Origin of the sequence: Microbacterium sp., assembly GCF_052102115.1 — a bacterium.
Lineage (GTDB): Bacteria > Actinomycetota > Actinomycetes > Actinomycetales > Microbacteriaceae > Microbacterium.
In genome coordinates this window covers 1-57,468 of sequence record NZ_JBQDVP010000004.1, presented here as the reverse complement: position 1 = coordinate 57,468, position 57,468 = coordinate 1, and the positions used below count along the sequence as shown (strand labels likewise).

Below are 57,468 nucleotides of genomic sequence, written 5' to 3'. Positions count from 1 at the left end.
CACACGCTCGAGCAGCGCCACCAAGCCGGTGGCGCCTCGGCAAGCGACCTGACGAATCAGGCGGAGAAGCTCGTCGTCGAGGTCACCGATGCCGCAGCGGTCGGCGATCTCGCTTCGCTCCGCACACGGCTGTCGACGCTCACCGAGGCACTCGCCGAGGCACGTGAAGCCGAGACGAAGGCCGCCAAGGAGCAGGTGGATCAGGCCATCGCCGATCGCACCGTCGTCGTCGAGAGCATCGAGGCCATCGCCGCACGCGACCTCAGCAAGGTGCAGTGGAAGCAGGTCACCGAAGAGGTGAGCACGCTGTTCGACACCTGGCAGGCGCAGCAGCAGACGGGTCCCCGTCTGCCCAAGGGCATCTCCCAGCAGCTCTGGAAGCGTTTCCGCGACGCTCGCGCCGTGGTCGACAAGGGGCGACGCGCGTTCTACGCCGAGCTCGATGAAACCCATAAGGCGTCGCGCGATCGTAAGAATGCGCTGATCGAGCGCGCCGAGGCCCTCGCGCCGAAGGGGTCCGACGGCATCCCCGCCTATCGCGGTCTGCTGGACGATTGGAAGGCCGCCGGACGCGCAGGTCGGAAGGCCGATGACGCGCTCTGGGCGCGTTTCAAGGCCGCCGGCGACGCGCTGTACGCCGCACGTGCTGAGCAGTCCGCTGCCGAGGAGGCGGAGTCGGCGCCGAAGATCGAAGCGCGCAAGGCGCTGCTCGAAGAGGCGAAGGCCGTCGCCGACGAGTCGAACCTCAAGCAGGCCCGCGCGATGCTGACGAAGATCCAGCGCCAGTGGGACGAGGTCGGCCGCATCTTCCCGCGGGACCAGGAGCGCACACTCGACGACAAACTGCGCGTGATCGAGCAGGGGCTGAAGTCGCGCGAAGAGGTCGACTGGAAGCGCAACAATCCGGAGACCAAGGCCCGAGCGAACGACATGAGCCAGCAGCTCCAGGACGCGATCGACAAGCTCGAGACCGAGCTCGCCGCCGCGGAGAAGGCCGGCGACAAGAAGGCCATCAAGGAGGCCGCCGACGCGCTCGAGGCGCGTCGCGCCTGGCTCGGCGCCCTCGGCGGCTGAGGTTATCCACAGTCCGGCTCGGGCGGTGCGGCGAACGGTCACACTGAACGTGTGCATCCGTCGCTCATCTTCCACCCCGGAGTGCTGCTTTCGCAGTCGGAATTGAGTTCTGCCCGCCTCGACGGCGTACTCATCGAGGTCGGCGACGGGTATATGCCACCCGATCTGCCCGAGAGCGCAGAGGCGCGAGCGGCCTCACTGACGTTGATCCATCCGCCGGGGTACGCGCTGTGCGGGCCGACGGCGGCCTGGGTGCACGGTGTCGGGTACGCGCCGCCGTCCTGTCATCATCTGCAGCGCGTGTCAGAGAGACGACCTCGCGTTCGCACCATGCCGGGCGTCGTCTTCCACGACCGACTGATCGGGCGAGCGGAATTGGCGTTCGTCGGGAGGGCAGCGATCACCACCCGCCTGCGCACGCTCACCGATCTCGTGCTCGGCGGCGGCGTCGACGCAGAGGCAGAGCAGTGGATGCGACGATTCGCGACCGCGGCATCCGACCTCCTCCCCCGCGTCCAGGCGATCATCGCCGCCCGCGAGCGGATGCCGGGAAAACGTGCGGCTCTGGCGAGGATCGCCGAGCTACAGGCTATGAGGATGTGACCCGGTACACGTCGTACACGGCTTCGATGCGCCGCACGGCATTGAGTACGCGATCGAGGTGGACCGAATCACCCATTTCGAACACGAATTTGCTGATCGCCAGTCGCTCGTCATTGGTGTGGACGGTCGCCGAAAGGATATTGACGTGATGCTCGCTGAGCACGCGGGTCACGTCGGAGAGCAGTCCACCACGATCGAGCGCCTCGACCTGGATCTGCACGCGGAACACGCTCTTGGTGGTCGGGGCCCACTCCACCTCGACGAAACGCTGCTCCTGGTCGCTGAGCGCCTTCACATTGACGCAGTCGCTGCGGTGCACCGATACTCCGCTGCCGCGCGTGACGAAACCGACGATCGGATCGCCCGGGACCGGCGTGCAGCACTTGGCGAGTTTGACGAGGATGTCAGCGGCGCCGCGGACGAGGACACCGGAGTCTCCGCTCCGGGGCTCCGGGGCGCGCGTGGGCGAGGGAAGATCGATGGCTCCCGTGCTGGTGTCGTTCGCGGCGACGAGAGCTGTGACCTTCTCGAGCACGGACTGCGTCGACACATGCCCTTCTCCGACAGCCGCATACAGCGCGGAGACGTCCTCGTAGTGCAGCTGCTGGGCGACGTCGGCGAACGAATCCTGATTCATCACCCGCTGCAGCGGCAGGTTCTGACGCCGCATCGCACGGGCGATGGATTCCTTGCCCTGCTCGATCGCCTCTTCGCGGCGCTCCTTGGTGAACCAGCCGCGGATCTTGTTGCGTGCGCGCGTGCTCTTGACGAACGAGAGCCAGTCCTGGCTGGGGCCGGCATCCGGGTTCTTGGACGTGAAGACCTCGACGACGTCTCCGGTGCGCACCACCGTCTCCAGCGGCACGAGGCGCCCGTTGACCTTGGCGCCCATGGTGCGGTGCCCGATCTCGGTGTGTACGGCGTATGCGAAGTCGACGGTGGTCGCACCGGCGGGGAGCCCGATCACCCGGCCTTTCGGGGTGAAGACGTACACCTCTTTCGCGCCGATCTCGAAGCGCAGCGAATCGAGGAACTCGCTGGGATCGGCGGTCTCGGCCTGCCAGTCCGAGATGTGCGCGAGCCAGGTCATGTCGGTGTCGGTCGGTCCGTCGACGGCCTTCCCGCCGTTCATCCGCTCCTTGTACATCCAGTGCGCGGCGACGCCGAACTCGGCCTGTTTGTGCATCTCGTGCGTGCGAATCTGGATCTCGACCGTGCGTCCGTTCGGCCCGATCACCGTGGTGTGCAGCGACTGGTACAGGTTGAACTTCGGCGTCGCGATGTAATCCTTGAACCGGCCGGGCAGCGGCGTCCACCGTGCGTGGATGGCACCGAGCACGGCGTAGCAGTCACGCACCGAGTTTACGAGGACACGGATGCCGATGAGGTCATAGATGTCGTCGAACTCGCGACCCCGAATGACCATCTTCTGATACACGGAGTAGAGCTGCTTTGGTCGGCCGCCGACCTTGCCGCGGATGCGCAGATCGTGGAGGTCTTCGTTGATGGACTCGATGACCTGCCCGAGGTACTTCTCGCGCTGCGGTGTGCGCTGCGCGATCAAGCTATTGATCTCGGCGTAGATCTTCGGGTGCAGCACAGCGAACGAGAGGTCCTCGAGTTCGGACTTGATCGCCTGAATGCCGAGCCGGTTGGCCAGCGGCGCATAGATCTCGAGCGTCTCGCGCGCCTTCGGCTCCGCCTTCTCGGGCGGCACGAACCCCCAGGTGCGGGCGTTGTGCAGCCGGTCGGCGAGTTTTATGAGCAGAACACGGATGTCCTTCGACATCGCGACGATCATCTTGCGGACGGTTTCGGCCTGTGCGCTCTCGCCGTACTTGACCTTGTCGAGCTTGGTGACGCCGTCGACGAGCATCGCGACCTCGTCGCCGAACGCCTCGGTCAATTCCGACAGCGCGTAGCCGGTGTCCTCGACCGTGTCATGCAGGAGCGCCGCGGCGATCGCGCGCGGGCCCAGCCCCAGTTCTGCGAGGATCTGCGCGACGGCCAGCGGATGAGTGATGTACGGCTCACCGCTGCGCCGCTTCTGCCCTTCGTGCTTGTCCTTGGCAACCTTGTACGCACGCTCGATGATGGCTAGATCGCCCCGTGGATGGTTCACCCGCACCGAGCGGATCAGATTGTCGAGATCGTTGATCCGAGGCGCGCGCGAGAAGATGCGGGGCACGAGTCTTCTCAGGCTCGATCCCTGCGTCTGCGCGGGCGCCTCCGCCATCGATTCACCTCCGGGTCAGATCATCCTACGCGTCCGGGCCTGCCCCGGCTTCACCGTGCGGGACGGCTCAGGCGTCGACGCTCGAGCGCTCCCGGAGCTCGAGCACGCGGCGGTCGCGCTCGACGATCTGCGGCTCCTTCTCGCGGAACAGCGAGTACAGCGGAGCGGCGACGAAGAGCGTGGAATACGTGGCGACGAGGATGCCGACGAAGATCGACAGCGAGATGTCCGTGAGGGTCTCGGCGCCGAGCCAGAACGAGCCGATGAACAGGATCGCTCCCACCGGCAAGGCCGCGACGATCGAGGTGTTTATCGACCGGATCAGCGTCTGGTTGACGGCCAGGTTGACGGACTCCCCGAACGTTCGGGCAGAGTTCTCCCCGTCCTCGGTCGTATTCTCTCTGATCTTGTCGAACACCACAGTCGTGTCATAGAGGGAGTACGAGAGGATCGTCAGGAATCCGATCACCGCCGCGGGCGAGATCTCGAATCCTGCCAGCGCGTACACGCCGACCGTGATGACGAGCACGTCGAGCAGACCGATGATCGCCGCCACCGACATCTTCCAGGTGCGGAAGTAGATCGCCAGGATCAGGAAGGTGAGCGCGAGGAAGATCGAGAGCCCCCAGAGCGACTGCCGGGTGACGCTCTCGCCCCAGACCGGTCCGATGAACGACGAGGTGACTTCCTCGGCCGGGACGTCGTACGCCTCTGCCAGCGCGCCGGCGACGGACTGCGTCTCGTCGGGCGTCATCTGCGAGGTCTGCACGCGCACATCGGAGTTGTTGACGATCGCGACCTTGGCGGCGGCCTCGGGAACGATCGATTGCACAGCTTCGGTCGCCGTCCCCTGATCCGTGGAATCCGGCGCGAGCACGGTGAACTGCGAACCGCCGGTGAACTCGATGGAGAACTGGACCGGGCGCAGCAGCGGCACGAGAGCGGATGCGACCACGAGGGCGATCGCGATGATGAACCACACCCGGCGCTTCGCGACGAACGGGAACGAGGTCTTCCCGGTGTAGAGGTTGTTGCCGAACTCATTCATGGAGGCCATCAGCGCTCTCCCTCGCTTCCGGCATCCGTGGATCTCTCCCCTGTCAGGGCTTCAGCGCGTTTGCGCTCGGCAATGGTCTGGCGACGCTCGGCCTCGCCGCGGGAGCGGCTGCTCTTCGCCGCGCGACCGCCGGTGGCCGGCGTGACCTGACGGAACTGCGACCGCGTGTGGTAAACGGCACCCAGGGCCGACGGATCGAGCCCCGACAGCTTGTGTCCCCCGCCGAAGAACTTCGTGCGGGCGAGGATCTGCATCACCGGGTGCGTGAAGATGACGAAGATGAAGACGTCGATCAACGTCGTGAGCCCCAGCGTGAAGGCGAATCCCTTCACCGTCGAATCGGCGAGGATGTACAGCACGACCGCCGCGAGAATGTTGATCGACTTCGAGATGTAGATCGTCCGCTTGGCTCGTCCCCACCCGTCCTCGACGGCTCCGGTGATCGACTTCCCGTCTCGCAGCTCATCTCGTATTCGTTCGAAGTAGACGATGAACGAGTCGGCGGTGAACCCGATCGAGACGATCAGACCGGCGACCCCCGCGAGCGACAGTCGGAAGCCCAATCGCCATGCCAGGATGCAGATCACGATGTAGGTGAGCACCCCCATCACCGCGATCGACGCGATGATCACCGTCCCGAGTGCCCGGTAACTGATCAGCGAATAGAGGGCGACCAGAGCAAGGCCGATCAGGCCGGCGATGAGGCCGATCTGAAGCTGCTGGCTGCCGAGGGTTGCCGAGACCGTGTCGGAGCTCTCGGTGGTGAAGCTGAGCGGCAGGGCGCCGTACTTGAGCTGGTCCGCAAGAGCCTCGGCGGTCTCCTGGGTGAAGTCGCCCGAAATACTCGGGCGTCCGTCAAGGATCTGGGCGTTCATCCGCGGGGCGGAGATCACCGAACCGTCGAGCACGAACGCGAACTGGTCGCGCGGGCTGAGGCCCTCGAGCTGGTTCTGGTACAGGCGCTGACTGATCTCGCCGAACACCTCGGTGCCGTGGCCGTCGAGGGTGAGGTTGACCGTCCAGGCGCCGGACTGCTGGTCGCGACCGCTGCTCGCGTCATCGATCGAGTCGCCCGAGAGCTCCATCGGTCCGAGGATGTACTTGACCGAGCGCGTGTCGTCGCAGGTGATCAGAGGCTGGTCCTCCGGTGCATTCGCCGCGGCGCTCTCGCTCTCGGGATCCGCGCAGTCATACGCAAGGAACTCCGACTGCAGTTTCTCGGTGATCCACGACATGTCACTGCCGTCGGTGGGCTTCGCCGTCGGCTCTGCGTTCGCAGACGGATCGGGAGTCGGGTACGGCGTGGCGTTGCCGTCCTCGCCGACGAACTCCGTTGCCGGGTCACCGGCGAACAGCACGGCACGGAACTCGAGCTGGGCGCTCGCCTCGATCCGGTCCCTGGTCTCCTGGTCGGCGACCCCGGGGATCTGGACGACGATGTTCCGACCACCCTCGGTGGTGATGTCGGCCTCCGCGACGCCCGAGGCGTCAACGCGCTGGCGGATGATGGCGGCTGCCTGGTCGAGCTGCTCCTGAGTCGGATCCGCGCCGTCCTCGGTGACGGCGCTCAGAACGATCTGCGTACCTCCCTGCAGGTCGAGGGCGAGTTCAGGCGCCCAGGAGCTCTGCTGGAATCCGTAGACGCCGAGAGAGTTCACGCCGAACAGCGCAGCGGTCACCAGAAGGAGACCGAGCAGCACTTTCCAGGCATGGCGGACGGGAGAGGATGAGGCCACGGATGTTCAGCTTTCTGCGATACCGGTCGGACCAGTCAGGACCAGCGAAGAGCTTACTTGCTGTCGGAGTCGCGATCGAGACGAGCGCGTGTCTCCTCCGGAGTCTCCAACGGCGTTTCCGGGGCGACCTCTTCGATCACGCGGTCGTGAGCGTCGACATCGAGGTCGGCGTCGACCTCGGTGATGTCATCCTTCGGCTCGACGACGCGGAGAATGGCCTGGCTGTGCACCTCGATGACCGTTCCGGGCGCGATCTCGACAAGCGCAGGAGTGTCGAGATCAGCGGGGTCGTAGGCGACGATCGTGCCGTAGAGACCACCCTGAAGAAGGACCTTGGCGCCGGGAACGGTCTTCGTGGCCTTCTCCTCCTGCTCGGCCTTCATCTGCCTCTGACGCTTGCGCGTGTTGAAGAACATGAAGATGAGGAGGACGGCAAGGAGGCCGAAGAGGACAATTTCCATCAGGCGGAGCCTTTCACAATGTGCACGCCGGAACTCGGCGGTCTGCAGGGGGATTCGGGTGAAGTCTCCAGCGATTATAGGTCATCGAACAATGCGGCGCCCTCGGGGTGCTGCACGCCCAGGTGCCGGAAGGCTTCCGGCATGGCGACGCGCCCGCGCGGCGTGCGGCCCAGGAAGCCGATCCGCACCAGATACGGCTCGACGACGCTCTCGACTGTCTCGGCCTCCTCGCCGACGGCGACGGCGAGGGTGCTGAGCCCTACCGGGCCCCCGCGGAACCGGCGCACGAGCATGTCGAGCACCGCACGATCCAGTCGGTCCAAGCCGATCGGGTCGACGTCGTAGAGGTCGAGCGCGGCCCCGACATCGTCGATGGTCGCAACGCGCCCGCTGCCGTGCACCAGTGCGTAGTCGCGCACACGCCGCAGCAGGCGGTTCGCGATGCGCGGCGTGCCTCGCGACCGCCGTGCGATCTCGTGGCGCGCGTCGTCGGGCATCTCGACTTCGAGCACGTTCGACGAGCGCCGGATCACTTTCTCGAGGTCGGCCTCGTCGTAGAATTCCAGATGCCCCGTGAATCCGAAGCGATCGCGCAGCGGGTTGGGCAGCAGGCCGGATCGGGTCGTCGCTCCCACCAGGGTGAACGGTGCGAGATCCAGCGGGATGCTGGTGGCACCAGCGCCCTTCCCCACCATGATGTCGATGCGGAAATCCTCCATGGCGAGGTAGAGCATCTCCTCGGCCGATCGCGCCATCCGGTGGATCTCGTCGATGAAGAGAACTTCACCGGGAACGAGACTCGACAGCAGCGCGGCGAGATCGCCGGCGTGCTGAATGGCCGGGCCGCTGGAGAGCCGCAACGGTCGCTCACTCTCGTGGGCGACGATCATCGCGAGCGTGGTCTTGCCGAGCCCGGGCGGGCCGGCAAGCAGGATGTGGTCGGGAGGACGGTTCTGGATGCGTGCGGCGTCGAGCAGCAGCTGCAACTGTCCTCGCACCTTGGGTTGGCCGACGAACTCGCCCAGACTCGCGGGACGCAGCGCCCCCTCGATCGCGAGTTCCGTCTCATCCAGAGGTTCGGCTGGGTTGCGACCCTCGACGAAGTCGTCCTCAGCCACGTCCGCCTCCGGCCTTGGCCGGCCCCAGTGCCGCCAGGGCTTGGCGCAGGAGCGCGGGCACGGATGCCCGGTCGGCCTCGCTCGCAGACTCCGCCGTCTCTGCGGCCGCGTCGCCGGCGACCTTCTCCGACCAACCGAGTCCCACGAGCGCGGCGGTCACCTGCGAGACGACGGCGTCGGCGGCAGAGACCGATCGACCGCTGGGCGCGGACGTCGGGGGCTGCAGCTTGCCCGCCAGCTGCACCACGATGAGCTTGGCCGTTTTCGGCCCGATACCCGAGACGCGTCGGAACGGCGCATCATCGTCGTCCGCAACCGCGGACGCGATCTGATCGACGGTGAGGTGCCCCAGCACTCCGAGCGCCGATTTCGGTCCGACGCCGGTGACGCTCAGCAACTGGGTGAACACCTCGAGCTCGACCGCGTCGGCGAATCCGAAGAGCGTCAGCGCGTCTTCGCGGACGATGAGGCTGGTGTGCAGGCGCAGGTTCTCACCGATGCGCGCCGTGTGCGCCACATCGGCCGGCACGAAGACGAAGAAGCCGACCCCGCCGACCTCGATGACGACGTGGTCGGCGCCGGCGGTCAGCACAGAACCGTGCAGGGAGGAGATCATCCTCTCAGCCTACGATCCCGATCGTATGTATGTTCGAGCGACACGCTCGGCATCCGCCCAGGCGCGCTGCGCCGGCGTGAGCGAGCCGGATTCCGCCGGTGCAGCGGAACCACCGCGCCAGGCATGACAGAGTGCGATCGCCAGCGCGTCGGCGGCGTCCGCCGGCTGTGGGGGCGCATCCAGCCGCAGGATGCGCGCGATCATGGCCTGGACCTGCTTCTTGTCGGCGGTGCCGTACCCGGTGACAGCAGCTTTGACCTCGCTCGGCGTGTGGGTCGCTGCGGGCAGACCGGCCTCGGCTGCGAGCAGGAGGGCGACTCCGCTGGCCTGCGCTGTGCCCATCACCGTATGGCTGTTGTGCTGAGCGAAGACGCGCTCGACGGCGACGGCATCGGGGCGATGCTCGGCAAGCACCGAGCGGATGCCATCCGCCACGGCAGCGAGTCGTTCTCCGAGTGGAGTGTCCGGCAGCGTGCGGATGACGCCGACATGCACGAGCTCGGCGCGGCGGGAGCGGTCGACATCGACGATGCCGACACCGCATCGGGTGAGACCCGGGTCAATTCCGAGTATGCGCAGAGAAGTGGCCGCCACGCCCCCAGGCTACGCGCCGGAGGAGCGACGGGTCGGGCGGCGCGCCTTACTCGTCGTCGTCGTTCTCGAGCTCGGCCTGCACCTCGGAGGTGAGGTCGAGGTTGCTGTAGACGTTCTGCACGTCCTCGCTGTCTTCCAGCGCATCGATGAGTCGGAAGATCTTGCGCGCGGTCGGGGCATCGATCTCGACCTTGACGTTCGGCACGAACTCGACGTCAGCCGACTCGTAGTCGATACCGGCCTCCTGCAGCGCCGTGCGAACGGTGACGAGGTCTGTGGCCTCAGTGATGACACCGAAACCGTCGCCGTGCGGCTCGATCTCTTCGGCGCCCGCCTCGAGCACCGCCTCCATCACGTCATCTTCGGTGGTGCCCTCGGCTCCGACGACGATGACGCCCTTGCGGGTGAAGTTGTACGCGACGCTGCCGGGGTCGGCCAGGTTGCCTCCGTTGCGGCTGAGCGCCGTGCGCACCTCGGCGGCCGCGCGGTTCTTGTTGTCGGTCAGACACTCGATCATCAGCGCCACGCCGTTGGGACCGTAGCCCTCGTACATGATCGAGGTGTACTCGACGGCCTCGCCGCCGATGCCTGCTCCACGCTTGACCGCGCGGTCGATGTTGTCCTTCGGGACAGACATCTTCTTCGCCTTGAACACGGCGTCGTAGAGGGTGGGGTTGCCGGCCAGATCAGCGCCGCCGAGCTTCGCGGCCACCTCGATGTTCTTGATGAGCTTGGCCCATGACTTCGCGCGCCGGGAGTCGATGATGGCCTTCTTGTGCTTCGTGGTCGCCCATTTGGAGTGCCCGGACATATATCTCCGCTCGTCGCTTCCGCCCTTTGGCAGCGCCAAAGGCATCGTCCATCCTAACGAACTGCGCTGCCAGACCTCCGTCGCGCAGCGTCGATGGCTGCAGCCGGCGGCATCGGCACCGGCTGATCCATCGCCGGATCCGGCATCCAGCGGTCCCATCCCTCATCGAGCGGCCAATCGCCCGACGCGATGAACTCGTGAGCGGCGAGGTCGGCGAGGCGGCGCACCGCTTCGGCCTGCGCGGCGGTGAAGCGACCTTGTTCCACGACTTCGGCGAGCTCGTCGGCATCCTTCAGCCAGATGTCCTCGGACCCGGGATTCTCCGCGTCGATCCAGACGTCCAGCACGAGATCCCGCGAGAAGATCCCCTGCGTCTCGCCGGCGACTCGGCGATGCGGGAGCTCAAGATTGACGTATGCACCCGCGGGCGTTCCGTCGGAGTCTCGGAAGAACCAGACCGACCAGGGCCGTCCCGCCGGCGCAACACGCACGATCCCAGCCCCCGTCCAGGTCTTCTCGGCCATCACCCAGGGCGTGCGGAATCGCTCGGCCAGCGGCACGTCGCGGTGTCGGCGTCCGTCCGCGGGCACGGGTTCGAGCCGGGCGGAGCCGACCGGTATCCACACCACCAACCCGCGCGCGTCATCGCGGATCACCCGTGCGGTCTCGATGTGCCGTCCATAGCGCCACAGGATCTCGTCACCGGGGGCGAACCGCGGAGCTCCCGCCTGGTCCGAGGCGATCGCGTCGTCGAACGCCGGGTCGACGTGGGCGCCCTCGTGGCCGTCGGATTCCAGCAACGAGACCGCTTCGGCCAGGCTCATCTCGCTCTCGGCCACGCGCTGCCAGCCGTCACCTCGACGACCGATGAGCGTCACGCTTCCGCCGCTCGCGCTGACTCCTGTAGACCCGATCGACCGTCGCATGCGCCCACGCTACAGCGTGCGCAGCAGGCGTTCGTGGAACCGCGGCTCCCCGCTGATCTCGGGGTGGAAGCTCAAGCCGATGAGTGCGCCCTGCTCCACGCCGACGATGCGCCCGTCCTCGAGCTGGGCGAGCACCGTCGCGCGCGGGCCGACGGATTCGATCACCGGCCCGCGGATGAACGCCGCCCACACCGGGTCGCCATAGATCGCGGGAGCCTGCAGCTCGGCCTCGAAGGAATCGACCTGCCGTCCGAAGGCATTCCGCCGTACCACGGCGTCGAGCCCGCCGAATGATTGCTGCCCCGCCGCCGCGTCCACGACCCTATCGGCGAGCATGATGAGGCCGGCGCACGTGCCGAGCACCGGCAGGCCTTCTCGAATCGCATCACGGATCGGTTCGCGAAGGTCGAAAGCGACCGACAGTTTGTCGATCACGGTGGATTCGCCGCCCGGGATGACCAGAGCGTCGATCGTCGCGATCTCTTCGGGCCGCCGGACCCGCACGGTCGAGACCCCGAGCCCGTGCAGGACGTGCTCATGCTCGCGCACGTCGCCCTGCAGGGCCAGGATGCCGACGGTGCGGTTACCAGCCACGCTCGGCGAGCCGGTGCGGTGCGGCGAGGTCGGAGACGTTGATGCCGACCATCGCCTCGCCGAGACCGCGCGAGACCTCGGCGATGACCTTCGCGTCGTCGTAGAACGTGGTCGCCTTCACGATCGCCTTCGCACGCTCGGCCGGGTTGCCGGACTTGAAGATGCCAGACCCCACGAAGACGCCGTCGGCGCCGAGCTGCATCATCATCGCGGCGTCCGCCGGGGTCGCGACACCGCCCGCGACGAACAGCACGACGGGGAGTTTGCCGGTCTCGGCGATCTCGGCGACGAGTTCGTACGGTGCCTGCAGCTCCTTGGCCGCGACGTAGAGCTCGTCCTTCGCCAGTGCGCCGAGGGCGGCGATCTCACCACGGATCTTGCGGATGTGCTTCATCGCCTCGGACACGTCGCCGGTGCCGGCCTCACCCTTGGAACGGATCATCGCGGCGCCCTCGTTGATCCGGCGCAGCGCCTCGCCGAGGTTCGTCGCACCGCACACGAACGGCACCGTGAACCCGTACTTGTCGATGTGATTGACGTAGTCGGCGGGCGAGAGCACCTCGGACTCGTCGATGTAGTCCACGCCGAGCTCCTGCAGCACCTGAGCCTCGACGAAGTGGCCGATGCGCGCCTTCGCCATCACCGGGATCGAGACGGTGTCGATGATGCTGTCGATCATGTCGGGGTCACTCATGCGCGACACCCCGCCCTGCGCGCGGATATCCGCAGGGACGCGCTCGAGCGCCATAACTGCCACGGCCCCGGCATCCTCGGCGATCTTCGCCTGTTCAGCGGTGACGACATCCATGATCACGCCGCCCTTGAGCATCTCGGCGAGCCCGCGCTTGACGCGTGCCGATCCGGTGGTGGTGTTGCCTTCTGCGGTCATGGTGAAACCTTCCGTGCATCCAATGAAGTGTTTGATCTATGCCAAAAGATACCACCGCAGGACGCGCCCGTAGACTCAGAGATCAGGAGGTGTCATGAGTGAGCTGATCACCGGTCGCACGGCCGCCGAGATCGCCGGCAGCGTCCGCGAGCTCCGGGAACGCGGTGTGCTCGGGCCCGGCGCTGCTCTGCCGCCGGTCCGCGAGCTCGCGGCGCGTCTCGGCGTCAACCGCAACACGACCGTCGCCGCGTACCGACAGCTCTCCCGAGCCGGCATCGTCGTCAGCCGTGGTCGGGCAGGCACCATGCTCGTCGAACACGACCCGGTCGCGCAGGAGGGCTTCGCGGCGGATACCGTGCTGCGTGACGTCGGCACCGGCAACCCCGATGCCGCGCTGATCCCCGACCCCTCGGCGGTGCTGTCGGGCGTGGTCGGCCGGCCGGTGCTGTACGGCGAGCCCGTCATCGATCCTGGCCTGGATGCCTGGGCGCGCACGTGGGTCGCGGGCGACCTGCCGGCATCCGATTTCCGCATCACGGTCACCAGTGGTGCCGTGGATGCCGTCGAGCGTCTGCTCGCCCAGGCCCTGATGCGCGATGACGCGGTGGCCCTGGAGGATCCGTGCTTCCTCGCCAGCATCCACACGGTCCGCCTCGGCGGGTACCGGGCCGTCCCGGTGCCGGTCGACGACGAGGGAATGACCATCGATGGGCTGCGCGCCGCTCTGGATGCCGGTGTGCGAGCCGTGATCTGCACGCCGCGCGCCCAAAACCCGACCGGCGTCAGCCTCTCCCCTGCACGCGCCGCGGCCCTGCGCGAGCTCCTCGCCGAGCATCCGTACGTCCTCATCATCGAGGACGACCACTTCTCGATGCTGTCCGAGCAGCCGTATGAGAGCCTCATCGGTCCTCGACACCGCCGATACGCGCTGCTGCGATCGGTTTCGAAGTTCCTCGGGCCGGACATGTGCCTCGCCCTCGCCGCCACCGACCCCGAGACCGCCGAACGGCTCGCGATGCGATTGCGCCCCGGAACGACGTGGGTGAGCCACCTGCTGCAGCGGCTGGCACTCGGCATGCTCACCGATGACGACGCACGGGCGACGATCAGAGCGGCCGGTGCTCACTACGCACAGCGCAACCGAGCGTTCGCCGAACGACTCAGCGCCAGCGGCATCGCCGCAGAGTACGTCGACGGCATGAGCCTCTGGGTGCGGCTTCCGCAGACGGCCCGCGTGGTGTCCGAGAAGCTGATTCGGCGTGGCTGGCTCGTGCGCACGGGTGACGAGTTCCTGCTCGGTGAGAAGGCGGCACCGTCGGAGCACCTGCGGCTCACCGTGCACGATCTGAACGATGCCGACGCCGGACGTCTCGTCGCCGACATCACCGCCGCCGCGCGATGATCGACGCCGGCGGGTGAGAAGATCGGGGGATGAAGATCCTCTCGATCCAGTCCGCAGTCGCCTACGGACATGTCGGCAACTCCGCCGCGGTGTTCCCCCTGCAGCGCATCGGCGTCGACGTGCTGCCGGTGTACACGGTGAACTTCTCGAACCACACCGGCTACGGTGCGTGGCGCGGACCGCTCATCGACCCGAACGACGTCCGCGACGTCATCACCGGGATCGAGGAGCGCGGCGTGTTCGGCCAGGTGGATGCCGTGCTCTCGGGCTATCAGGGCGGCGAGGGCATCGGCGATGTCATCATCGATGCCGTCGCACGGGTCAAGGCGGCGAACCCCGACGCGCTGTACTCCTGCGACCCCGTCATGGGCAATGCGAAGTCGGGATGCTTCGTCGCACCGGCGATCCCCGAGCTGCTGCGCGAGCGAGTCGTGCCCGTTGCCGACATCATCACCCCGAATCAGTTCGAACTCGGCTTCCTCACCCGCACCGAACCCCACGCGCTCGAATCGACGCTGGATTCTGTCGACCTGGCCCGCGCCATGGGCCCGAGCGCCGTGCTGGTGACCAGTGTCGAGCGTCCCGACCGCGAGGAGGGCACGATCGAGATGCTCGCGGTGGACGACGACGGCGCGTGGATCGTGCAGACACCGTTCCTGCCGATGAAGGCCAACGGGTCGGGTGACGTCACCGCGGCGCTGTTCACGGCGCATTACGTCGAATCCGGCAGCGCCCAGGTCGCACTGGAGCGCACGGCGTCGAGCGTGTTCGACCTGCTGCAGCTGACGCTGGACTCGGGAGAACGCGAGCTGCAGCTCATCGAGGCACAGGAGTCCTACGCGCACCCGCAGATACAGTTCGGAGCACGCCGGGTTCGCTGATCCCGCGCGCGTGGACGCATCTTTCCGAAGTTCTCTGAGTACGCGCCCAGACACGCCGCGGTTTGCCGTTGGCACGCATTCTCGTTAGCGTCGGGGACGCATGCTCTCGTTCAACGAAGTACCCCATGCCCCTGTCCCCGAGCCCGCGAGGGCCCGGATCGTCGCCCCTGCCGCATCGCATGGTGCCGGTATGTGGCGGGTCGCCGGAGCTTCCGGTGATCTCGATCTGAACACCTCGTACATGTATCTGCTCTTCGCGCGTGATTTCGCGGAGACCTGCCGAGTCGCACTGGTCGATGACGACGTCGTCGCCTTCGTGCTCGGCTACCGGCGACCCGAACATCCGGATCGCCTGTTCGTCTGGCAGATCGCTGTCGACGAGAGCCACCGCGGTGCGGGGCTGGCCGGTCGTCTCCTCGACGACCTCTTCGATGCCGCTCCCGGTGCTGCGCCGACCGTGACGCACCTCGAGACGACGATCACCGACGACAACACGGCGTCGCAGCGCCTCTTCGCGAGCTTCGCAGCTCGCCGGAACGCGCCGTTGACGACTGAGCCACTGTTCGAAGCACATCATTTTCCCGATTCGCATGACGCGGAACGGTTGCATCGGATCGGACCGTTCCCCTCGCACCAGCGAGGGTGACGACCGATCCAGTCTGGGAATCCTTCCCAGCCTCGACGTCCACCCGGCGCCGAGCTGCCGCGTACGCCGGAGCGTACGCACGCCTCAGGAGGCACAGATGTCCATTTCCATCACAGCAGACACCGAGATTTTCGAGTCGCTCGAGTCTCAAGTCCGTAGCTACTCGCGGTCCTGGCCGGTCGTGTTCGACCGCGCCGTCGGCAGCACCATCTTCGACGAGTCGGGGCGCGAGTACCTCGACTTCTTCGCCGGTGCCGGAGCGCTCAACTACGGCCACAACAACCCCGCGTTGAAGAAGGTGCTGATCGACTATCTCACCGACGACCGCGTGATCCACTCGCTGGACATGTTCACCACCGCGCGTCGGGACTTTCTCCAGACGTTCTCCGACTGCATTCTCAAGCCGCGCAATCTCGACTACCGCGTCGTCTTCCCCGGCCCGGGCGGAGCTAACGCGGTCGAGGCCGCGCTGAAGCTGGCCCGCAAGGTGACCGGCCGCGAATCGGTGATCAACTTCACGAACGCGTTCCACGGGATGACGCTGGGTGCCCTGTCCGTCACGGGCAACTCGCTCAAGCGCGGAGGCGCCGGTGTGCCGCTCGTGCACGCCACCCCGATGCCGTACGACGACTACTTCAACCAGGATTACCCCGACTTCTTCTACTTCGAGCGGCTGCTCACCGACAGCGGCAGCGGACTGAACCTTCCGGCCGCTGTGATCGTCGAGAGCGTCCAGGGCGAGGGTGGCATCAACGCCGCGCGCGCCGAATGGCTGTGCGGCCTCGCAGATCTGTGCCGTCGGCACGACATCCTTCTCATCGTCGACGACGTGCAGATGGGCTGCGGACGCACCGGCGGATTCTTCAGCTTCGAGGAAGCCGGCATCGTGCCCGACATGGTCTGCCTGTCGAAGTCGATCAGCGGCTCCGGCCTGCCGATGGCGCTGACACTCGTTCGTCCCGATCTCGACATCTGGGAGCCGGGTGAGCACAACGGCACGTTCCGCGGGATCGCGCCGGCGTTCGCCACGGCCACCGAGGCGATTCGCACCTACTGGCAGGATGACGCACTCGAGAAGGCCACGATCGAGAAGGGCGCCCGCGTGGAGAGCCGTTTCAACGCGATCGTGTCGAAGTTCCAGGATGCCGAGATCGTCGCCAAGGGTCGCGGCCTCGCCCGCGGCCTGCAGTTCGCCGACGGTGACATCGCCGACGCGGTCTGCGCCGCGGCCTTCGAGCGGGGTCTGTTGATGGAGACCTCAGGACCGAGCGGCGAGGTCATGAAGATCCTGCCCGCCCTCACGATCACCGATGACGAGCTCGACCGCGGACTCGACATCATCGAGGCCTCGGTCGCCGACGCTCTCGCGGCCTGAGCGCGCCCCGGCCCCAGCATTCGAACAGACAGACAAGGAATTCTTCATGCTCATTCGCACGATTGATGACATCACCGACACCGACGCAGACATCAAGTCCGAGAACTGGCGCAGCAAGCGCATCATCCTCGCCCGTGAGGGCGTCGGATTCTCAGTGCATGAAACCACCCTGTACGCCGGCACCGAATCCGAGTTCTGCTACCAGAACCACATCGAGGCCGTCTTCATCGTCGAGGGAGAGGGCGAAATCGAAGACATGGCGACGGGCGAGGTGCATCAGTTGCGTCCCGGTTCGCTCTACCTGCTGAACGACCACGATCGGCACCGGGTGCGCCCGCGCACCGATATCCGCACCGTGTGCGTGTTCAATCCTCCGGTCACGGGACGCGAAGTCCACGACGAGAACGGTGTCTACCCCCTGGTGACGGAGCCCGTCGGCTGACACCATCTCCCAGAGCCGCCGTGGTGACTCTCACGGCCCATCGAAGAGAACAGGAGAATGACGATGACGATGACAGGCACCGACCAGGACCTGTACCCGAGTCGGCTCACGGAGCCGAGACCGCCTCTGAAACGCGAGCATCCTGCCGTTTGGGGTGATGCGTCGGGTCCGTTCACCCGAGATGAACTCGACGCGCACGAAGCCCGCGGCTACACGGTGATCGACGATTTCCTGGGCGCGGGCGAGGTGACCGACTACACCGCCGAGCTGCTGCGGCTCTCGGATGCTCCGGAGCTCGCAACCGACGAGCGCGTCATCCGTGAGCGCAGCACCGGCGCCGTGCGGTCGGTCTTCGCGGTGCACCACCTGAGCGAGAAGCTCGATCGTCTGACGCGTGATCCCCGTCTGCTGGACCGCGCACGTCAGCTGCTCGGCAGTGACGTGTACCTCCACCAGACGCGGATCAACTACATGCCCGGGTTCCGTGGGACGGGTTTCTACTGGCACTCGGACTTCGAGACGTGGCACGCGGAGGATGGCATGCCCATCCCCCGCGCGGTCAGCTGCTCCCTGGCACTCACCGACAATTACCCGTTCAACGGCGGGCTAATGGTGATGCCCGGCTCGCACAAAACGTTCGTGTCGAGCGTCGGCGAGACCCCCGAGGACAACCACGCCTCGTCACTGCAGGCGCAGGAAGTCGGGGTGCCCAGCGAAGAGGACATCAGCCAGCTCGCCGAGCAGTACGGCATCGATCAGTTCACGGGAGCCGCAGGCTCCGCGCTCTGGTTCGATTCCAACATCATGCACGGCTCGGGCAACAACATCACGCCGTTCCCGCGGTCGAACATCTTCATGGTGTTCAACAGTGTGGAAAATGAGCTCGTGCATCCGTATGCCGCACCGGCGTCTCGGCCGGAGCACATCGCACACCGCGAGAACGTCGCTCCGCTGCGCTGATCTTCAGGCGTCGGGCCACGCCTTGGCGACGGCCTCCCGCACCTCGCCCAGCAGTTGCGGGAGCGCCTTCGTCTTGGCGATGATCGGGAAGAAGTTCGCGTCGGACTTCCACCGAGGCACGATGTGCTGGTGCAGGTGCGCATCGACGCCTGCGCCAGCCACGGCTCCCTGGTTCATCCCCAGGTTGAAGCCATCGCATTTTGACACCTCGCGCAGCACCCGCATGCCGGTCTGCGTGAGTGCGCCGATCTCGGCGACCTCTTCCGGCGTCGCCTGATCGTACGTGGCGATGTGCCGGTAGGGGCACACGAGCAGGTGCCCGGAGTTGTACGGGAACAGGTTCAACAGCACGTAGGCCGTCTTACCCCGCGCCACAACCAGCCGTTCCTCGTCGGGATGCTTCGGTGCCTCGCAGAACGGGCATTCCTCGCGCAGCGGCTCGGGCCCGGCTGCGATGTAGGCCATCCTGTGCGGCGTCCAGAGCCGCTGGAACTCGTCGGGCACGCCAGCGAAGTCTCCGGCCGCCTCAGCGGTTCCGTCGTGGCTCACGCGAGGTCCTCCCCGGTGTGCACGAGCGCGTGGGTGTCGATCGCCGTGCGGATGCGGGCGACGGCATCCGCGATCGGTACGCCGTTCTGCTGCGTGCCGTCACGGAACCGGAACGAGACCGTTCCGGCATCCCGATCCTTCTCCCCCGCGATGAGGATCAGCGGCACCTTGCCGGTGGTGTGGGTGCGGATCTTCTTCTGCATCCGGTCATCCGAGGCGTCGAGCTCGGCGCGCACACCGTTCTCGCGCAGGGTGGTTATCACGTCCCCCAGATAGTCGGCGAAGTCTTCTGCCACGGGGATGCCGACGACCTGCAGGGGTGAGAGCCAGACCGGGAAGTCGCCGGCGTAGTGCTCGAGCAGGATTGCGAAGAAGCGCTCGATCGAGCCGAACAGCGCGCGGTGAATCATGATCGGACGCTTCTTCTGCCCATCCTTGTCCATGTACTCGAGTTCGAACCGCTCGGGCAGGTTCGGGTCGACCTGCACCGTGGACAGCTGCCAGGTGCGGCCGATGGCGTCGCGGGTCTTGAGGTCGATCTTCGGTCCGTAGAAGGCCGCCTCGCCCGGTACCTCGGTGAGCTTGAGACCGGATGCCACGGCGACGCGTCGCAGCGCGTCGGTGGAGGACTCCCAGAACTCATCGGAGCCGATCCACTTGGACTTTTCATCGTCCTTCATCGAGAGTTCGAGCTCGAAGTCCGTCAGTCCGAAGTCGCGGAGCATCGAGAGGATGAACTCCAGCACTTTCTGGACTTCTTCTTCAAGCTGGTCGGGCGTCACGAACAGGTGCGAATCATCCTGCGTGAAGCCGCGCACACGGGTGAGGCCATGCAGGGCGCCGGAGAGCTCGTTGCGGTAGACCGTGCCGTTCTCGGCCAGACGCAACGGCAGGTCACGGTAGCTGCGCGCACGCTCCTTGTAGATCAGGATGTGCATCGGGCAGTTCATGGGCTTGAGGTAGTAGTCCTGCCCCTGCTTGGTGATTTCGCCGTTCTCGTCGCGCTCCTCGTCCATGACGATGGGCGGGAACATGCCGTCCTTGTAGGTGACGAGGTGGTTGGAAGTGAGGAAGAGGTCTTCCTTGGAGATGTGCGGGGTGTACACGTAGGTGTATCCGCCCTCGATGTGGCGTTTGCGCGCGTGCTGCTCCATCTCACCGCGGACGATGCCGCCGCGCGGATGCCAGACCGACAGGCCCGAGCCGATCTCTTCCGGGAAGGAGAACAGATCGAGCTCCTTGCCGAGCTTGCGGTGATCGCGTTTGGCCGCCTCCTCCAGGCGTTCCTTGTAGGCGCGCAGCTCGTCCTTCGAGGGCCACGCCGTGCCGTAGATGCGCTGCAGCTGCGGGTTCGTCTCGCTGCCACGCCAGTAGGCGGCGGCGATGCGGGTGAGGTCCCAGCCGTTGCCGATCATGCGGGTGCTGGGCAGGTGCGGGCCGCGGCAGAGATCCTTCCAGACCACCTCGCCGTCCTTGGTGGTGTTGTCGTAGATCGTCAGCTCGCCGGCGCCGATCTCGGCGGATGCGCCCTCAGCGGCGTTTGCTCCGGAACCGGGGCCGCCGGCGAGCTCGACGAGTTCGAGCTTGAACGGCTCGTCGGCGAGCTCAGCGCGGGCCTCATCGGCGGTCACGACGCGGCGGACGAAACGCTGTCCTTCCCGGACGATGCGCTGCATCTCTTTCGAGATCGCCTTGACATCCTCGGGCGTGAACGGGGTATCGACGCCGAAGTCGTAATAGAAGCCGTCGGTGACCGGCGGGCCGATGCCGAGGTTCGCCTGCGGGTTGATGCGCTGCACGGCCTGGGCGAGAACGTGGGCGGTGGAGTGGCGCAGGATCGCCAGGCCATCCTCGCTGTCGATCGTGACCGGCGAGACGTCATCGGTCTCGGTCACGGTGGCCGCGAGATCCTTGAGTTCGCCGTTCACGCGCATGGCGACGACGGATCGATCAGAGAACAGGGCGAAGCCGTCGCGGGCGGCGGCGTTCGACTCGTCGATTTCAGGCACAGGTCACTCCATCTGGGTCGTCTTCTAGGCTACTCGCCCGATGGGGGTCGGCTGTGCGTGCTGCGAGCCCACGATATGCTCCAGGAACGAGAAAACCCCCGGAAATCCGGGGGTTTTGAGGTGGTGCGCGATACTGGGATCGAACCAGTGACCTCTTCCGTGTCAGGGAAGCGCGCTACCGCTGCGCCAATCGCGCCCAATGGGGCTTTTCAGTTGTGTGGTGAGGTGGCGACGGGATTCGAACCCGTGTAAACGGCTTTGCAGGCCGGTGCCTAGCCGCTCGGCCACGCCACCGTGTGGATTGACCCCACGTGCGGTGAACCTCTCGAAGAGACTCTCTGCACTCGAGCGGATGACGAGATTCGAACTCGCGACCCTCACCTTGGCAAGGTGATGCGCTACCACTGCGCTACATCCGCATTTCGTGTTCCGGCGTCCCGGGCACTTGTAAAACATTAGCCGAAGATTCTCGCCTCGCAAAACCAGACGCCGATCTCGCGCGTGTCAATGCGCGTGGTCCAGAACCGCCGGTTCGTTCCGGTAGTATCGATTCTCGACCCCAGGGTCATGGGCGATTGGCGCAGCTGGTAGCGCGCTTCCTTCACACGGAAGAGGTCGTCGGTTCGAGTCCGGCATCGCCCACCACTTAGCGAGTAGCGTGATCAGATGATCCGACATATCGCGCGATGGACATTGGCAGTGGGCCTCGCGCTCATGGGAGTCTTCCACTTCACCCAGACCAAAGGCTTTCGCGGCCTGATCCCCGAGTGGGCGAAGAAGGCCACGGGACTCGACGAAGACGGCATCGTCATTGCGTCCGGCGCCGTCGAACTCGGGCTCGCCGCAGGTCTCGTCGCGCTCCCGAAAGAACGGCGGCGCGTCGGATGGGCGACAGCGGCCTTCTTCGTCGCGGTGTTCCCCGGCAACGTGCAGCAGTGGCGCCGGCGGTGGTCGGCACCACTGCTCGACACCGACGCCAAGAGGTTCGTCCGGCTGTTCCTCCAGCCCGTCCTGATCGTCTGGACGGTGTGGAGTACGAGCCCGCACAGGGACTCGCACTCCCGCTGAGGCACGACCGCACGCACCTCAGCATCCGCTCTCAGGCGCGGGCGACCTTCGGCTCCGCCGGCTGCGGCTTCGAGAAGATCACGACAATGATCACGACGACGCCGACGACCACATGCGGCAGCCACACGTTCATCGCCTCGCCGGCGAACCCGAAGATCCACGGCGACAACGCCAGGAACAGGCTCGCGACGATGTCGAAGACGAGGTGCACGGGCATCGGGATGAACCCGAACGGTCCCCACTCGTACTTCGTGAACAGGCTGTAGACGATGAGCCCGATGCCGAGCACGATCGGGATCACGACGGCAGCGCCGCCGACACTGGCGAATCCGAAGATCCAGGGCGCGGCGATCAGAGCGATGCCGACCAGATAGTCGAGGACGCCGTGGACCTTGGTGGGGATGAAGCGCATGATTTCCTCCTTGTGTGAGGCCGCGAGAAGCGGCTGACACAGAAGGTTCGGTGCGCTCCGTGAATCGGATCGGAATCCGCACCCCGGTCTGGGGTGTGCATCCACCACTGCTACGGTGAGCAAACTCGGCAATTCGCCGACTTCAGGGAAGACTTCTTGTCGACCAACGGGCTGCTCCCAGCCATTTCGTTCTCCGTCGCCTCCTCTGTGTGAGCTCGAGGAGCCCCGATTCCATGTATGCGCAATCCCTGTCCCCCGCCCTGCCCGTCGGTTCGACGGCAATCGTCTACTGCGAAGCGCAGTTCGGCGAGCAGGACGGCAAGACCGCAAACGGTCTGGTCCGCCACTCTGAGAAATACGAGATCCTCGGTGTCATCGACAGTCGAAACGCCGGCGCTGATGCCGGATCCTTCCTCGACGGTCGCGCCAACGGCATCCCCATACTCAACAACCTTCGCGAAGCCATCGCGCACGCCGGACAGACTCCGGACTATCTCATCTGCGGCGTCGCGCCGGCCGACGGGCTGCTCTCCGAAGCGCAGCGCGTCGTGCTTCTCGACGGCATCGCGCGCGGCATGCACATCATCAACGGACTGCACGAGTTTCTCAACGACGATGCGGAGTTCGCGGCAGCGGCCGTACTCGCTTCGGTCACGATCACTGATGTGCGCCGCCCGAAGGAGAAGAAAGACCTTCATCTGTTTTCGGGGCGCATCTTCGACGTGAAGTGTCCACGGATCGCCATCCTCGGAACCGACGGAGCTATCGGCAAGCGCACCACGGCCACCCTTCTCGTCCGAGCGCTGAACGATCGCGGCATCCGCGCGGTCATGGTCGGCACCGGCCAGACAACGATCATCCAGGGCGGCCGCTACGGCGTGGCGCTGGATGCCCTCGTCCCACAGTTCTGCTCCGGAGAGGTCGAGAATCAGGTCGTCGCGGCCTTCGAGGGCGAGGACCCCGACATCATCATCGTGGAGGGTCAGGGGGCGCTCAGCCACCCCGCGTATCTCACGTCTGCGCATATCCTGCGCGGGAGCCGCCCCGAAGGCGTGATCGTTCAGCATGCCCCCGGACGGCACGTCCTCGGAGACTTTCCGATGATGCCGATGCCAAAGGTCGCCGACGAGGTCGCGCTCATCGAAGCGTTCGCTGACACCAAGGTGATCGGTGTGACCATCAACCATGAGAATCTCACTGACGGGCAGCTCGCTGCGGCGATCGATGAGATCGAACTCGATCTCGCCGTCCCGGCGACAGACCCACTGACACGTCCGTCGGACGAACTCGTCGAGATGGTGCTGCAGGCGTTTCCTGCGCTCTCGAATACCGTCGCGCTCCGGGGCGTCTGACTCGTCAGCGGCGGGCCCATCCATAGCGCTGCACGAGTGCGTGAGCGACGCGGTCGTAGCGCTTCCGATCGAGGATCGCCGCCTCGCGCCGCATTCCGTCGGTGTGCACGCTGTACAACTGCTCGATGTCGACCCACGACTCGCGCCCCTGCGAATCCCAGCCGCCGCTGCCGATGGACAGGTAGTCGCGATCACGATCGTGCGCCTTGCTGGTCATCCGCACGGCGTAGACGCGATCGGCGGAATGCCTGCCGATCACCAGCACTGGGCGATCCTTACCACGACCGTCGTTCTCCTCATACGGCACCCACGTCCAGATGACCTCGCCGGAATCCGGCGCGCCGTCTTTCGCGGGCGAATAGTCCACCTGCAGACCGGGGATGCGCTCGGGGTCGATCTGAACTGTCTCACTCCCCTGCCCGCGCCCCGACTCCGACTGAGCCGACGCGCCAGATCGTCCCGGCTCCTGTTTCGGAGTCCGGGACGAACTGTTCGACAGTGCCCTGATGACGAGGTTTGCCAACTGACGAAGGATGCTCTGAGAAGAACTCACCCCGTCACACTATCGACCGGCATACTGCCGACCTATTGCGTGCCGACCTATCGTGCGTCGATGAGCGCGTACCCTTCCTCGCCGTGCACGACCGCGTCGACACCGGCGATCTCGTCTTCGTTGGTGATGCGGAATCCGATCGTCTTCTGGATGACGAAGCCGATGATGAACGCGACGACGAAGGAGTAGATCAGCACCCCGAGCGCGGCAATCAACTGGACGACGAGCTGGCGAGCGTCGCCGCCGACGAACAGTCCGGTGCCGGTGGCGAACAGGCCCAGGTACAGCGTTCCGATGAGACCGCCGACGAGGTGGATGCCGACCACGTCGAGCGAGTCATCGAAACCGAGCCGGAACTTCAGCTCCACCGCCAGCGCGCAGACGATACCGGCGACGGCACCGAGCAGCAGCGACCAGCCGGGGGTCAGATTCGCGCAGGCCGGGGTGATGGCGACGAGACCGGCCACGGCACCCGACGCGGCGCCGATGGAGGTGGGTTTGCCGTCCTTGATCTTTTCGATCAGGATCCAGCCGAGGATCGAAGCCGCCGTCGCACCGAGGGTATTCAGTCCGATGAGGCCGACGCCGCCCATGTCCTCCGAGAGCCATTCGGCACCGGCGTTGAATCCGAACCATCCGAACCACAGCAGCGCGGCGCCGAGCAGTGTCAGCGGCACGTTGTGGGGCTTCAGGATGCCCTTCTGGAAGCCGATGCGCTTGCCGAGAACGAGCGCCAGCGCCAGAGCCGCAGCACCCGCGTTGATGTGCACGGCGGTGCCGCCAGCGTAGTCGATCACGCCGATGCCGCTGTCTGCACCGAACAGCGTCGTGCCCAGCTCCATGATCCAGCCGCCGCCCCATACCCACGCGGCGATCGGGAAGTACCCGACCGTGGCGAATACGCCGGCGAAGATCAGCCAGCTGCCGAATTTCGCTCGATCCGCGATGGCACCCGAGATCAGCGCGACGGTGATGATCGCGAAGGTCGCACCGTAGGCGACGCCGATCAGGGCGACGTTCGAGCCCTCCCCTGCCGCGAGAGAGCCGAGCCCGAAGTCAGCGAACGGGTTGCCGGCGAAAGCGGTCGGACTGTCGACCGCACTCATCGAGAAGCCGAACAGGATCCACAGCACCGCGACGAGCCCGATGGAGCCGAAGCTCATCATCATCATGCTGACGACGCTCTTCGCCTTGACGAGTCCGCCGTAGAAGAAGGCGACACCGGGCGTCATGAGCAGCACGAGCGCGGTCGCGGTAATACCCCACGAGATGTTGCCGGGAGCATCCATAGGAAAACCTCACATCCGAAGTAGTTGAGAGCTTCAGTGTGGCGAGGCCGCGTTTCCGGGATGCGCGTGATCTGTTTCGACCGCGTTACACCGGGGGATGCCGCGTGAACATCGCGTTACGGGGCGCTTTGGAGCTGCGCAGAATGCGTCAATGCGTTCAGTCGGGATATGGCGCGCAGGTACTTCTTGCGGTATCCGCCCCCGAGCATCTCCTCGGCGAACACCTGGTCGAGGCTGACGCCGCTGGCGACGATCGGCACCTGCGCGTCGTACACCCGGTCGACGAAAGCGACGAAGCGCAGCGCCTCTGACTGATCGGTGAGGACGTGCACATCGCGCAGTCCCACCAGAGAGACCCCATCGATCAGGCGGATGTAGCGCGACGGATGCACCTTCGCCAGATGACGGACGACATCGCCGAAGACGTCATCGGATGCCGTACCGGCTGCCGACGCGATCGCGTTCTCGTACTCGGCATCCGACATGCTGACGGCCTTGCCATCGAGCGCGCGCTGCCGGAAGTCGACGCCGTCGATGCGGATCGTCGCGAAACTGTCCGACATGGCATGGATCTCGCGCAGGAAGTCCTGGGCGGCGAACCGCCCCTCGCCGAGCGCGTTCGGCGGGGTGTTCGATGTCGCGGCGAGCTTGGTCCCCGAGGCGACCAGCTCTCCGAGCAGGCGTGTCATGACCATGGTGTCGCCGGGATCATCCAGCTCGAACTCGTCGATGCAGAGCAGGTCGGCGCCGCGCAGCAGATCGACGGTGTTCTTGTAGCCGAGCGCTCCGACCAGCGCGGTGTACTCGATGAACGATCCGAAGTACTTCCGGCGCGCGGGCATAGCGTGATAAATGGATGCGAGCAGGTGGGTCTTTCCGACCCCGAAACCACCGTCGAGGTACACGCCCGGCTTCATCTCGGGCTCTTTCTTCGCCCGACTGAAGAATCCGCCCCGCTTGGCAGGAGCCCCGCGCCCCGCGAACCGCTGCAGCAGCTCCTTCGACTCAGCCTGAGACGGATACGCGTCATCCGAGCGGTAACTCTCGAAGGTGGCACCGTCGAACTGCGGCGGCGGCACGAGACTTGCGAGCATCTCGGGACCGGTGACGACGGGCTCACGCGAAGTGAGGTGGATCGGTTCTGTCATACGATTCCTGTGTCGAAGTCTTACGGATCCGGCGCCGGGCGCACCGAACGGCTCTAATGTCGAAAGGGACGGCTCAACACTACGCCGTTCCCCATAGAGCCCCATTCACCCGAGGAGCCGCATGACCATCGAGTTCGACACGTCCGTTCCGAAGTTCGCCGAGTACTCCGAGCCCGGACGACTCGTCAGCACCGAGTGGCTCGCCGCGCACCTGGGGCAGCCCGGGCTGGTCGTCGTCGAGTCCGATGAGGACGTGCTGCTCTACGAGACCGGGCATATCCCGGGCGCTGTGAAGATCGACTGGCACACCGAACTCAACGACCCTGTCGTGCGCGACTACGTCGACGGCGCGGGTTTTGCCGATCTGCTCAGCCGCAAGGGAATCTCGCGCGACGACACCGTCGTCATCTACGGCGACAAGAACAACTGGTGGGCCGCCTATGCGCTGTGGGTGTTCTCGCTGTTCGGCCACGAAGACGTTCGCCTGCTCGATGGCGGCCGCGACCGCTGGATCTCCGAGGGCCGCGAGATCACGACCGATGCTCCGAACCCGACTCGCACCGAATACCCGGTCGTCGAGCGCGACGACTCGGTGCTGCGCGCCTACAAGGACGACGTCGTCGCGTTCATCGGGTCCGGCCCTCTGATCGATGTGCGCTCGCCCGAGGAGTACAGCGGTGAGCGCACCACGGCTCCGGCCTACCCGGAGGAGGGCGCGCTGCGCGCCGGCCACATCCCGACCGCGCAGAGTGTTCCGTGGGCGAAGGCGGTCGCCGAAGACGGCGGGTTCAAGAGCCGGTCTGAGCTCGACGCGATCTATCGCGACGGCGCCGGCATCTCCGACGGCGACGACATCGTGGCGTACTGCCGTATCGGCGAGCGGTCCAGTCACACCTGGTTCGTCCTCAAGCACCTGCTCGGGTTCGACAGCGTTCGCAATTACGACGGCTCGTGGACGGAATGGGGCAGCGCCGTGCGCGTGCCGATCGTCACAGGGTCGGAGCCCGGCTCGCGCTGACCGTGGGAGAATTGCCGGGATGAGCACCACGCACGTTCCAGACACTCTCGCGGAGATCCGCGACGACTTCCTCGCGCTGCCCGAGGCCGAGCGCCTCCAGCTGCTGCTGGAGTTCTCGAACGAGCTCCCACCGGTCTCCGACGAGGTCGCGAATCACCCCGAGATGTGCGAACGGGTCGCGGAGTGCCAGTCCCCCGTCTACATCTACGTCGAGGTGCGCGACGACATCGTGACCATGCACGCCACCGCTCCGCCGGAGGCGCCGACAACGCGCGGATTCGCCAGCATCCTGGCCCAGGGCATCAGCGGACTCACGGCCGATGATGTGCTCGCCATCCCGGACGACTACCCGCAGTCGATCGGCCTCACCCGCGCAGTTTCGCCGCTGCGGATCGCGGGGATGACCGGCATGCTGATGCGCGTGAAGCGCCAGATCACCGAGAGACGCTGATCAGTCAGCCGCGCCGAATCCGTTGGCGCTCATCCAGTCGGTGATCGCGGCGGTCCAGCCGACCTGATCGTAGTTCCAGATCTTGGTGTGCCGGGCACCGGCGAATCGCGGCATCGTGACGATATCCGGGCGGGCGTCGGCCAGGGCGTGGGAGGCATCCGGCGGCACGAATCCGTCGTCGTCGCTGTGCAGCAGCAGAATCGGGACGGTCAGCTCGTCGGCCCTGGCGACCATGTCGAGGCGATCGAACGGGATGGCGTCCTCCGAGCCGCTGAACCGTGCCGTCAGCGGCGACGACAGTGCGTTCATCGCCAGCGCCGGCAGCGGGTCGACGATCCCGGACAGGTGCGCTTGGAACTTCAGCACCGTCCGCCAGTCGACGACCGGTGAATCGAGCACGAGACCGGCGATCGCCTGCCGGTTTCCCGATGACACCGCCGTCTGCAGGGCGATCGCCCCGCCCATCGACCAGCCCATCAGCAGCACGCGCTCGGCGCCATGACGCAGGGCGTACGAGATCGCCGCATCCACATCCCGCCATTCCGACGCGCCCAGCGCGTACGAGCCGCCGCGGCTGCGCGGGGCCTCGCCGTCGTTGCGGTACGAGACGAGGAGGTTCGGCAGCCCCAGGGCATGGAAGACCGGAACGGCGCGCAGGCACTCGGCCCTGGTGACGCCCCGTCCGTGCACCTGGATCACCCAGATCGAGGATTCGGCCGGGAAGAACCAGGCCGGGCACGGGCCCGCGGGTGAGCCGATGAGCACCGGCTCCCACGGCAGGTGCAGTTCCGTCGGCGAGGCGTAGTACCAGCCGCTGAAGCCGGCCGCGCGATCGATCTTCGCACCCGGCTCGATCTGGGTGAGCAGCTTACGCCGCACCCGCACGGCATCGGCACTCAGCACGGCGCCGAGTTTCACATACCCGTACGTGCCGGTGGTGAACAGGCCATAGCGGCCGGGCAGTTCGGTGTCGGGGGTTCGAGTGAGCTCGATGGTCTGCGCGCCCGTGTCGACGGCGATGATCTCGGTGTCCGCCACGCGCCCCTTGGGAGTCACGACGCGACGGCCGATCGAGAACACCACCAGCGCCGCACCGGTGGCGAACGCCAGAAGTGCGGGTAGGAGCAGAGCAACGGCGTGCCTGAGACTCTTCATCGCTTCCTGACTCTAGCCTGTCACCGTGAGCGCACACCCCGACGCCGGAGCGCAGTTCGCACGCGTAGCCGACGAACTGCGTGCGACGACGTTCCGCACGGACATCGTGGTGCGCGAGATCACCGCCCCGCAAGGGCTCGCGCCGTTCTCGGTCGCCCTCGCGGCCGACGTCCGCCCGGACGAGAACGGCGGCTCCATCTACGGCACCGGTCGGCTGGTGCTGCTGCACGATCCCGACGAACCGCCGGCATGGGGCGGCCCCTGGCGGATCGTCGCGTTCGCCCAGGCTCCGCTCGAGCCCGAGATCGGTACCGATCCGCTGCTCGCCGATGTCACCTGGTCGTGGCTCATCGACGCGCTCGATTCCCGCGACGCCGGCTATCACTCGGCATCCGGAACCTCGACGAAGACCATCTCGAAGGGGTTCGGATCGCTCGCCGCTGAAGGCGATGGCGCGCAGATCGAACTACGCTCTTCCTGGACGCCGGAAGCGCCATTCCGGCCGCACGCGGAAGCGTGGGCGGAACTGGTCGGCATGCTCGCCGGCCTTCCGCCCGGTTCCGAGAACATCGCCGTGTTCGGCGCGCGAAAGGCAGGTCGTGACTGAGTACGCCGTCATCGACGAATTCTCCCAGTTCGAAGCAGCATGCCGCACGCTGGCCGCAGGGACTGGTCCTGTCGCCGTCGATGTCGAACGTGCCTCCGGGTTCCGGTACTCGCAGCGCGCGTACCTCGTGCAGGTCTTCCGCCGCGACGCCGGCGTGTTCTTGTTCGATCCGCCGGCGCTCGGAGATTTCACGCCGCTGCAGGCCGCGATCGGCGATGCCGAATGGATCTTCCATGCCGCCAGCCAGGATCTGCCGTCACTGCGCGAGATCGGACTGGAGCCGGCGACGCTGTTCGACACCGAGCTGGCTGCCCGGTTGCTGGGGCATGAACGTGTCGGACTCGCGGCCGTCGTCGAAGACACCATCGGCATCACGCTGAAGAAGGAGCACTCCGCGGCGGACTGGTCCACTCGTCCCCTTCCGGATTCGTGGCTCGAGTACGCAGCGCTGGACGTCCTGCACCTCGTCGACGTACGTGATCACATCGCCGAAGAACTGAACGAGCAGTCGAAGACCGAATTCGCGGCGCAGGAGTTCGCAGCGACGCTGGCGCAGCCGCCGCGTGCGCCGCGCGAAGACCCCTGGCGCCGGCTCAGCGGGCTGCACCAGGTCAAGGGCGCGCGCAACCTCGCCATCGCCCGTTCGCTCTGGGAGGCGCGGGAGCAGTACGCGCAGGAACAGGACACCTCGCCAGGGCGACTCGTGCCCGACCGGTCGCTGGTCGCCGCGGTGCTCGCGAATCCCCAGTCGAAGCAGGCGCTCGCGGGCGTTCAGGCATTCAACGGTCGCGCGAGTCGTTCGGAACTGGACCGCTGGTGGGCCGCCATCGTGCGCGGGCGCGAGACAGAAGATCTCCCACGAGCACGGGCGTCCACCGATTCTCTCCCCCCGGCGCGTGCGTGGTCGGATCGCAACCCCGAGGCCGACGCGCGTCTCAAGCTCGCACGCCCAGCTGTCGAGGCGGTGGCCGAAGAGCTGCACATGCCGACCGAGAACCTGTTGAAGCCGGAGATGCTGCGCCGCCTCGCGTGGACGCCGCCCGCGCTGACGACGGATGCTGTCGCCTCCGCCCTTGCCGGCCTCGGAGCTCGGCCGTGGCAGATTGACCAGACTGCACAGAAGATCGTGGATGCCTTTGTAGAAGCCGCGCAATCGCCCGACCCGACCGTCGCTCCGGAATCGTAGGTTCGAACCAACCGATTCCCGGCGCCTCTCCGCGCCTCCTAGGCTGAAGGCATTCCCCAACCTTTGGAGGCAGAGTGGCCGAGATATCGGACGTCTACTTCGTCGATGGCACGCGCACCCCGTTCGGGCGCGCCGGCGAAAAGGGCATGTACTGGAACACCCGCGCAGATGACCTCGCTGTGAAGGCGACGATCGGCCTGATGGAGCGGAACTCCGCCGTCCCCGCAGACCGCGTCGATGACGTGGCGATTGCTGCGACCTCGCAGACCGGCGATCAGGGCCTGACCCTCGGCCGCTCGGTCGCGATCCTGGCCGGGCTCCCCAACACCGTTCCCGGTCTCGCCGTCGAGCGCATGTGCGCCGGGGCGATGACCAGCGTGACGACGATGGCGGCATCCATCGGCATCGGCATGTACGACTTCGCTCTCGCGGGCGGCGTCGAGCACATGGGTCACCACCCGATCGGCGCCAACGCCGACCCGAACCCGCGCTTCGTCGCGGAGAAGATGGTCGACCCCGGCGCCCTCAATATGGGCGTTACCGCTGAGCGCATCTTCGATCGGTTCCCGCACCTCACCAAGGAGCGTTCCGACCGCTTCGGCATGCTCAGCCAGCACAAGGTGCAGGCCGCTTACGACGCCGGCAAGATCCAGCCGGATCTCGTTCCCGTCGCGGTCAAGGATGCCGAGGGCGCCTGGGGCCTGGCGACCGAAGACGAGGGACGCCGCCCGCAGACGACCATGGAAGATCTCGCGGCGCTGAAGACCCCGTTCCGTCCGCATGGCCGGGTCACCGCCGGCACGTCCTCTCCGCTCACCGATGGGGCGACCATGTCGCTCCTCGCCGGTGGCGGTGCCGTCAAGGAATTCGGTCTGCAGCCGAAGATGAAGCTCGTCTCGTTCGCGTTCGCCGGCGTGCAGCCGGAGATCATGGGCATCGGTCCCATCCCGTCGACCGAGAAGGCTCTGAAGAAGGCCGGGCTGAAGATCTCCGATATCGGCCTGTTCGAGCTGAACGAGGCGTTCGCTATCCAGGTGATCTCGCTGCTCGACCACTTCGGCATCGCCGACGACGACCCGCGGGTGAACCAGTGGGGCGGCGCGATCGCGGTCGGGCACCCGCTCGCGGCATCCGGTGTGCGTCTGATGATCCAGCTCGCGGCGCAGTTCGCCGAGCGTCCCGACGTCCGCTACGGACTGACCGCCATGTGCGTCGGTCTCGGCCAGGGCGGTTCGGTCATCTGGGAGAACCCGTTCTACGACGGCAAGAAGCGGAAGTGAGTGCCGGAATGACCGACTACGAAAAGATCGATTTCTCGCCCATCGTCGACCTCGCCGGCGACGAGGTCGTCACGCACTCCACGGTGCGCGACGTCCGGCTCGCCTCCGGCAAGGTGCTGGCCCTTATCACGCTCGACAACGGGCGCGACCACAACAGGCCGAACACATTGGGACCAGCCACACTCACCGAACTCGGTCAGACGATCGCTCGCGTCAAGGCCCGTGCCGCCGCCGGCGAGATCCAGGCCGTCGGCATCACCGGCAAGCAGTACATCCTCGCCGCCGGTGCAGACCTCTCGGACATCACCAAGGTGACCTCGAAGGATCAGGCCCTGCTCATCGCGCAGCTCGGCCACAAGGTGATCGGTTCGCTCGGCGATCTCGGTGTCCCCTCCTTCGCGTTCGTCAACGGCCTCGCGCTCGGCGGCGGGCTCGAGATCGCGTTGAACTCGACGTATCGCACCGTGGATGCTTCGGCCGCGGCCATCGCACTGCCCGAGGTCTTCCTGGGGCTCATCCCCGGCTGGGGCGGCGCGTACCTGCTGCCGAACCTCATCGGCATCGAGAACGCCCTCGAGGTCGTCATCTCGAACCCGCTCAAGCAGAACAGGGTGCTGAAGCCGCAACAGGCGTTCGACCTGGGGATCATGGACGCGATCTTCCCGGCGTCGAACTACCTCGAGAACTCGCTGGCATGGGCGGACGGCGTGCTGAGCGGCAAGGTCAAGGTCGAGCGCAAGAACGAGCCCGGCAAGATCGAGCGTCTCACCAAGTGGCCGATCGCCATCAAGATGGCCCGCGGGATGCTGGAGTCGAAGATCGGCACGATGCCGCGCTCGCCCTACCTGGCGCTCGACCTGCTCGACAAGGCCAGAAGCGGCACGTCGCCCAAGGACCGCGCCGAGGGCTTCGCACGTGAGGATGCCGCGCTTTCCGAGCTCGTCTCTGGCGATCAGTTCGCGGCATCCATGTACGCGTTCGACCTCGTTCAGAAGCGGGCCAAGCGCCCCGTCGGCGCCCCCGACAAGACACTGGCGAAGAAGGTCACCAAGGTCGGCATCATCGGGGCCGGCCTGATGGCCAGCCAGTTCGCGCTGCTGTTCCTTCGCAAGCTGCAGGTGCCGGTACTGATCACCGACCTGGATCAGACGCGCGTCGACAAAGGCGTGGCGTACATCCACGAGGAGATCGGCAAGCTCGAGCAGAAGGGCCGACTCGACGCCGACACGGCGAACAGACTCCGGGCCCTTGTCACGGGCACGACCGATAAATCGCTGTATGCAGACTGCGACTTCGTCATCGAGGCCGTGTTCGAGGAGGTCGGGGTCAAGCAGCAAGTGTTCGGCGAGATCGAGCAAATCATCGCCGAGGACGCGATCCTCGCGACCAACACCTCGTCGCTGTCGGTTGAGGAGATCGGCTCACAGCTCACCCACCCCGAGCGTCTGGTCGGCTTCCACTTCTTCAACCCGGTCGCGGTCATGCCGCTGATCGAGATCGTGAAGACACCGGTGACGAACGAGCAGACCCTGTCCACGGCGTTCGTGGTCGCGAAGGGACTGGGCAAGAACGCCGTCCTGACCGCCGATGCTCCCGGATTCGTCGTGAATCGTCTGCTGGCGAAGGTCATGGGGGAGGCTGCGCGCGCGGTGTACGAAGGTACGCCGATCGCCGACGTCGAGCAGGCGTTCGCGCCGCTGGGGCTGCCGATGGGGCCGTTCCAGCTCATCGACCTCGTCGGATGGAAGGTCGCAGCCCACGTGCAGGACACCATGGTGCGGCACTTCCCCGACCGGTTCTATGCGAACGAGAACTTCCACGCTCTCGCCGAGCTCGAGAACGTCGTCGAGAAGGACAAGGGCGGTCGCGTGACCGGCTGGACCAAGGCGGCTGAGAAGGCTCTCAAGGGCGCCGTGGGTTCCGCGCCCGCGTCGGCCGAGACGATCCTCACCCGTGTGCAGGACGGTCTCGCGCAGGAGATCAAGCTCATGCTCGATGAGAAGGTCGTCCCCGAGGTCGAAGACATCGACCTGTGCCTGATCCTCGGCGCCGGCTGGCCCTTCATCGACGGTGGTGCTTCGCCGTACCTGGACCGCGAGGGTGCCTCAGAGCGTGCGTTCGGCGGGTCGTTCCACACGCCGCAGATCCGCGGCATCGGGAACTGAACGAAAGCGTCGGGCCCGGGTACCTCAGGTGCCCGGGCCCGACGTCGTTCCGGCTGACTTTCGCGGTGCCCGGGCGCGACGCCATTCCGGCGGACGCTCGCGGGTCGTTGAGCGAGCGCAGCGAGACGAAACGCCTTGAGCGAGCGGAGCGAGTCGAAAGGGGTCGTCGCCCCGTCAGCGCCGCTCGTGCAGCGGCAGGTCGATCGCGCCGGTCTCCCCCGCGTTGCGGGCAACCGGAATCCGTGTGCCGAGCACCTGCGCGACGACATCCTGCGCGATCTTCGAAGCCGTGAGTCCGGCATCCGCCAGGATCTGATCACGTGAGGCGTGATCGATAAACTCATCCGGAAGTCCGAGTTCGTCCACCGCCGTGTCGATGCCTGCTTCGCGCAGCACCTGACGCACGCGCGTGCCGATCCCACCCACGCGGATGCCGTCCTCCAGCGTGATCACGAGACGGTGGTGCGCGGCGAGCTCGATGATCGACGGCTGCACGGGGATCGCCCATCGAGGATCGACGACCGTGGCTCCGATGCCCTGGGCGCGCAGTCGCGCAGCGACATCCATCGCCAGCGCCGCGAACGGTCCGATACCGACGATCAGGACGTCTTCGGACTCGCCGCGCGAAAGCACGTCGACGCCGTCGTCCAGTCGTTCGACGGCGTCGATGTCGTCTGCCACCCCGCCCTTGGGGAAACGGATCACGGTGGGAGCGTCGTCGACCGCCACGGCCTCATCGAGCGCCTCTGCGAGCCGCGTACCGTCTCGAGGCGCGGCGATGCGGATGTGCGGCACGATCTGCAGCATCGCCAGATCCCACATGCCGTGGTGACTGGGACCGTCGGGCCCGGTGACGCCGGCGCGATCGAGGACGAACGTGACGCCCGCCTTGTGCAGAGCGACGTCCATCAGCACCTGATCGAACGCACGCCCCATGAACGTGGCGTACAGGGCGACGACGGGATGCAGACCGCCGTAGGCGAGCCCTGCGGCGGAGGTCACGGCGTGCTGCTCGGCGATGCCGACGTCATACACCCGGTCGGGGAAGCGCTCGGCGAACGGCGCGAGACCGGTCGGTCGCAGCATGGCGGCGGTCATGGCGATGACCCGCGGGTCGCGCTCGCCCACGCGCACGAGGGCGTCCGAGAACACATCGGTCCAGCCCCGCGTGCTGCTGCCGAGCGGCTCGCCGGTCGCCGGGTCCATGCGGTTCACGGCATGGAATTGGTCGGCCTCGTCGTCGCGCGCCGGCTGGTAGCCGCGGCCCTTCTCGGTGATCGTGTGGACGATCACCGGTGCACCATACGACTTCGCCAGTTCCAGCGTCTCGATGAGCGCTGGAATGTCGTGTCCGTCGACCGGACCGAGGTATTTGATGTCGAGGTTGGAATACAGGGCCTCGTTGTTGGTGAAGCGCGAGAGGAAACCGTGGGTGCCGCCGCGGATGCCGCGGAACGTCGCGCGGCCCACCGCACCGAACACCCGGAAGAATCGGTCAGACTTGCGATGCAGGTCTTTGTACGCCGCAGCCGTGCGCACCCGGTTCAGATAGCGAGACATGCCGCCGATCGTCGGCGCGTAGGAGCGTCCGTTGTCGTTGACGACGATGACGAGGTTGCGGTCGTTGTCGTCGGAGATGTTGTTGAGCGCTTCCCAGGTCATTCCGCCCGTGAGGGCCCCGTCGCCGACGACGGCGACGACATGACGGTCGTCGCGACCCGTGGCGGAGAGTGCACGTGAGATGCCGTCAGCCCAGCTCAGGGAACTGGACGCGTGCGAGGACTCGACGACGTCGTGGACGCTCTCGCTGCGCTGCGGGTAGCCGGCGAGGCCGTCACGCACACGCAGCGCAGAAAAGTCCTGGCGGCCGGTAAGCAGCTTGTGCACGTACGACTGGTGCCCGGTGTCGAACACGAACGGGTCGTCGGGCGATTCGAACACGCGGTGCAGCGCGATCGTGAGCTCGACGACGCCGAGATTCGGCCCCAAGTGGCCACCGGTGCGCGAGACGTTCTCGACGAGGAACGCGCGAACCTCATCGGCCAGCTCTGCCAGCTGCGCGGGGCTGAGCCCGTCGAGATCGCGCGGTCCGTGGATGCCGGGAAGAATGGGCATCAGCACCTCCTGAACGTCTTCACCGAACGCCTCCCCTGGCGCGGGCGACGACTATTCGATATTACCGCCGCGGCCCGGGAATCAGCCGAACATGAACCGCGAAGAGGCCCGGATGCCGGAGCACCCGGGCCTCCCTGGGTTCTGATCAGACCAGCGAACGCAGCACGTACTGCAGGATTCCGCCGTTGCGGTAGTAGTCGGCCTCACCGGGTGTGTCGATGCGGACGACCGCGTCGAACTCGACCGTCTTCTTGCCCTCGGACGAGTGCTCGCTCGGCTCGGCCGTGACGCGGACCGTCTTCGGGGTGGTGCCGTTGTTCAGCTCTTCCACGCCCGTGATCGAGACGATCTCGGTGCCGTCCAGGCCCAGCGACTCCCAGCTCTCACCGGCGGGGAACTGCAGCGGAACCACGCCCATGCCGATGAGGTTCGAGCGGTGGATGCGCTCGAAGCTCTCGGTGATGACCGCCTTGACGCCCAGCAGGCTGGTGCCCTTCGCCGCCCAGTCGCGCGACGAACCGGAGCCATACTCCTTGCCGCCGAAGACCACGAGCGGGGTGCCCTGGGCCTCGTAATTCTGGCAGGCGTCGAAGATGAACGACTGCGGTGCATCCGGCTGGGTGAAGTCGCGGGTGAAGCCGCCCTCGACCTCGGCACCGTCGTTGACGGCGCGGACCAGTTGGTTCTTCAGGCGAATGTTCGCGAACGTGCCACGGATCATCACCTCGTGGTTGCCTCGGCGCGAGCCGAAGGAGTTGAAGTCCTTCTGGCGCACACCGTGCTCCTCAAGGTACTTCGCCGCAGGAGTGCCGATCTTGATGTTTCCCGCGGGGCTGATGTGGTCGGTCGTGACCGAGTCGCCGAGCGTTGCCATGACACGCGCACCGGTGATGTCCGACACGGGGGTCAGGTCCATCGTCATGCCCTCGAAGTATGGGGGGCGACGCACGTAGGTCGACTTGTCGTCCCATTCGAAGATCGGACCGGTCGGGGTCGGCAGGCTCGTCCAGCGCTCGTCACCGTCGAAGACCGTCGCGTACTGCTTGATGAACTGCTCACGCGAGATCGAGGAGTCGATGACGTCCTGGATCTCGGCGGGAGTGGGCCAGATGTCCTTCAGGAAGACATCGTTCCCCTCGCCGTCCTGACCGAGCGCGTCGGCCTCGAAGTCGAAGTGCATGGAACCTGCCAGCGCGTACGCCACCACGAGCGGAGGAGATGCGAGGTAGTTCATCTTGACGTCGGGGCTGATACGACCCTCGAAGTTGCGGTTGCCCGAGAGGACAGCCGTGACGGCGAGGTCGTGATCGTTGACCGCAGCGGATACCTCATCGATCAGCGGGCCGGAGTTGCCGATGCAGATCGTGCAGCCGTAGCCGACGGTGTAGAAGCCGAGGCCTTCGAGGTCCTTGTCGAGACCGGACTTCTCGTAGTAGTCGGTGACGACCTTCGATCCGGGGCCGAGCGTCGTCTTGACCCAGGGCTTCTGCTTGAGACCCTTCTCGCGCGCCTTACGTGCGAGAAGACCCGCGGCCATCATGACCGAGGGGTTCGAGGTGTTCGTGCACGAGGTGATGGCCGCGAGAGTCACCGCGCCGTGGTCGAGGATGTAGCTCTCACCATCGGGCGTGGTCACGGGGACCGGCTTGGAGGTGCCGTTGACCCCGCTGGAGATGTGTACCGGGCGAGTGTCGTGGTCCTCGTCGCCGGGGCCGGCGCCAGGGTCGGACGCCGGGAACGAGTGCTTGGACTCGAGGTCGACGAGCGAGTCGGAGGTCGACGGGTCGGCGTAGTGCACGATGTCCTGCTCGAACTGCGACTTCGCCTCGGAGAGCAGGATGCGGTCCTGCGGGCGCTTGGGGCCGGCGATCGACGGCACGACGGTGCTGAGGTCGAGCTCCATGTACTCGCTGAAGGTGGGCTCGTTGGCCGGGTCGTGCCAAAGACCCTGCTGCTTCGCGTACTGCTCGACGAGGGCGATGGCCTGCTCGTCGCGGCCGGTCAGACGCAGGTACTCGGTCGTGACGTCGTCGATCGGGAAGATCGCGGCGGTCGAACCGAACTCCGGCGACATGTTGCCGATTGTGGCGCGGTTGGCGAGCGGCACGGAGGCCACGCCTGCGCCGTAGAACTCGACGAACTTGCCGACCACGCCGTGCTTGCGGAGCATGTCGGTGATCGTGAGGACGACGTCGGTCGCCGTGACGCCGGCCGGGATCTCACCGGTCAGTTTGAAGCCGACCACACGCGGGATGAGCATCGAGACGGGCTGGCCGAGCATGGCCGCCTCGGCCTCGATGCCGCCGACGCCCCAGCCGAGCACGCCGAGGCCGTTGACCATCGTGGTGTGCGAGTCGGTGCCGACGCAGGTGTCGGGGTATGCCTGGAGCACGCCGCCGTTGGTGCGGTCGTAGATGACCTTTGCGAGGTGCTCGATGTTGACCTGGTGGACGATGCCGGTGCCCGGGGGGACGACTTTGAAGTCGTTGAACGCCGTCTGGCCCCAGCGCAGGAACTGGTAGCGCTCGCCGTTGCGCTCGTACTCGATCTCGACGTTGCGCTCCAGCGCGTTCTCACTGCCGAACAGGTCGGCGATGACGGAGTGGTCGATGACCATCTCGGCCGGAGACAGCGGGTTGATCTTGTTCGGGTCGCCGCCGAGGGCGGTGACCGCCTCGCGCATGGTCGCCAGATCGACGATGCAGGGGACGCCGGTGAAGTCCTGCATGACCACGCGGGCCGGCGAGAACTGGATTTCGGTGCTGGGCTCTGCCGCGGCATCCCAGGACCCGAGCGCCTCGATCTGCGCCTTGGTGATGTTCGCGCCGTCCTCGGTGCGAAGCAGGTTCTCCAAGAGCACCTTCAGACTGAACGGCAACTTGTCGAAGCCGGGAACAGTATCGATCCTGAAGATCTCGTAGTCGGTGCTGCCGACTGTCAGGGTGCTCTTGGCACCGAAGCTGTTGACCGTGGACACGAATCCGTCTCCTTCTCATCCGATGGGCGCGACACGCGCTTCCATCTTGCTCGCCTGCGTCGTCGGCTGCCAGCAAGGTGCACCTAACAGTCTGCGCCTTCTGAAGCCGTCACGAAAGACGTCAATTTATCTTGATATCAAGATAAATCTATCACGCCTCGGATGCTTCGGACGTCGGCGACGCGCGCGCGTAGAGTGCACGCACCACCAGCCAGGTCACAGCGATCAGGGGCGCGAACAGCGGCAGCCCCATGACAAGTTTGAGGGTTCCGAGCGCCGTGACCTGATCAGTCAGATACAGCGGCAGCTGAACCGCCAGGCGGGCGAAGAACAGCACGGCCCACGCGATGCCGAGCCAGCGGAACGCACGGCGCTTGCGCCTGTCCGCGCGCCATGCCGTCGCATCTCCCATCAGGAAGCCGGCGGCGAGACCGATCAGCGACCAGCCGATCAGGGCCGAGACGAGAAACGCGGTGCCGTAGACGGCGTTGGTGATGAGGCCGGGGACGAAGTTGTCCGCGCCGCGACCAGTGAACAGCGCGAGCGCCGCGGCGGCGGCCGCGGCAATCAGCCCGCCGAGCGCGGCCGACGGCGGGGACTTCTGCACGAGACGGACGATCGTGAACACGGCGGCGAGTCCGACGGATACGCCCAGCGACAGGATCAGCGGTTCCGGGCTGATCGTGAACAGCGTGACGAACGCCAGGCTCGGCAGCACGGATTCGAGGATGCCGCGCCAGCCGCCCATCGCGGACCACACGACCTTCTGCGTGCTGGCGTCCTCGTTCGGATCGAGACCTGCCCTGCGTGCGACGCCGCCGAGCGCGGCACCCAGGACGTCTGGGGTCGAAGCGGCTTCCGAATCAGGCCGCTTCCCGTCCGGGTCGGTCACGCCGATCCTGGGGTGGCGGGCATCTTCAACGGAATGAGGTCGCGCGGCGGCATGGGCGAGTTGCCGCGGACGACGACGACGGACCGGAAGAGGTCTTCGATCCTGCCGGCGGCTTCGGGGTCGGACGCTGCCGCCCCCCCGATCACCCCGCGCAGGAACCAGCGCGGTCCGTCGACGCCGATGAAGCGGGCGAGCTGCAGGCTCGACCCTTCGGATGCCGGACCGGGCACCTCAGCCAGGAGCTCCTTGCCCAGCGGGCCCTCGCGCTCTTCGACGCGTCCGCCCTGCTGACGAACCTGGTCGACGAGCTGCATCCGCGTCTCGTGCCACAGCCCCAGTGTGCGCGGTGCGGCGAAAGGCTGCACCTGGAGCGTGGAGTCGGCATAGTCGAGACCGACGGCGACGATCCGCTTGGACTGCTCCTCGACCTCGAGGCGGAGGTTGAGTCCCTCGCGCGGAAGGATCTTGATGCCGCCGAGGTCGATGTAGGGACGCACGGGGTTGGCTTCGGCCTCGTCGAACGGGCCATCGGTCGGGCGACTCGTAGGCGCCGATTTCGACGTCGGCTGGGTGTTCTCTTCGGTCATTTCGCGTTTCCTGCCTGCTCGGCACTGTTCTCTGCCTGGTACCCCGTCGATCCGAAACCGCCGGCACCGCGTGCGCTGTCGTCGAGTTCGTCGACCGGGATGAAGTTCGCCCGGATCACCGGCATGATGATCACCTGAGCGATCCTGTCTCCGACCGCCACATCGTACGCGCTCGAGCTGTCCGTATTGAGCAGACTCACTCTGATCTCACCGCGGTACCCGGCATCCACTGTTCCGGGCGCGTTCACGATCGTGATGCCGTGCTTGGCTGCCAGGCCGCTGCGCGGCACGACGAACGCGGCGTATCCGTCCGGAAGCGCTATGCGCACACCCGTCGGCACCAGCGCACGCTCTCCCGGCTCGAGACGCACGGCCTCCGCGGCGACGAGATCGGCGCCGGCGTCGCCGGGGTGGGCGTACGCGGGCAGGACAGACGCGATAATGGGAAGATCAACGGAATCGCTCACCCCACGAGGCTAATGCAGAACCCCACCGCCGACACCCGCGTTCGCTACCGCGAGCGTCTTTCGCCGAGCCTGTGGATGCTGGTGACCGCGGCCGTAGCCGCCCCCATGCTCATGTTGACCTTCACGCCGCTGGGATCGCTCGTCGCGCTGCTGATCGGGGTCGCCGCGGCGCTGGTCCTGCTCATCCTGATGGTCGCCGGCTCCCCCGCGATCCGGATCGAGGGGACGGTGCTGCACGCCGGGCGAGCACACATCGACGCGCGTTGGCTCGGTGAGGTCGTCGAGCACACCGGTGAGGAGGCACGCGCCGCGCGCGGAGCAGATCTGCCCGCCCGCGGCTGGCACCTCATCCGAGGGGGCATCGACGGGCTGGTGGTCGTGCAGAACACCGACCCCGCCGATCCCGCGACGAGCTGGACGATTTCGACGCGCACGCCCGACCGTCTGGCCGCGGCGATCCGGGCCGCAGCGGCCGACGCGCGCTGACACGGTCCCCGAGAACGACGATGCGCCCTGGCCGAACGGCCGGGGCGCACGAACGTGAGTGCGTCTGCGATCAGGCAGCGCACTCCTTGCAGATCGGACCCTCCGCGCCTTCATGGTCGAGCTGCGAGCGGTGCTTCACGAGGAAGCAGCTCATGCAGGTGAACTCGTCCTGCTGCGCGGGGAGCACGACGACGTCGAGCTCCAGGTCGGAGAGGTCGGCTCCGGGAAGGTCGAAACTCGAGGGGTTGTCCGAGTCCTCATCCCCGGTCGTGCCGGACAGTTTGTCCGGCACTCGCTCCTTCAGGGCTTCGATCGACTCGGAGTCGTCTTCGCTCTTTCGAGGGGCGTCGTAATCGGTTGCCATGCGGTAGATCTCCACTTTCATGGTGCGAGTGGTCGGTGTGCCGTCGGGTACGCGGCGGGCATAGTTTGCACGATCATGGCGCGTTTCGCAAATGCCATTCCGTGCCACAGGTCAAACTGGCGGCGCGCCCGGTGTATTCCCGGTTCCCCCGGCTCGCGCGTGGCACCATGAATCAACAGCCATCAGAGGGGCATTCGCATGGAAAACGTCACGATCGTCGGCACGGAAGACGACCTGCTGATCCTCGCCACCGGTTCCGGCGAGCGATTCGCTCTCGCGATCGACGATGTGCTGCAACGGGAGATCCGCCGGGCACGCCGTCGGGATGATGATGAGAAGCCTCGTCCCACTGTCAGCCCGCGCGAGATCCAAGCGCACATCCGCTCAGGACTGTCCACCGCCGAGACCGCTGAGCTCCTCGGAATCGGCATCGAGCACGTCGAGCGCTTCGAAAGCCCGGTGCTCGCTGAGCGCGAACACATCGTCGGTCAGGCTCTCGCCGTCCCCGTCCTCATCGGCAGCGATGTCGAGCCGGATGCGCAGCCGACGTTCGGCGCCGCCATCCGCGCGAAACTGGCAGATGTCCATGCGAGCGCCGAGCGCTGGGCGAGTTGGAAGGAAGAGTCCGGCTGGATCGTCAAGCTGGAGTTCACGGCCGCCGACGTCGCCCACGACGCCCGCTGGAGCTTCGACCCGCGACGCAGCGCCCTCTCCCCGCTGAATGCCGATGCGACCCAACTGTCCCGGCAGGGCTCACTTCCCGAAGGGCTGATCCCCCGGTTGCGCGCCGTCGAGGGTACACGCCCGGAGTCGCCGTACAAGGACGACACCCGGTTCGATTCCGGCGCTTTCGGCCCGCGACTGCTGCCGGAAACGGATGCAGATGCCGATGAGCTGCTGATACCCGAGCGTTCGGATCCGGCTGCTCAGGCCGCCGCGATCAACCGCGCGCCGGACCAGCCTCAGACGAGTGCTGAGACCGCCGACCTGTTGGAGGCGCTGCGGCGCCGCCGCGGCCAGCGGGAGAGCGCACCCGCCGCGGACGACTTCGGGAACAGTGGCGACGAGCACGCCCACTCATCGAGCCCGATCGCGCTGTTCGACGCCCTCGAACCCGAACCCGACTCCCCCGCAGACGCGTCAGAGCGGAGCGAAGCGTCCAACGATGCATCGCAGGACGTGTCGAGCCGCCGTCGCCGCCGCAATGCCATGCCGTCCTGGGACGAGATCGTCTTCGGCGCCCGCACCGACGACTGACGCCGGCAGCCGAGCGGTCAGCCGCCCGTGATGAATGCACCGCGTCGGATGTACGGCACGATTCTCTCCTCGGGAGTCAGGGCGCCGTGCTGACCGATCATTCCGCGTGAACGCTGATCCGCCGCCGTGCCGTCGTAGAACGCCCTATTGCCGCGAGATATGACGACCAGGTCTCCGATCCGATCGGCAGCATCCGCGGTCACCTCGGAGCCGTACAGCCCCGCCTCGATGACCTCAGCACGGCTGAGCACGTCGCCTTCGCCGTCGCTCGCGCGCCGCCACACATCCAGCGCCGCCGCCGGGTCGGCATCCGGCTCGAGGTAGACGTGCAACATGCGCGGTTCTCCGCCGAGATGACGGACACCGTCGAGACGCACGTCGCCGGTCTCCAGCACGACGTGCCGGAACGTCGGGACGTCGACCATGCCGTGGTCGGCAGTGATGAGTACTCCAACATCTTTCGGCGGAGCAACCGAGAGCGCCTGATCGACGTCCTCCAGCGCGACGATCCACTCCGGCGAGTCGACGCCATGTCGGTGCCCGGCCTTGTCGATCTCCGGCAGGTAGCAGTAGACGAGTGCACCCGCGTGGTCCGCGGCGAGCTGATAAGCGACCGCGACGCGTTCTGCCGGCGACTTCGCCGCGACGAATTCGGCACCGCGGAGTGTCGCTCTGGTGAATCCGCTGTGCGCGTAGGCAGCGACGCCGATCGCGTAGGCGGGGTGTCCAGTTGCGACGGCGGTTTCGAATACGGTCGGCCGTGGCTGCCAGACGAGCGGATCGATGCCGTCCGACTCCCAGCCCGACAGCAGGTTGACCAGACGATCCTGCTCGCGGTCGAGCACGCTGTACCCCACCAGTCCGTGGCTGCCAGGATCGACGCCGGTGAGCATGCTCGTGAGCGCCGCACCGGTCGTGGTGGGGAACACCGAGTACGCGACGTCTTTGCGTCCGACGCCCGCCGTCAGATGGCGGGCGTGGCCCGCGTGCCCGCGAAGCTGGATGGCCCCGAGCCCGTCGACGACGACCACCACCGCCGATCGTGCGGGAGCCAGGGCTCCGGATTCGCCCGCCAGCGAGGCCAGCAGGTCGCCCGCCACCCCGCGGATATGCCGGGCCGACGCGGGCACGGTCGGTAGAATCGGAGACATCCGAGCCAGTCTTCCACAGGCTCAGCAACGTCCCAGGAAATCCATGCCCCGAACCGAATCCGCCGAGCCCGTCGAAGAGCGCATCCAAGACATCGAACTGTCCAGCGAGATGCAGGGCTCGTTCCTCGAATACGCCTATTCGGTGATCTACTCGCGTGCCCTCCCCGATGCGCGCGACGGTCTCAAGCCCGTGCAGCGCCGCATCCTCTATCAGATGGCAGAGATGGGCCTGCGACCCGACCGGGGGCATGTCAAGAGCGCGCGCGTCGTCGGCGAGGTGATGGGTAAGCTCCACCCGCACGGCGATTCCGCGATCTATGACGCACTGGTGCGCCTGTCGCAGGACTTCGCGCTGCGCGTTCCGCTCGTCGACGGTCACGGTAACTTCGGCTCGCTCGATGACGGCCCCGCAGCATCCCGGTACACCGAAGCCCGGCTCGCGCCGCCCGCCCTCGCGCTGACCGAGAGCCTCGACGAGGACGTCGTCGACTTCATCCCCAACTACGACGGCCAGTTCCAGCAGCCGTCCGTGCTGCCAGCCGCGTTCCCGAATCTGCTCGTGAACGGCGCGAGCGGCATCGCCGTCGGCATGGCCACCAACATGGCCCCGCACAACCTCATCGAGGTCGTCGCCGCCGCGACCTATCTGCTCGAGAACCCGGATGCCACGGTCGAGCAGCTCATGGAGTACGTGCCAGGGCCCGACTTCCCCTCCGGCGGGATTCTCACCGGCCTCGACGGCGTCAAGGACGCCTATACGAACGGGCGCGGCGCGCTGCGCGTGCGTGGCAAGGTGTCGGTCGAGTCGCTCGGCCCGCGACGCACCGGCATCATCGTCACCGAACTGCCATACATGGTCGGACCGGAGCGTCTGATCGAGAAGATCCGAGATGCCGTCCAGGCGAAGAAGCTGCAGGGCATCAGCGATGTCAACGACCTCACCGACCGTCAGCACGGCCTGCGCGTCGCGATCGGCATCAAGACCGGGTTCGATCCGAGCGCGGTGCTCGAGCAGCTGTACCGTCTGACTCCGCTGGAAGACTCGTTCAGCATCAACAACGTCGCACTCGTCGACGGCCAGCCGCGCACGCTCGGCCTCAAGGAGATGCTGAGCGTCTACGTCGGGCACCGGCTCGAAGTGGTCACCCGCCGCAGTCGATTCCGTCTGGCACGGCGCGAAGAGCGACTGCACCTGGTCGAGGGGCTGCTCATCGCGATCCTCGACATCGACGAGGTCATCCAGGTCATCCGCTCGTCCGAAGACTCCGATCAGGCACGTTCGAGGCTGCGGACGGTGTTCGATCTCTCCGAGCCGCAGGCCGAGTACATTCTCGAGCTGCGGCTGCGCCGCCTGACGAAGTTCTCCCGCATCGAGCTCGAGACCGAGCGAGACAAGCTGCTGGCCGAGATCGCGGAGCTGCGTGAGCTCCTCGCGAGCGAGGTGCTGCTGCGCGCGCAGGTCGCCAGCGAATTGGATGCCGCGGCCGATGCGTACGGCACACCGCGACGCACGCTGCTGATGAACGGCAAGCCGGCCGCTCCGCGGCGGGCAAAGCCGGGCGAGGCCGATCTGCAGATCGCCGACGCGCCCACCGTGGTGGCACTGTCGACGACCGGGCGGGCGGTGCGCGTCGACCTCGCCGAGGGCCAGGAGCTGAGCCGCCCGGCACGCCGCAGCAAGCACGATGCGATGGCCTCCACCGTGACCACGACGGTGCGCGGAGAGGCTGGCGCCGTCACCACCGCCGGGCGCCTGCTGCGCTTCTCCCCCGTCGATCTGCCCTCCGTCCCCGGCACGTCTGTGCAGCTCGCTGCCGGCACCCCGCTGCGCGACTATCTGGGCATCACCTCGCGCTCTGAGAAGGTGCTCGCAGTGGTCGATCTGTCGTCGGATGTACCGCTGGCGCTGGGCACCGCGCAGGGCACCGTCAAGCGCATCGTTCCCTCAGCGCTGCCTGTGCGGCCGGAAGTCGAGATCATCGCGCTGAAGCCCGGAGACGCCCTGGTCGGAGCGGCCGCGGCGCCCGACGACGTCGACCTGGTGTTCATCACGACCGACGCACAGCTGCTGCGCTTCGGGGCCTCCGCGGTCCGTCCGCAGGGCGCGGCGGCCGGCGGCATGGCGGGCATCAAGCTCGGCGCCGACGCCGCGGTCCTCTTCTTCAGCGCCGTGACTGCGCCGGATGAGGCGGCTGTCGCCACGGTCTCCGGCGCCGACGGCGTGATCCCCGGAACGGATGCCGGTCGGGCCAAGGTCTCGGCCTTCGCGGAGTTCCCCACCAAGGGGCGCGGTACGGGCGGAGTCCGGGCGCATTCGTTCCTCCGGGGCGAGGACCGGCTCACGGTCGCGTGGGCAGGGCCTGCCCCCGCCTACGCCGTGGGCACCGACGGTGCCGTGCGCAAGCTCCCCGAAGCTCCGGCCAAGCGTGACGCGTCCGGTCAGCCGATCGACGGCGTCATCGGCTCGATCGGTCGCCCGGTCGCGTGAGGCGCGGGACGCTTCGACTCGCCTCACGCTCGCTCACCCCGTTTCGTCTCGCTCCGCTCGCTCAACGCCCGCAGGGGCGGGGTCCGTTGCGGGTCGTTGAGCGGAGGCGGCGCAGCCGCCGAAGACGAAACGGGGTGAGCGCAGTCGCGAAGCGGCGGAGTCGAAGCCGCCGACTCCGCAGCAGCTCACCGACTCAGGCGTCGATCGACTCCCGTGAGAGCTGATCCGACGAGTCGACGATGAACTCGCGGCGCGGGGCTACCTCGTTGCCCATCAGCAGTTCGAAGACGCGGCCGGCGGCCTCGGCATCCTCCATGCGCACGCGGCGCAGCAGGCGACCGCCCTTGTCCATGGTCGTATTCGCCAACTGATCGGCATCCATCTCGCCGAGGCCTTTGTAGCGCTGGATCGGCTCGTGCCAGCGCTTGTTCTGCTTTCGCAGTTTCGCCAGCAGAGTGTGCAACTCCTGCTCCGAATACGTGTAGATCGTCTCGTTGGGCTTCGAGCCGGGGTTGATCACGATTACGCGGTGGAGCGGCGGCACCGCGGCGAACACGCGCCCCTCCTCGATCAGCGGCCGCATGTACCGGAAGAACAGCGTGAGCAGCAGGGTGCGGATATGCGCGCCGTCGACGTCGGCGTCGCTCATCAGGATGATCTTGCCGTAGCGGGCCTGCTCGAGATCGAACGTGCGCCCGGATCCGGCGCCGATCGTCTGGATGATCGCGGCACACTCGGCATTCGAGAGCATGTCTCCGATCGACGCGCGCTGCACGTTGAGGATCTTGCCGCGGATCGGCAGCAGCGCCTGCACCTCGCTGTTGCGCGCACGGCGCGCCGTGCCGAGCGCGGAATCGCCCTCGACGATGAAGAGCTCGCTGCGCGAAACGTCATTCGAGCGGCAGTCCACGAGCTTCACCGGCAGCGACGAGGACTCCAGCGCGTTCTTCCGCCGCTGGGTCTCTTTGTGCGCACGCGCCGACACGCGAGCCTTCATCTCGGAGACGACCTTGTCGAGCAGCTGACCGGCCTGGTTCTTGTCGTCGCGCTTGGTGGAGCTGAACCGAGCGCCGAGCTCCTTGCGAAGCACCTGCGCTACGACCTGGCGCACCGCCGGAGTGCCGAGCACCTCTTTGGTCTGCCCCTCGAACTGCGGTTCGGGAACCTCGACGGTCAGCACGGCCGTGAGCCCGGCGAGCACATCGTCCTTCTCGAGCTTGTCGTTTCCCACCTTGAGGCGGCGGGCGTTCTGCTCGACCTGCGCGCGGAGCACCTTGAGCAGCTCCTGCTCGAAGCCCTGCTGGTGCGTGCCGCCCTTGGGCGTGGCGATGATGTTCACGAACGAGCGGGTGACCGTGTCATAGCCGGTTCCCCACCGCATAGCGAGGTCGACGCGGCACTCCCGCTCCACCTCGGTGGAGGTCATATGGCCATCGGGCTGCAGAACGGGAACGGTCTCTTTGAAAGTGCCGGATCCCTGGATGCGCCAGGTGTCGGTGATCGGAGCATCCATCGCCAGATAATCGACGAACTCGGCGATGCCGCCCTCGTAGTGGAACGACGTCTCCGTCGGTTCGCCGTCCTCGCCCGCCGACGCCGCACGCTCATCACGCACCACGAGCTCGAGACCCGGTACGAGGAAGGCGGTCTGCCGGGCGCGCGTCTCGAGCTCCCCGAGCTGGAACGCGGCATCCTTCGTGAAGATCTGACGATCGGCCCAGTAACGCACCCGCGTGCCGGTCACACCACGCGGCGCCTTTCCGATGACGCGCAGCTCGCTGCTCTTCTCGAACGGTGTGAAGGGGGCGTCGGGGCGCTTCTCCCCCGAATCCGCGAACAGTCCGGGTTCTCCGCGGTGGAACGACATCGCGTAGGTCTTTCCCCCGCGATCGACTTCGACGTCCAGACGCTCGGAGAGCGCGTTGACGACCGACGCGCCGACACCGTGCAGACCACCGGATGCCGCATACGATCCGCCGCCGAACTTTCCCCCGGCGTGCAGCTTGGTGAAGACGACCTCGACGCCGGTCAGTCCAGTGCGCGGCTCGACGTCGATGGGGATGCCGCGGCCGCGATCGTGCACCTCGACGCTGCCATCCTCGTGCAGGATCGTGTCGATCTTCGTACCGCTGCCGCCGACAGCCTCGTCCACGGCATTGTCGATGATCTCCCACAGGCAGTGCATCAGCCCCGGGGATCCGTTCGACCCGATGTACATGCCGGGGCGCTTGCGGACCGCTTCGAGCCCCTCTAGCACCTGAAGATGATGGGCGGAATACTCGGCGGTCACAAGGATCGATTCTATTCTCCGGCGGGCCCCGGAGGCGGCAGACACTCCCCGATATCCGCGCTCCGGAGCGACGGGCGTACGCGGTGAGCGAAACACGCCGCCTTCCGGGCATGACTCTCAGCGGAGCGTGGTTGTATTGAGCACATTCCCCAACGGAAGCCGATACCCGAGGAGGCACCGAGATGAACGCTACAACCGAACGTGAGACCTCCACCGTCGAGTACCGTCTGACCGCGATGGACCGGTGCGACTCGTGCGGAGCGCAGGCCTACATCGCCGCAGAGGTCAACGGCTCGGAGCTGCTGTTCTGCGCGCACCACGGCCGCAAGTACGAAGAGAAGCTCCGCGACGTCGCCACGTCCTGGCACGACGAGACGGCGCGTCTCGTCGACGCCGTCTGACTGCACGCACCAGACTTTTCACGTCGATGCCCGGGCCGATGGTCCGGGCATCAGTCGTATCGGCGCTCGATCAGCGGAGAGAGCCGCGTGAGGATCTCCTCGCCGACCGTGTCAATGCGCTCGGCGAGATCGGTCGCGCTGACGCCGTCGGCGCCGAAGACCGTGACGGTCTGACCCGGCCGCTCATCCTCGCCCGCAGAAATCTCCGTCCACGTGCGCTCGACCCGGATGATGTGCGATCGACGATCGCCGATCGATGCGCCCACCAGATTCGACGGCAGCCCGTCGAGCGCGCCGATGTCGATCCGAGCGCGGCCGTCACGCACGTCGACGATGTCCGCACGCAGCGCAGCCACCGGCCGAATGCCATCGAGCTCCGGGCCGTCGGCGGAGCGGACGCCGTAGCAGAAGGCTCCGATGCGGCTCAGCGTGCCGCGCAACTCCGAACGCCACCAGGATGCCGCTGAGGCCGTGAGATGCAACTGGCGCGGCGTGCCGCCGGCGGCGCGCAGCACATCGACGGCCGAGAGGAACTCTCCCTGCGCGCGGTCATCCTCGGCATCGCTCGCCTCCGCGAGATGACTCCAGACCCCGGCGACCCGCAGCAGTCCGGCCTCCTCGGCACGGCGCGCAACGGCGACGGCGCCCGGCCACTCCTCGGGCCGGATCCCGTTGCGGTGCAGACCGGTATCGATCTTGAGGTGCACCCGCGCTCGACGCCCCAGGCGCCCGGCGGTGTCGATGACCCGCCGCAGGTAATCGCTCGTGCCGACACCGAGGTCGACGTCGGCGAGGATCGCCTCGGCGACGTCTTCTGCCGCGGATGTCGCCCAGGCGAAAACGCGCGCGTCGGGCGACAGACCTCGGATGCCCAGAGCGGACGCGACATCGTACGAGCCGAACCACCGCACGCCCGCCGACAGCGCCGCGGGCACCGCCCACTCGAGGCCGTGACCGTAGGCATCGTCCTTGGTCACCATCATGAGCTCACCGGGGGCTATCCGCGCGGTGACGGCGTCGATGTTGCGCAGGAAACGGTCAGTGGAGATCTCGAGGCGTGCTGTCATCAGTCTCCCTCCACCCTGCTCGCGTGCAGACCCGCAGCGCAGACGAGCTCGGCGGCAGTCAGCCCCGTGGCCGCCGCCCACGCGCGCAACTCCGCCCGCGCGGGGCCCGCTCCCCCGAAATACGTCACCTCATCGCCCTCCGTGGCCGGCACGTCGGAAAGCACCGGCGAACCGCCCAGATCGATGACGCAGACATCCATCGCGATGCGTCCGACGATGGGAACCATCCGGCCCCGCAGTTCGACGTGCGCGCGGTTTCCGAGTGCACGGACGATCGCCTGCGCGTAGCCGCCGGTCACGAGCGCGAGCGTGGTATCGGCCGTCGCCCGGTGGGTGTAGCCGTACGAGACGGCCTCACCGCGGCGCAGCGGCTTGATCGACATCACCGTGCCCGTCAGACGCATCACCGGACTCGGAGCGCTCTGACCATCCCCCGGCAACCCGTAGAGCAGCTCGGCGTCGATATCCGGGACATCCGCGTCCGTCGCCGCGAGACCGGCGGAGCGCAACAGCCGCGCCTGCTCAGCGCCATCGACGCGAACCGCCCGAGCCCCTGCGGCCAGCACAGCGCGGGCGACCGGGAGCACGCCGTGGCCATAGGCATCACGGCGCAGATCAGCGATCTCTCCTCCAGCTGCCACGGCGGCGGCGGCGCATTCCACCAGCGCAGAACGAGAGATCACGGCGCGAGTCGCCGTGCTGCGAGGAGTGACCACCCATCGAGTCTACGGGCCGAGAACCGTGCCGCCGGTGAAGACGGCTGCACGCCGGTCGCCGCCTAGAATGGTGTGTCCGCAACGAATCTGGAGACCGAATGCCTGCCAACGGCCTGGGCGTCATGCCCCGACTGCGCTACCTCGCCGACCGCGCCCGCCGCATCGATGTCGGATCGGTGTTCACGCGCGCCCGCGAGGTACGCGACCAGCACGGCAAGGCGGTGCCGGCGGTGGTCGTCGACATGCTGTGGAGCGCGGGGTTCAAGAACGTCGGTTTCCAGGACTACGTCGACTTCGACTTCGCGATGCTGAATGCTGCGGAGCGCGCCACCTACATGACGCACCCGGTGTCCAACCAGCTGTCGCAGCAGTACGACGCCGAGCCGTATCGGCACTTCTTCCACGACAAGCTCGAATTCAACCGCGCTTTCGGCGAGTTCCTGCAGCGCGAGTGGATGCACGTCCAGGAAGGCAACGCCGCCGAGCTTGAGGAGTTCACTCGCCGGCACGGCACCATCATCGCCAAGACGCGCCGGGGTCAGGCCGGCAGCGGCGTCAAGCGGTATCACGCCGCAGATGTCGCCGACTGGGCGGAGTTCCACCGCGGACTGCTGCAGCGCGGCGAGGAGCTCATCGAGCAGGTGCTCGTGCAGCACGACGATCTCGCGGCCGTCTGCCCGGGCACCGTCAACACCACCCGCGTGACCGCGTTCTTCGACGGGCAAAAGACCCATATCCTCGCCGTCGCGCAGAAGTTCGGGCGCGGAGAGGTGAGCGATCAGATGTCCTTCGGCGGTTTCTACACCATGCTCGATGAGACCGGGCACGCCCGCTCAGCCGGCTATGACTCGCACGGGCACGTGCACGTCGACCACCCCGACTCCGGGTTCCGGATCGAGGAGTTCCAGCTGCCGCTGTACGACGAGATGGTCGCCTTCATCGACAGGGCGGCCCGCGTTGTTCCCCAGATCCAGTACGTGGGCTGGGACGTCGTGATCGGCCCGGACGGGCCCGCGCTCGTCGAGGGCAACTGGGGCGCCGGCGTGTACGAGAACAAGCCGTCCGTGTCCGGCATTCGAACCGGACACAAGCCGCGCTATCGCGCGGCGATCGGATTCTGATCCACAGCTGCGGCTTCGACTCAGCGCCGGCGCAGCATGCGCATCGCGGTGCTGAGCTCCGGCACCCGGAATAGGGCCAGCAGGGCGACGAAAGCGATGCCGGTGACACCGGCGATCATCGCGGCTCCCAGCGCGCCCTGCAGCATGCTGTCCAGCATCCAGCTGTCCACTCCGCCGAGCAGGAGGAACGCTCCCCAGCCGGCGGCAGCCGCGGGGATGGCGAGCAGCACGAACCGGCCCAGAGCCAACATCGTCCGACCGAGGCCGAACGAGCCGAATCGGCGACGCAGCAGGATCACGGCGATCACGGTCTGCACTGTGCTCGCCAGCGACTGCGCGAGGGCGACAGCCGCGGCACGCTGATCGAGCGGAGTGGCCGCCGCGACGACAAGAGTCAGCACGACGAGCAGTGCGGCTTGGATCAGGGTGTAGACGAATGGCGTGCGCGCGTCACCGTAGGCGTAGAAGGTGCGCTGGACGATGAACAGCACCGCGAGCGGCAGCAGGCTCACCAGATACGCGAGCAGCAGTGGTGCGACGAGCACGGCTTCATCGCCGCTGCTGCTGAAGATGCGCGCCGCGGGGATCGACGCAACGCCGATCGCAGCCGTCGCGACGATGACGAGCAGTCCCAGAATGCGCAGCGACTGTCGGACCGTCTCACGCAGCTCATCGTGCTTCTCGGCCGCCGCCTGCTCGCTGATCCTGGTGAAGTACGGCGTGCCGATCGCGATGACGATCGTGGAGTACGCGACCATGAACACCAGCCAGGCGTAACCGGATGCGGCGACTGATGCGTTCTCGCCGGACGCGGGAGTGACCACCCTCGACTGCACCAGTCCGGCGACCTGTCCGGCCAGCGTGGTCAGGAAGGTCCAGAACGCGAGCTTGCCCATGCGGCCGAGGCCCATGCCGCGCCACTGGAAGTCGAACCGCAACGGAATGCCGATGCGGCGCCAGAAGAAGACGAGCACGACAGTCTGCGCGACGACCCCGAGGGTGGCCGTACCAGCGAGCAGCGTGATCATCTCGCTGTTCCAGCCTTCGAGCGCAGTGCGGCTCTGGCCGAACAGGACCATGAACAGCGCGAACCCGGCGATCGAGATCACGTTGTTGACGATGGGAGCCCAGGCGTACGGACCGAAAACGCGTCGCGCATTGAGGATCTCGCCCAGCAGCGCGAACATGCCGTAGAAGAACAGCTGCGGCACGCACCAGTACGCGAACTGGGTCGCGAGCGCCGTCTGCTCCGCACCGAAGTCGGAGTAGAGGTCGATCAGCAGCGGCGCACCGATGGTCGCGACCAGGGTGATCGCACCGACGATCAGCACGCCGAGCGTGAGGAGTTTGGCGAGGAAGGCGTGTCCGCCGTCCTTCTGCGCGCTGGCTCTGACGACCTGCGGCACGATCACGCCGGTGAGCACACCGGCCGAGATCACCTGGTAGATGCTGTTGGGCAGCTGATTGGCGACAGCGAAGGCGTCCGGCGCCATGCCCACCGAGCCGATGGCCATGACGAGTACGACCGCACGCAGCAGTCCGGACAGCCGGGATACCAGCGTCCCGCCGGCTATCACGGCACTGGCACGACCGATTCCCATCGACGCCCTTCTGAGTCATCGCCTGAGCGCGGACCACGCGGGTCCGAGGCCTCAGACGGCGCGGATGATGCCCATGGGCGTTGACTCGCGTCCCTGCCCGAGCGGGTTGTCCTTCAGGATACGCAGGAGACGCGCCTCGCCCGGCCTGTCGAGCGTGGATCCCAGGATGTTCCCACCGAGGTCATTGATGTCGACCACGGCGACGTCGGCGGTGCCGCCGATCAGAGCCTTGACGTGCGTGGCGACCTGACGAGGGTTCTTCGGCCCGAGTACGACCGCCTCGTTGTACGGGGGGATCGTGTGCTTGGTCGGACCGTCGATTGCACGAGCCTTGTCGCCGGCGATCCGGTAGAAGTCGCCCTTGCGCCCGAACGCCTTGGTCACCGCCGAGACGGCGGCGGCGAACAGGATGCGGGGCGTGCCGCATTCGCGCAGCGCCATCTCCATCGTCTCCGGCATGCCGAGCCCGATGCCGTAGGGCGTGCGGGTGACGTACTTGGACAGGAACAGCGCGAGGCGCCGTGGCTTGATCTCATCGAGTCGGTACGACCGACCCTGTGTGATCGCGACGATCTTCTCGGTCACGAAAAGCAGGTCGCCGGGCTGCACAGCGTCGGCCGCGTACTCGGTGATCACAGCATCCAGATCGTCGTCAGGCATGACGACGCGGGTGCGCAGCGGAATGCGGGCGTAGGTGCGGCCGTCGATGCTCGTCTCGAGCGCCTTGCCCTCGTTCGCCTGGCTCACTCGAGGTAGTCCCGCAGCGACTGCGAGCGGCTCGGGTGGCGCAGCTTCGCCATCGTCTTCGACTCGATCTGGCGGATCCGCTCGCGCGTGACGCCGAACGTGTCGCCGATCTGGTCGAGCGTCTTGGGCTGGCCGTCGCCGAGGCCGAAGCGCATGCGGATGACGCCCGCCTCGCGCTCGGAGAGCGAGTCGAGCAGCTGCTCGAGCTGACGCTGCAGCATGGTGAAGCCGACGGCGTCGGCCGGAACGACCGCCTCGGTGTCCTCGATGAGGTCACCGAACTCGCTGTCGCCGTCCTCGCCGAGCGGTGTGTGCAGCGAGATGGGCTCACGGCCGTACTTCTGCACCTCGACGACCTTCTCAGGCGTCATGTCGAGCTCGCGGCTGAGCTCCTCCGGCGTGGGCTCGCGGCCCAGGTCCTGCAGCATCTGGCGCTGCACGCGGGCGAGCTTGTTGATGACCTCGACCATGTGCACGGGGATCCGGATCGTGCGGGCCTGGTCCGCCATCGCACGGGTGATCGCCTGACGGATCCACCAGGTGGCGTAGGTCGAGAACTTGAAGCCCTTGGTGTAGTCGAACTTCTCCACGGCGCGGATGAGGCCGAGGTTGCCCTCTTGGATGAGGTCCAGGAACTGCATGCCGCGGCCGGTGTAGCGCTTGGCGAGGGAGACGACGAGGCGGAGGTTCGCACCGAGCAGGTGGCTCTTGGCGCGCTGGCCGTCGCGGGCGACCCACTGCAGGTCCAAGCCCAGCTGGCCGGTCTTCTCGGCCGCCGTCATGTTCGACAGCTTCTCTTCGGCGAACAGGCCCGCCTCGATGCGCATGGCGAGCTCGACCTCTTCGGCCGCGTTCAGCAGTGCGACCTTTCCGATCTGCTTCAGGTAGTCCTTGACCGGGTCGGCGGTGGCGCCCGTGATCTGCGTCGAGTAGACCGGGACGTCGTCCTCGTCCTTGGTCGTCAGGACGATCGCGCCGGTGGGCAGCGGTTCGGTGAACGCCGGCTTCTTGCTCTCGTCGTCCTCGACCTCTTCGACGACGTCTTCGGAGGCCTGAGCCTCGGCGACGGGGTCATCGGCCTTCTTGCGTCTGGTCGGAGCCTTCTTTGCTGCGGGCTTCGCTGCGGGGGCCTTCTCGGCTGCGGGCTTCGCCGCCGGGGCCTTCTTCGCCGCAGGCTTCTTCGCGGCGGCAGGCTTCTTCGCCGCAGCCGCGGAGACGGTCTCGTCCGTCTCAACCGCGTCGGTCTCTGCGGTGGTCTTCGTCTTCGTCCGGGAGTTCTTGGTCGCGGCAGGAGTCACGTTTCGCCTTTCACGGGGCGACATAGCCACCCCGGGACATTTCGGACACTAGTAAGACCCTTGTCAAGCCCCGCGCCTGAGCACGGACCATTGACAACGGGTCGGATAACCAGTATCTCACACTTCACAGCCACCGGCGTCGCGCGGCCGCGGCGGCGTCATGGGCGCGGCGGGATCAGGATCTGCCGCGCTTCTCGTCGTCTCCGGGGGGCCGGGTGGCGAGGTAGCGCTCGAGCTCTGCCGCCAACTCGTCGGCACTGGGCAGATCGCGTTCGTCGAATCCGCCCTCGTCGAACCGGTCGGTGTCATCCGGATCGCGTCCGGCCATATAGGAGTCGTATCGGGTCTCGAGCGTCTGCAGCATCTGACGCAGCTCGTCGTTGTTCTCGACCTGGTCATTGACCTTCGTCAGGTACTCGTCGCGGTTCGCGCGCAGGTCATCGATGTTCAGCATCAGGCCCGTCGATCCCATGACGCGATCGGCCGCGGCGATGACGGCGTCGGGGTTCTCAGTCTCTGCCAGATAGTGCGGAACCAGCAGTACGAAGCCGACGACGCGGTCGCCGCGCTCGGCGAACCGGTACTCGAGCAGATGCCCCACCGTGCCGGGCACCTGCGTGCGCGGCCGCCATACCGACAGGCTCGCCGTGATCTCTTTGCGGTTGCCGCTCACGGTCGTGCTGATCGGCCGGGTGTGCGGCACGGGCATCGCGATCGAATGCACCCAGGTAACACCGGACACGCCGAACTCCTCGGCGAAGTCGAGCACGCTCTGCGAGA

Annotated in this window: 53 protein-coding genes and 4 tRNA genes (1 of these 57 only partly in view); 22 read left to right on the top strand and 35 right to left on the bottom strand. The window is 66.7% G+C overall.

The genetic code is table 11. The features are described from left to right. Both ACTICP_RS02550 and ACTICP_RS02545 read left to right on the top strand, forming a co-directional pair. Positions 1-1,074, top strand: partial view of a DUF349 domain-containing protein gene (locus tag ACTICP_RS02550; protein WP_441889190.1) — the 3' portion only. Its footprint begins 285 nt before the window's first position; the window shows 1,074 of its 1,359 coding nt (coding positions 286-1,359); its start codon lies beyond the left edge, outside the window; the stop codon is at positions 1,072-1,074. Positions 1,075-1,125: 51 nt separating this feature from the next. Continuing rightward, positions 1,126-1,677, top strand: coding sequence for a hypothetical protein (locus ACTICP_RS02545; RefSeq protein ID WP_441889188.1), 552 nt, complete (start codon positions 1,126-1,128; stop codon positions 1,675-1,677). Here ACTICP_RS02545 and ACTICP_RS02540 read toward each other — a convergent pair. From ACTICP_RS02540 to pdxS, 11 genes are all read right to left on the bottom strand, one after another. After that, positions 1,664-3,913, bottom strand: coding sequence for a RelA/SpoT family protein (locus tag ACTICP_RS02540; RefSeq protein WP_441889186.1), 2,250 nt, complete (start codon positions 3,911-3,913; stop codon positions 1,664-1,666). The genes ACTICP_RS02545 and ACTICP_RS02540 overlap by 14 nt on opposite strands. A gap of 67 nt (positions 3,914-3,980) precedes the next feature. After that, positions 3,981-4,970: a protein translocase subunit SecF gene (secF, locus tag ACTICP_RS02535; RefSeq protein ID WP_441889184.1), complete on the bottom strand. Its 990-nt coding sequence runs from the start codon at positions 4,968-4,970 to the stop codon at positions 3,981-3,983. Further along, on the bottom strand, positions 4,970-6,706 hold the full coding sequence (gene secD, locus ACTICP_RS02530) for a protein translocase subunit SecD (RefSeq protein WP_441889182.1): 1,737 nt from the start codon (positions 6,704-6,706) through the stop codon (positions 4,970-4,972). The genes secF and secD overlap by 1 nt, the downstream gene beginning before the upstream one ends. Before the next feature lie 53 nt (positions 6,707-6,759). Further along, positions 6,760-7,167 carry a preprotein translocase subunit YajC gene (locus ACTICP_RS02525; RefSeq protein WP_441889180.1) on the bottom strand — a complete coding sequence of 136 codons (408 nt, stop codon included), beginning with the start codon at positions 7,165-7,167 and terminating at the stop codon, positions 6,760-6,762. Between the two features lie 74 nt (positions 7,168-7,241). Then, complete coding sequence (gene ruvB / locus ACTICP_RS02520; RefSeq protein ID WP_441889178.1) at positions 7,242-8,285, bottom strand: Holliday junction branch migration DNA helicase RuvB; 1,044 nt, start codon at positions 8,283-8,285, stop codon at positions 7,242-7,244. Continuing rightward, positions 8,278-8,901: a Holliday junction branch migration protein RuvA gene (ruvA, locus tag ACTICP_RS02515; RefSeq protein ID WP_441889176.1), complete on the bottom strand. Its 624-nt coding sequence runs from the start codon at positions 8,899-8,901 to the stop codon at positions 8,278-8,280. The genes ruvB and ruvA overlap by 8 nt, the downstream gene beginning before the upstream one ends. A gap of 9 nt (positions 8,902-8,910) precedes the next feature. Beyond that, a complete protein-coding gene (gene ruvC / locus ACTICP_RS02510; RefSeq protein WP_441889174.1) occupies positions 8,911-9,495 on the bottom strand; it encodes a crossover junction endodeoxyribonuclease RuvC in 585 nt (194 codons plus the stop codon). Between the two features lie 46 nt (positions 9,496-9,541). Next, entirely contained in the window at positions 9,542-10,306 is a 765-nt protein-coding gene (locus ACTICP_RS02505; RefSeq protein ID WP_441889297.1) for a YebC/PmpR family DNA-binding transcriptional regulator, read from the bottom strand. Positions 10,307-10,359: 53 nt separating this feature from the next. Then, the gene (locus ACTICP_RS02500) at positions 10,360-11,232 is read right to left on the bottom strand and encodes a DUF402 domain-containing protein (RefSeq protein ID WP_441889172.1); all 873 of its coding nucleotides are present in this window, start codon (positions 11,230-11,232) and stop codon (positions 10,360-10,362) included. A gap of 9 nt (positions 11,233-11,241) precedes the next feature. Then, the gene (gene pdxT, locus ACTICP_RS02495; protein WP_441889170.1) at positions 11,242-11,826 is read right to left on the bottom strand and encodes a pyridoxal 5'-phosphate synthase glutaminase subunit PdxT; all 585 of its coding nucleotides are present in this window, start codon (positions 11,824-11,826) and stop codon (positions 11,242-11,244) included. Further along, positions 11,816-12,715, bottom strand: coding sequence for a pyridoxal 5'-phosphate synthase lyase subunit PdxS (gene pdxS, locus ACTICP_RS02490; RefSeq protein ID WP_441889168.1), 900 nt, complete (start codon positions 12,713-12,715; stop codon positions 11,816-11,818). Before pdxS ends, pdxT begins: the two co-directional genes overlap by 11 nt. Positions 12,716-12,809: 94 nt before the next feature. Here pdxS and ACTICP_RS02485 point away from each other — a divergent pair, with 94 nt between their 5' ends. From ACTICP_RS02485 to thpD, 6 genes are all read left to right on the top strand, one after another. Then, positions 12,810-14,117: an aminotransferase class I/II-fold pyridoxal phosphate-dependent enzyme gene (locus ACTICP_RS02485; protein ID WP_441889166.1), complete on the top strand. Its 1,308-nt coding sequence runs from the start codon at positions 12,810-12,812 to the stop codon at positions 14,115-14,117. A gap of 29 nt (positions 14,118-14,146) precedes the next feature. Beyond that, positions 14,147-14,998: a pyridoxal kinase PdxY gene (gene pdxY, locus ACTICP_RS02480; RefSeq protein ID WP_441889164.1), complete on the top strand. Its 852-nt coding sequence runs from the start codon at positions 14,147-14,149 to the stop codon at positions 14,996-14,998. A 100-nt stretch (positions 14,999-15,098) separates the two neighbouring features. Further along, positions 15,099-15,644, top strand: coding sequence for a diaminobutyrate acetyltransferase (gene ectA / locus ACTICP_RS02475; RefSeq protein ID WP_441889162.1), 546 nt, complete (start codon positions 15,099-15,101; stop codon positions 15,642-15,644). Positions 15,645-15,741: 97 nt separating this feature from the next. Further along, a complete protein-coding gene (gene ectB / locus ACTICP_RS02470) occupies positions 15,742-17,019 on the top strand; it encodes a diaminobutyrate--2-oxoglutarate transaminase (protein ID WP_441889160.1) in 1,278 nt (425 codons plus the stop codon). Between the two features lie 46 nt (positions 17,020-17,065). Then, on the top strand, positions 17,066-17,461 hold the full coding sequence (locus tag ACTICP_RS02465) for an ectoine synthase (protein ID WP_441889158.1): 396 nt from the start codon (positions 17,066-17,068) through the stop codon (positions 17,459-17,461). A gap of 63 nt (positions 17,462-17,524) precedes the next feature. Then, on the top strand, positions 17,525-18,421 hold the full coding sequence (gene thpD / locus ACTICP_RS02460; RefSeq protein WP_441889156.1) for an ectoine hydroxylase: 897 nt from the start codon (positions 17,525-17,527) through the stop codon (positions 18,419-18,421). Between the two features lie 3 nt (positions 18,422-18,424). Here the strand turns inward: thpD and ACTICP_RS02455 are convergent, their stop codons facing one another. From ACTICP_RS02455 to ACTICP_RS02435, 5 genes are all read right to left on the bottom strand, one after another. After that, positions 18,425-18,970: an HIT family protein gene (locus ACTICP_RS02455; RefSeq protein WP_441889154.1), complete on the bottom strand. Its 546-nt coding sequence runs from the start codon at positions 18,968-18,970 to the stop codon at positions 18,425-18,427. Then, on the bottom strand, positions 18,967-20,904 hold the full coding sequence (gene thrS, locus ACTICP_RS02450) for a threonine--tRNA ligase (protein WP_441889295.1): 1,938 nt from the start codon (positions 20,902-20,904) through the stop codon (positions 18,967-18,969). The genes ACTICP_RS02455 and thrS overlap by 4 nt, the downstream gene beginning before the upstream one ends. Positions 20,905-21,100: 196 nt before the next feature. Continuing rightward, a tRNA-Val gene (locus tag ACTICP_RS02445) sits at positions 21,101-21,175 on the bottom strand. Positions 21,176-21,202: 27 nt separating this feature from the next. After that, a tRNA-Cys gene (locus ACTICP_RS02440) sits at positions 21,203-21,273 on the bottom strand. Between the two features lie 53 nt (positions 21,274-21,326). Then, positions 21,327-21,398: transfer RNA gene (locus tag ACTICP_RS02435), tRNA-Gly, on the bottom strand. 150 nt (positions 21,399-21,548) lie between these two features. On the opposite strand from ACTICP_RS02435, the gene ACTICP_RS02430 reads away from it, so the two are divergent. Beyond that, positions 21,549-21,624, top strand: a tRNA-Val gene (locus ACTICP_RS02430). A 21-nt stretch (positions 21,625-21,645) separates the two neighbouring features. Beyond that, the gene (locus ACTICP_RS02425; protein ID WP_441889152.1) at positions 21,646-22,047 is read left to right on the top strand and encodes a DoxX family protein; all 402 of its coding nucleotides are present in this window, start codon (positions 21,646-21,648) and stop codon (positions 22,045-22,047) included. A 31-nt stretch (positions 22,048-22,078) separates the two neighbouring features. Here the strand turns inward: ACTICP_RS02425 and ACTICP_RS02420 are convergent, their stop codons facing one another. Continuing rightward, positions 22,079-22,459 (bottom strand): SPW repeat domain-containing protein, encoded by a 381-nt coding sequence (locus ACTICP_RS02420; RefSeq protein WP_441889150.1) that lies wholly within the window; start codon positions 22,457-22,459, stop codon positions 22,079-22,081. A gap of 233 nt (positions 22,460-22,692) precedes the next feature. Here ACTICP_RS02420 and ACTICP_RS02415 point away from each other — a divergent pair, with 233 nt between their 5' ends. Further along, positions 22,693-23,811 (top strand): DUF1611 domain-containing protein, encoded by a 1,119-nt coding sequence (locus tag ACTICP_RS02415; RefSeq protein ID WP_441889148.1) that lies wholly within the window; start codon positions 22,693-22,695, stop codon positions 23,809-23,811. A gap of 4 nt (positions 23,812-23,815) precedes the next feature. Here the strand turns inward: ACTICP_RS02415 and ACTICP_RS02410 are convergent, their stop codons facing one another. From ACTICP_RS02410 to zapE, 3 genes are all read right to left on the bottom strand, one after another. Then, entirely contained in the window at positions 23,816-24,364 is a 549-nt protein-coding gene (locus ACTICP_RS02410) for a type II toxin-antitoxin system PemK/MazF family toxin (protein ID WP_441889146.1), read from the bottom strand. A gap of 47 nt (positions 24,365-24,411) precedes the next feature. Next, positions 24,412-25,653: an ammonium transporter gene (locus ACTICP_RS02405; RefSeq protein WP_441889145.1), complete on the bottom strand. Its 1,242-nt coding sequence runs from the start codon at positions 25,651-25,653 to the stop codon at positions 24,412-24,414. A 116-nt stretch (positions 25,654-25,769) separates the two neighbouring features. Beyond that, complete coding sequence (zapE, locus tag ACTICP_RS02400) at positions 25,770-26,801, bottom strand: cell division protein ZapE (RefSeq protein ID WP_441889143.1); 1,032 nt, start codon at positions 26,799-26,801, stop codon at positions 25,770-25,772. A gap of 121 nt (positions 26,802-26,922) precedes the next feature. On the opposite strand from zapE, the gene ACTICP_RS02395 reads away from it, so the two are divergent. Beyond that, positions 26,923-27,819 carry a sulfurtransferase gene (locus tag ACTICP_RS02395; protein WP_441889141.1) on the top strand — a complete coding sequence of 299 codons (897 nt, stop codon included), beginning with the start codon at positions 26,923-26,925 and terminating at the stop codon, positions 27,817-27,819. Positions 27,820-27,838: 19 nt separating this feature from the next. After that, positions 27,839-28,270 (top strand): SufE family protein, encoded by a 432-nt coding sequence (locus tag ACTICP_RS02390; RefSeq protein WP_441889139.1) that lies wholly within the window; start codon positions 27,839-27,841, stop codon positions 28,268-28,270. Here ACTICP_RS02390 and ACTICP_RS02385 read toward each other — a convergent pair whose 3' ends face one another. Next, a complete protein-coding gene (locus ACTICP_RS02385) occupies positions 28,271-29,425 on the bottom strand; it encodes an alpha/beta hydrolase family protein (protein ID WP_441889137.1) in 1,155 nt (384 codons plus the stop codon). A 25-nt stretch (positions 29,426-29,450) separates the two neighbouring features. On the opposite strand from ACTICP_RS02385, the gene ACTICP_RS02380 reads away from it, so the two are divergent. From ACTICP_RS02380 to ACTICP_RS02365, 4 genes are all read left to right on the top strand, one after another. Further along, on the top strand, positions 29,451-30,032 hold the full coding sequence (locus ACTICP_RS02380; RefSeq protein WP_441889136.1) for a DUF3000 domain-containing protein: 582 nt from the start codon (positions 29,451-29,453) through the stop codon (positions 30,030-30,032). Continuing rightward, positions 30,025-31,218: a ribonuclease D gene (locus ACTICP_RS02375; protein WP_441889134.1), complete on the top strand. Its 1,194-nt coding sequence runs from the start codon at positions 30,025-30,027 to the stop codon at positions 31,216-31,218. Before ACTICP_RS02380 ends, ACTICP_RS02375 begins: the two co-directional genes overlap by 8 nt. Positions 31,219-31,292: 74 nt before the next feature. Next, a complete protein-coding gene (locus tag ACTICP_RS02370) occupies positions 31,293-32,498 on the top strand; it encodes a thiolase family protein (protein ID WP_441889132.1) in 1,206 nt (401 codons plus the stop codon). Positions 32,499-32,506: 8 nt separating this feature from the next. Beyond that, the gene (locus tag ACTICP_RS02365; protein WP_441889130.1) at positions 32,507-34,663 is read left to right on the top strand and encodes a 3-hydroxyacyl-CoA dehydrogenase NAD-binding domain-containing protein; all 2,157 of its coding nucleotides are present in this window, start codon (positions 32,507-32,509) and stop codon (positions 34,661-34,663) included. Positions 34,664-34,837: 174 nt separating this feature from the next. On the opposite strand, the gene dxs is transcribed toward ACTICP_RS02365, so the two are convergent. From dxs to dut, 5 genes are all read right to left on the bottom strand, one after another. Beyond that, positions 34,838-36,778, bottom strand: coding sequence for a 1-deoxy-D-xylulose-5-phosphate synthase (gene dxs / locus ACTICP_RS02360; RefSeq protein ID WP_441889128.1), 1,941 nt, complete (start codon positions 36,776-36,778; stop codon positions 34,838-34,840). A 145-nt stretch (positions 36,779-36,923) separates the two neighbouring features. After that, entirely contained in the window at positions 36,924-39,755 is a 2,832-nt protein-coding gene (locus tag ACTICP_RS02355; RefSeq protein WP_441889126.1) for an aconitate hydratase, read from the bottom strand. Positions 39,756-39,906: 151 nt separating this feature from the next. After that, positions 39,907-40,647 (bottom strand): DUF3159 domain-containing protein, encoded by a 741-nt coding sequence (locus ACTICP_RS02350; protein ID WP_441889124.1) that lies wholly within the window; start codon positions 40,645-40,647, stop codon positions 39,907-39,909. After that, positions 40,644-41,234: a DUF3710 domain-containing protein gene (locus tag ACTICP_RS02345; protein WP_441889122.1), complete on the bottom strand. Its 591-nt coding sequence runs from the start codon at positions 41,232-41,234 to the stop codon at positions 40,644-40,646. The genes ACTICP_RS02350 and ACTICP_RS02345 overlap by 4 nt, the downstream gene beginning before the upstream one ends. Beyond that, positions 41,231-41,701: a dUTP diphosphatase gene (gene dut, locus ACTICP_RS02340; RefSeq protein ID WP_441889120.1), complete on the bottom strand. Its 471-nt coding sequence runs from the start codon at positions 41,699-41,701 to the stop codon at positions 41,231-41,233. Before dut ends, ACTICP_RS02345 begins: the two co-directional genes overlap by 4 nt. A gap of 12 nt (positions 41,702-41,713) precedes the next feature. Between dut and ACTICP_RS02335 the strand changes: the two genes are divergently transcribed. Beyond that, a complete protein-coding gene (locus ACTICP_RS02335; RefSeq protein ID WP_441889118.1) occupies positions 41,714-42,187 on the top strand; it encodes a DUF3093 domain-containing protein in 474 nt (157 codons plus the stop codon). 70 nt (positions 42,188-42,257) lie between these two features. On the opposite strand, the gene ACTICP_RS02330 is transcribed toward ACTICP_RS02335, so the two are convergent. Then, positions 42,258-42,551 (bottom strand): DUF4193 domain-containing protein, encoded by a 294-nt coding sequence (locus ACTICP_RS02330; RefSeq protein ID WP_033107339.1) that lies wholly within the window; start codon positions 42,549-42,551, stop codon positions 42,258-42,260. 198 nt (positions 42,552-42,749) lie between these two features. Between ACTICP_RS02330 and sepH the strand changes: the two genes are divergently transcribed. Next, a complete protein-coding gene (gene sepH, locus ACTICP_RS02325; RefSeq protein ID WP_441889116.1) occupies positions 42,750-43,808 on the top strand; it encodes a septation protein SepH in 1,059 nt (352 codons plus the stop codon). 17 nt (positions 43,809-43,825) lie between these two features. On the opposite strand, the gene ACTICP_RS02320 is transcribed toward sepH, so the two are convergent. Next, positions 43,826-44,959, bottom strand: coding sequence for an alkaline phosphatase family protein (locus ACTICP_RS02320; protein WP_441889114.1), 1,134 nt, complete (start codon positions 44,957-44,959; stop codon positions 43,826-43,828). A 43-nt stretch (positions 44,960-45,002) separates the two neighbouring features. On the opposite strand from ACTICP_RS02320, the gene ACTICP_RS02315 reads away from it, so the two are divergent. Next, positions 45,003-47,447 carry a DNA gyrase/topoisomerase IV subunit A gene (locus tag ACTICP_RS02315; RefSeq protein ID WP_441889112.1) on the top strand — a complete coding sequence of 815 codons (2,445 nt, stop codon included), beginning with the start codon at positions 45,003-45,005 and terminating at the stop codon, positions 47,445-47,447. A gap of 193 nt (positions 47,448-47,640) precedes the next feature. Here the strand turns inward: ACTICP_RS02315 and ACTICP_RS02310 are convergent, their stop codons facing one another. Next, positions 47,641-49,737 carry a DNA gyrase/topoisomerase IV subunit B gene (locus ACTICP_RS02310; protein WP_441889110.1) on the bottom strand — a complete coding sequence of 699 codons (2,097 nt, stop codon included), beginning with the start codon at positions 49,735-49,737 and terminating at the stop codon, positions 47,641-47,643. 182 nt (positions 49,738-49,919) lie between these two features. Between ACTICP_RS02310 and ACTICP_RS02305 the strand changes: the two genes are divergently transcribed. Continuing rightward, positions 49,920-50,138 (top strand): DUF7455 domain-containing protein, encoded by a 219-nt coding sequence (locus tag ACTICP_RS02305; protein WP_033107139.1) that lies wholly within the window; start codon positions 49,920-49,922, stop codon positions 50,136-50,138. 50 nt (positions 50,139-50,188) lie between these two features. Here ACTICP_RS02305 and ACTICP_RS02300 read toward each other — a convergent pair whose 3' ends face one another. Continuing rightward, positions 50,189-51,205: an alanine racemase gene (locus tag ACTICP_RS02300; RefSeq protein ID WP_441889108.1), complete on the bottom strand. Its 1,017-nt coding sequence runs from the start codon at positions 51,203-51,205 to the stop codon at positions 50,189-50,191. After that, a complete protein-coding gene (locus ACTICP_RS02295) occupies positions 51,205-51,921 on the bottom strand; it encodes an alanine racemase C-terminal domain-containing protein (RefSeq protein WP_441889107.1) in 717 nt (238 codons plus the stop codon). Before ACTICP_RS02295 ends, ACTICP_RS02300 begins: the two co-directional genes overlap by 1 nt. 98 nt (positions 51,922-52,019) lie before the next feature. Between ACTICP_RS02295 and ACTICP_RS02290 the strand changes: the two genes are divergently transcribed. Continuing rightward, positions 52,020-53,042: a sugar-transfer associated ATP-grasp domain-containing protein gene (locus ACTICP_RS02290; protein WP_441889105.1), complete on the top strand. Its 1,023-nt coding sequence runs from the start codon at positions 52,020-52,022 to the stop codon at positions 53,040-53,042. A gap of 20 nt (positions 53,043-53,062) precedes the next feature. Here ACTICP_RS02290 and murJ read toward each other — a convergent pair whose 3' ends face one another. The 4 genes from murJ to ACTICP_RS02270 form a co-directional block, all read right to left on the bottom strand. Next, positions 53,063-54,643, bottom strand: coding sequence for a murein biosynthesis integral membrane protein MurJ (gene murJ / locus ACTICP_RS02285; protein WP_441889103.1), 1,581 nt, complete (start codon positions 54,641-54,643; stop codon positions 53,063-53,065). Between the two features lie 51 nt (positions 54,644-54,694). Continuing rightward, the gene (locus tag ACTICP_RS02280; protein WP_441889101.1) at positions 54,695-55,390 is read right to left on the bottom strand and encodes a coenzyme F420-0:L-glutamate ligase; all 696 of its coding nucleotides are present in this window, start codon (positions 55,388-55,390) and stop codon (positions 54,695-54,697) included. Beyond that, on the bottom strand, positions 55,387-56,688 hold the full coding sequence (locus ACTICP_RS02275) for an RNA polymerase sigma factor (protein ID WP_441889099.1): 1,302 nt from the start codon (positions 56,686-56,688) through the stop codon (positions 55,387-55,389). Before ACTICP_RS02275 ends, ACTICP_RS02280 begins: the two co-directional genes overlap by 4 nt. A 175-nt stretch (positions 56,689-56,863) precedes the next feature. Then, positions 56,864-57,468 (bottom strand): PAC2 family protein (locus ACTICP_RS02270; RefSeq protein ID WP_441889097.1); only part of this gene is annotated, 605 nt, incomplete at its 5' end.

Bases quoted from the DNA above. Each gene is read 5' to 3' on its own strand.
- ACTICP_RS02540 (WP_441889186.1), bottom strand. From the start codon at position 3,913: ATGGCGGAGGCGCCCGCGCAGACGCAGGGATCGAGCCTGAGAAGACTC.
- secF (WP_441889184.1), bottom strand. From the start codon at position 4,970: ATGGCCTCCATGAATGAGTTCGGCAACAACCTCTACACCGGGAAGACC.
- ACTICP_RS02525 (WP_441889180.1), bottom strand. From the start codon at position 7,167: ATGGAAATTGTCCTCTTCGGCCTCCTTGCCGTCCTCCTCATCTTCATG.
- ruvA (WP_441889176.1), bottom strand. From the start codon at position 8,901: ATGATCTCCTCCCTGCACGGTTCTGTGCTGACCGCCGGCGCCGACCAC.
- ACTICP_RS02505 (WP_441889297.1), bottom strand. From the start codon at position 10,306: ATGTCCGGGCACTCCAAATGGGCGACCACGAAGCACAAGAAGGCCATC.
- ACTICP_RS02500 (WP_441889172.1), bottom strand. From the start codon at position 11,232: ATGCGACGGTCGATCGGGTCTACAGGAGTCAGCGCGAGCGGCGGAAGC.
- pdxS (WP_441889168.1), bottom strand. From the start codon at position 12,715: ATGACCGCAGAAGGCAACACCACCACCGGATCGGCACGCGTCAAGCGC.
- ACTICP_RS02485 (WP_441889166.1), top strand. From the start codon at position 12,810: ATGAGTGAGCTGATCACCGGTCGCACGGCCGCCGAGATCGCCGGCAGC.
- pdxY (WP_441889164.1), top strand. From the start codon at position 14,147: ATGAAGATCCTCTCGATCCAGTCCGCAGTCGCCTACGGACATGTCGGC.
- ectA (WP_441889162.1), top strand. From the start codon at position 15,099: ATGCTCTCGTTCAACGAAGTACCCCATGCCCCTGTCCCCGAGCCCGCG.
- ectB (WP_441889160.1), top strand. From the start codon at position 15,742: ATGTCCATTTCCATCACAGCAGACACCGAGATTTTCGAGTCGCTCGAG.
- ACTICP_RS02465 (WP_441889158.1), top strand. From the start codon at position 17,066: ATGCTCATTCGCACGATTGATGACATCACCGACACCGACGCAGACATC.
- thpD (WP_441889156.1), top strand. From the start codon at position 17,525: ATGACGATGACAGGCACCGACCAGGACCTGTACCCGAGTCGGCTCACG.
- thrS (WP_441889295.1), bottom strand. From the start codon at position 20,904: ATGCGCGTGAACGGCGAACTCAAGGATCTCGCGGCCACCGTGACCGAG.
- ACTICP_RS02425 (WP_441889152.1), top strand. From the start codon at position 21,646: ATGATCCGACATATCGCGCGATGGACATTGGCAGTGGGCCTCGCGCTC.
- ACTICP_RS02420 (WP_441889150.1), bottom strand. From the start codon at position 22,459: ATGCGCTTCATCCCCACCAAGGTCCACGGCGTCCTCGACTATCTGGTC.
- ACTICP_RS02415 (WP_441889148.1), top strand. From the start codon at position 22,693: ATGTATGCGCAATCCCTGTCCCCCGCCCTGCCCGTCGGTTCGACGGCA.
- ACTICP_RS02405 (WP_441889145.1), bottom strand. From the start codon at position 25,653: ATGGATGCTCCCGGCAACATCTCGTGGGGTATTACCGCGACCGCGCTC.
- zapE (WP_441889143.1), bottom strand. From the start codon at position 26,801: ATGACAGAACCGATCCACCTCACTTCGCGTGAGCCCGTCGTCACCGGT.
- ACTICP_RS02395 (WP_441889141.1), top strand. From the start codon at position 26,923: ATGACCATCGAGTTCGACACGTCCGTTCCGAAGTTCGCCGAGTACTCC.
- ACTICP_RS02390 (WP_441889139.1), top strand. From the start codon at position 27,839: ATGAGCACCACGCACGTTCCAGACACTCTCGCGGAGATCCGCGACGAC.
- ACTICP_RS02385 (WP_441889137.1), bottom strand. From the start codon at position 29,425: ATGAAGAGTCTCAGGCACGCCGTTGCTCTGCTCCTACCCGCACTTCTG.
- ACTICP_RS02365 (WP_441889130.1), top strand. From the start codon at position 32,507: ATGACCGACTACGAAAAGATCGATTTCTCGCCCATCGTCGACCTCGCC.
- dxs (WP_441889128.1), bottom strand. From the start codon at position 36,778: ATGCCCATTCTTCCCGGCATCCACGGACCGCGCGATCTCGACGGGCTC.
- ACTICP_RS02345 (WP_441889122.1), bottom strand. From the start codon at position 41,234: ATGACCGAAGAGAACACCCAGCCGACGTCGAAATCGGCGCCTACGAGT.
- ACTICP_RS02335 (WP_441889118.1), top strand. From the start codon at position 41,714: ATGCAGAACCCCACCGCCGACACCCGCGTTCGCTACCGCGAGCGTCTT.
- ACTICP_RS02330 (WP_033107339.1), bottom strand. From the start codon at position 42,551: ATGGCAACCGATTACGACGCCCCTCGAAAGAGCGAAGACGACTCCGAG.
- sepH (WP_441889116.1), top strand. From the start codon at position 42,750: ATGGAAAACGTCACGATCGTCGGCACGGAAGACGACCTGCTGATCCTC.
- ACTICP_RS02320 (WP_441889114.1), bottom strand. From the start codon at position 44,959: ATGTCTCCGATTCTACCGACCGTGCCCGCGTCGGCCCGGCATATCCGC.
- ACTICP_RS02315 (WP_441889112.1), top strand. From the start codon at position 45,003: ATGCCCCGAACCGAATCCGCCGAGCCCGTCGAAGAGCGCATCCAAGAC.
- ACTICP_RS02305 (WP_033107139.1), top strand. From the start codon at position 49,920: ATGAACGCTACAACCGAACGTGAGACCTCCACCGTCGAGTACCGTCTG.
- ACTICP_RS02300 (WP_441889108.1), bottom strand. From the start codon at position 51,205: ATGACAGCACGCCTCGAGATCTCCACTGACCGTTTCCTGCGCAACATC.
- ACTICP_RS02290 (WP_441889105.1), top strand. From the start codon at position 52,020: ATGCCTGCCAACGGCCTGGGCGTCATGCCCCGACTGCGCTACCTCGCC.
- murJ (WP_441889103.1), bottom strand. From the start codon at position 54,643: ATGGGAATCGGTCGTGCCAGTGCCGTGATAGCCGGCGGGACGCTGGTA.